The organism is Gilliamella sp. App4-10, assembly GCF_001690495.1.
GTDB lineage: Bacteria > Pseudomonadota > Gammaproteobacteria > Enterobacterales > Orbaceae > Gilliamella > Gilliamella apicola_G.
The window spans coordinates 1-57,671 of record NZ_LZGS01000010.1 but is presented as its reverse complement, the minus strand read 5'-3'; the positions used below and the strand labels follow the sequence as shown (position 1 = coordinate 57,671).

The following is a 57,671-nucleotide window of genomic DNA, read 5'->3' as shown; positions in this document are numbered from 1 at the left end:
TATAAAAAAAGGTATATAAAAGTGCTTAAAGGCTTGTTTTCTTCCCCCTAGACATGGCGGAATGAGCGAGATAATTTGTTCACTGGGTTTGAGCATGGCGTACACTTCGTAATGGTCAGCGTGCTTTTCGGCGACCACCTCGACTTGATCGCCATCATTAAATTTATAAAAACCGATCCAACCTTTTAACGTGATGGTGTCATTTAATTTGGCGCTAATATATTGTGCTTGCACATAATTACTACGGTCATTACCATTGGCATGCCCTAAGCCAGCCAGCGCAGCAATGCTATTACCATTTAAAGTAGCAAGTAGTGCGCCCTTTCTAAGCTGGTTGTTGTGTTTTTGTTTTTGCTCGTCACTTAAATAAGCGCCATCAGCAAGTGGTGCATAGCAAAACAGACCTTTAAACTCGGATAGGGTGCCGGTTAATTTCACCAAATTTTTGGGCGGTAGGATTGGCTCGGTAATACTAATACCGGTTTTTTTTAATAGCTGCTCTTTGTCTTTATAGATAGGGTCGTTACCATCATATTTTGCGTAAGGCATAATAATATTCTCTAACGTATTATTTTCTTTTTTTTCTGTTTTTATTTTTAACGCGTAAAGGAGGCCTGCCTTTTTTGCATAATACCTCTGGATCGTAGTAAAAAAAACCCCACCCTTCGCCAGGTTTTGGGGGTCTAATATATTGATCGGTAATATCATATTTAGTTGAATATTTACCTTGTTCAATTAATCTAACTATATATTGTTTACTTATTTTTACTAAATTGATATTGGTGACATCTTGCCAACCCAACACGGTAAAAATTCGCTCGGCGAGGGTAACATTCGTTGCTATAAAGTTTCTATAAACCATAAAAAAAGCTGTCCCTAATATTACCCCTAATGTACTAAAACCAATGGTCAGATTTTCTAAACTAAAATCGAGAAAAAAATAGTTCATGAGCAAGGTGCAAACAACATAAATAATAAAAAAAGGTAAATGATAGCGTTTTAATGCTTGGTTACGCCCCGCAAAACATAAAGGGACAAGTGAGATAATTTGTTCACTAGGTTTAAGCATGGCGTACACTTCGTAATGGTCAGCATGCTTTTCGGCGACCACCTCGACCTGATCACCATCATTAAATTTATAAAAACCGAGCCAACCTTTTAACGTGATGGTGCCGTTTAATTTGGCAGTGATATACTGAGCATCTAAATCATTACTACGGTCATTACCATTAGCATGCCCCAAGCCAGCCAGCGCAGCAATGCTATTACCATTTAAAGTAGCAAGTAGTGCGCCCTTTCTAAGTTGATTGTTGTGTTTTTGTTTTTGCTCGTCACTTAAATAAGCGCCATCACCAAGTGGTGCATAGCAAAATAGACCTTTAAATTCGGATAGGGTGCCGGTTAGTTTAACCAAATTTTTGGGCGGTAGGATTGGATCGGTAATACTAATACCGGTTTTTTTTAATAGCTGCTCTTTATCTTTATAGATAGGGTCGTTACCATCATATTTTGCGTAAGGCATAATCGAATTCCTTATATAATTATTGAGGGATAGGCCAATTATCAATAATTTGCCAATCGCTCGATGAGAATACTGGCATATTTTCTTTGATACGTTTTTGTTCTTGTTCGGCGTAATATTCGGCTAGCTCATCTTCATATTTTTTAAAGATCGCTTGCAGTGCTGCAATTTCTTCCTTAGACGATTTATAGCGAGAAGAGTATTTACTATTACCCCAATTTTGCGCGCTACCAAAACGGCAACGTTTTAACCACTCTTCGATATCATCATCTTTAGTTAATTCAAAGTATAGTTGAAGTAAAAAGATACCCAGACTAACCCATGGATTTAACGCCAATGCAGTGATTAACAAAAGTGCTCTTCCTGTAAGAAAAGTAACACTTCGAGTTAAAACAAATTTTACAGATAGAGTAGCCAATGATTGAATCCCGCGCTCCATGATTTTAATTAAACTGGTTTTACCCATTTGTAAAAATAAATCGGTGGTGGATACAATCAAGGTAAATAGAGATGCATAATATAATGTTTTTTGAGTCTGATCTTTCTCTGAAGTGTCCTCGTTCCAATTTAAACCAATATCAATTAACCCCGCTATCACTCCAAAAAAATTGCCTAAAAAGTTCATATTGGACAGTAATTTGGCATTAATTTGTCCTTTGTTGGCATATACGGTAACTAGTCGAAAGCTTGCTGCCATGGATGCCGATACCGCCATAGTTAATTGGTAATCGGCTTGGTTTTGTTGGGCTTGGGTTTTTAATGAGTTATCGGTCACTATATAATAGATCTTCATGATATGTACCCCCAATATTGCCGCGGTAAAGCTTGCGCCAACCTTTTCATTGGTGATATGTTGTTTAATCAGGTTGGTGGCTTTTTGTGAGGCGTTTGCCAGCTTTTCGCCGACATTTTTGATATCAGAATATAAGGCACTTGTTAAATTGTTGGCCCATTTATGGTATGACACCATTCTCATTTTTAGCGCAGTTTTAGATAGTCTTGTTGGCGATATGGCTACTAAAAAAGCTTCGGCAAATTCTGACGATAAATCACCGCCCATTTTTTGTATATAGTTTAATAAAGAAATAAGTACAGCACAGCTTCCCTCTTTAATTGGGCGCAAATAGGCGGCTGTGACTTGGTTATCTATCGAATCACCATCAACTAACGAGTTTCGTTCGCTTTCAAATAACGAAAAGAACTCTTTAGTTAAATCTAATTCTTTATGTTCATTTTTTGGGTCAAAAAGTGAGTTCCTGATATTGGCAATGCTATTAGCGATACCTATCATGGCATTGCTTTCTGCTGATTCGGCTTGATAAAATTCTAATACTGTTTCTAATTTATTTAAGAATTCGCCATAAGATTGCGGTTTTAATTGGGTTGTTTTATTTAATGATAATAAGAAGTTGACACATTTTTTTTGTTTTTCTTTATCTAATTTGCGATGAGCAAACGCCGCTGACCACACAATATTATGACCCTCTAAGTTTTTGTCCTCAATTAACTGGGTGAATAACTGGGTAACTTTACTACTTTGGGCTTGCATGCCTAAGGTCATTAAAATATCGTTGGCAAACGCCAAATAATTATCATCATCTTGTGCAAAATCATCGGCCGATAATGAAATTGGATGCCTTTCTTTTTGCTTACTGCAATCTACCCATAAAATTAAATCATTTAATAATCCTGCAATATAGTTTTCAGCCTCTTGCAAAAAAGCGGCATATTTTTCTTTATAGAGTTTATAATCTTTGTTTAAATGATATTCATATTTGCGCCAACGCTTTTCGGCCGATTGTTCGGTTTTATTTTTTTCATGCCATGCTGCTTTATACGCCTGAGCTTTAGCTTCAAATTCGATTCTTATTGCTGCTAATTTAATATCTAAGCGTTTAATGTTTACCATCTCTGCTTGTTTATTTAATTTAAATACCTGTTCAAAAACTTGTGCGTGTCTTTCTTCACCCATTTCTTCAAGCAGGTAGTTTTCTTGTACAAATTGGACTAATATTGCGGCACTATATTTTGTACTTTTTACCGCTTGTTCTATATCGGTTAAATAGGGATTAGGATATTGGGAAACAAAATTATAGTTTTTAGATTCACTCACCATATTAATAACACGTTGGCCTTGGGCTTTTTGTTCTTCGCTCCATGGGATGATTCGGGTTGTATCGGTTCCTAAAACACCAATATCATGAGGTTTTACTTTTTTATTAAAATATTTTGCATCAGAAAGGTATTTTCTATTGGTGTTTTTTATCTGTTTTTTAAAATCTTCTTCACTGTCCGCAAGATCTCTGTTTTTGATTGCTGCTTCAAGCATTGCAATACCACTACAAGTGGCATTTTCACGCTGTCTTTCTGTCATTATTTTTCTAAACGAATTTAATGCACTGTTACCCCAATGGCTTAATTCGGCAGCAATACCAATACTGTCGTTTAATACTACCATCATCGGTGAACAATCTGTGCTGTTACGTTCGGCTGACATCATTTTTTTATGTAGATAGACTGAATACAGCTCTTTTGGGGTGATTGGGTCATAAACTGGCTTGGTTAGTGATTGCCAAGGTGCTAATGTACTTCGTTTTTTGAATAGCTGTTTATCATATGTAAATGGTTGGCTAAGTATAGCACTTTGCGAAAGCGTACTTTTGTCTAATGGTTTATTATCATACAAATACGGAAAGCAAAATGAGTAGTTAATGCTTTTAAATTTTGGTAAGGATGTTGTGATTCTTTCTTTAAAATCATCAAGGTTTTGGATATCCAAGGTTGAGGCGATAGCTTCCTGATTAGCGGTAGTTATACCAATGCCGTTGGTTTGCGAATTTAACCATTGCTTTGGTTTGATAAGTTGCATTCGCAAGTTACGTTTATCTTCATCAATCCGGTATTTTTTTAAAGTCTTAGCACTCCATTTATGTTCACTAAAGGCAAGCCAAGTTTTTTCACATTTTTCGGGGTTTGACAGTGTAATAAAGGCGATATTGCTTGATAAATGGGCACTATTGCCGCAAGTTGTTTGTATATCATTGAAAGGTATAGAAAGGTTTTCTTCAATTAGGGTATCGTCAAATCTTAATATATCTTGCTCTTTGCTAATATCTTGTTGCCAAAATCCACCTTGTTCATCGACCCTATAAATGGAGATATCTAAATCTGTCATGTTGTCTTCATACTGACATAACACATAAAGATAGCCTGCTCGCATGGTTCTTAGCACATATTTGCTATCTCCTTTTAAAATAGGCAGCATATCGTTTTTTGCCCATGAGGGTAAATCTGCCTTGATATATTTAGGTGCAACAGCATAACGAACGGGATAAATTGGTAGACCTTTAGATTGGCATTTTTCACATAAACCCATTATTTATTTCCTTTGTATTAATGATACATTCATCCGCTACCATATCCCATTGTGCTGGGGTTATAGTTTGTAATTGTTTTATTAGTGATTGGTGCCGATGTTGATTTATTGCTCCAATAACAATCGGATGTTCAATAAATTCGGGATGTATAACTAAACTGCGATAAGCATATTCGGCTAGATCTCGTTTATCATGGTATCCTTTGAGGGTGGCATTTTGAAAAGATTGCATAATAATGCAATCAGCTTCACTTTCAGTTAAGCTATATTCTGGGTGAAAAAAATGATAACGAGCAAGCGTTTGATTACGGCTTTCGATCCAGTTTATTTGTTGCCATTGTTGCTTGATGATCCCCAAATTACCAATAAGATTGTTACGCTCATTTCGAGGATTTTTTTCAATAATTAAATGGCCATCACTGTTAAGATATAACCATGAATGGACAGGATTAAGTAATATTTTTTTTTGCGCCAAAATGAAAATATTTAACAGTGGTGGTAACACCGATGGGTCAAAATAACGCAATAATTGTTTACCGTCACTTGAGGGTTGAATGGCAACTATTCCTAACTCTTGTGCTAATACATCCGCATTAAATGAGGAATAAATCCAGCCATATACAGAACGTGGTTTTGCAAGTAACACTGTTTTAGGATCGAGAGCTAAATAAAATTCTTGAATACTTTGTTTTAAAATGATTTGATCTTCTTCATTTTTTAAATCAAGTTCAATCAGTCCCGGTGTGTGTTTGATTTGATAGCTGATATATCGAAATAACGTTAATTTTTTTTCTGCAATCAAATCAGTTAAACGGGTCTTTTGGTCATGTGATTGATAGATAAGGTAAAAATTTGCATCATTTTTTAATGACAGCGCAATAATCTGTTGAAAAACAGTCTCAATATCTTGCATTTGCATTGATTTATTTATTTTATCCATAACTTATCCAAGTTTTACATTTGCTTTTTGTAGCTTATCCGCTTCTTGTATTGCCGATTCACAACCAGCAGGTAATAAAACATCTATATCCATATTCGCCGGCCCCATCTTTTGTTGTACATTACATTTAAGATAGATATTATCTGGCGTGCCCAGTTCGATGCCTTCACTGCTGATTTTGATATAAGAGCCACCACAAATAAGTGTTAGTTCATCGCTCGCTGTGATAGTTACCTCACCATCCACACTATTCACTTTAATATCTTGCTTGGCGGCCATATTGAGGTTAGCATTTTGGGCTTGCACTTCAATATCGCCTTGGTTAGCAAACAGTTTCATGCCCGATTTTTGCGCAAATAAGCCAATCGCTTCAGCCGATGAGAGGGTGACGTTGTTTAAAGCGTTGATATCAGTTTGATGTTCGCTGGTTAAGGTGAGGCTGCTAGCTGTTGTCAGTTGGATGTTTTCAGGACTAGTTAGGGCCATGCCTTCTTGCGCATAGGCCAGTAGGCCACTTTGGGTTAGCTGAGTTAAGTTGGCTTTAAGTTGCGCTTGGCTGTCGGTATCGGCGCTGTGCGCCTCGGACTGGGTGGTGGCATTTTGTAGGGCTTTGGCAATGGAGAGGGCATTTTCAAGTTGGCTTATTGCCGCTTGCATATCGAGCTGTTTGCCTTGCGCTTTCGGCTGGGTTTGCGTGGTTAGGTATAAGCCTTTGTTGGCAGCAATCGCTCCCCATTCATCAGTGCGCAGTTCAAAGCCTTCACCGCGGGGTTGTTTTTTTTCGTTAACTAAGTGACCAATGTTAAGTTGAGTTTTGCCGTATTTGGTGGCCAGTTTAATATGCTCTTGCCCGCGTTTATCATCCATGCGCAGTTTGTTATTAGCCGGCGTGCGAATCACATTGCGGTGTTTGTTAATGGTGGTAACAAGGTCGGGGTGAGCACTGTCATGCATCGCATGGGCGATATACGGCCTATCGGGATTGCCCTGCATAAAGGCGATGGCCACTTCAGTGCCGTCAATTAAGGGAAAGTGAAAGCCATAGGTGTTACCCGCATACGGTTTGGCTAAACGGACCCACAAGCTTTCCATGCCACTTTTCCACTCTTTTAAATCAAAGTTAAATTTAACCCGATAGCGTCCTTGGGTATCAATATAGCCATAAATGTCATTGTCGGGACTGGTGACCCTTGCCGGTAAAGTACCACTGACTTGTGGCCAGCGTATGGGCGTAGGGCGATAGGGTTTTAAGGCTTGATAGGGCATGGCGGTAAAGGTAAGTGCATAAGCATCACTGCGGTTACCCTGCCCTTGTACACTTAATATGATGATACCGTCATTGATATCTGCCAGCGGGCTGCCGTTGAGGTTAATCCATTGACCGGGAGCAAGATTATAGCGGTTACTCTTGCCTTTGAGGATAATTTTCTGGCTAATCGCCTGTTCATGGCGAATACGGGCATACCACTGACCGCTTTCAATCTGATTATCGTAAGTGTTATGGTCATTATCACTATTATCCTCACCATGAGTGTGTGGATTTCCCTGTCCGTTGCTCGCTAAGCCTTGATAGTGCTCAGCATAACGATAGTCGCTGCCATAGGTGGTCAGGTCTTTGGGTTGGGTGTTAACTTCCCCCTGTAAATCAGCGAGGGCATCACGGTAGTTATAGTCTTGTACCTTGACTGAGGAGACCACCACTTCACTATGCAGGCTGATATCCCACACACTTTCAACGCCCCTATCGAGCGTGCCACTGGGTGGTTTATCGTCAATATTAGCCACCTGCGCATAGCCTTGCTCATAATCACTTAACACCATTACATCACAGTGGTGCTCGGCGTGGGTTTCAAAGCGAAACCAGATACCCACATCAGCCAATAAGCGTTGAATAAATTCAAGGTCACTCTCTTGCCACTGCGTGATAAACTCCCGCTCAGGATAGCTCTCTTTTAACTCTAAACGGTAATCAATGCCCGTTAAACCATGACTGCGCAGCACGTCTTCAACTACACTCACCACGCTTTGCTGTTGAAATATGGCATTATGTTGCCCAATAGCCAGCCGTGCTAAGCACGAAGATAATACCACCTGATAGTGGGCTTCCTCTTTATTGACCGATAACAGACTAAACTCAGTAATCACCCCATACAAGGTGCGTTTATCATTCACCGACGGTAAGTCACTTAATGATGAGATTGTTGACATTACGCTTTGATACGGTTGATGGATAACAGGATTAAAAGAGAATGTGGCTTTTTGATTAAGCACGGAATCAATGGATAACGCTTTGTCAGAGCTGGTAAAAGTAATCACATAACGCCAAGGCTGGTTTAACGACTCATTACCGTCAACATGCCAAACCGAAATCGGCGAGCGCAGCCCCTCAACAGTTAAGCTATAGCGATTATGGCTAACGCCCCCTAAACCCGTCACTAATCCGTCCCCAAATTCACCGATTAAGTGATTAAGCGTGTTGTCCATATTGTTTTCCTATTTTCCCTAAAATCTCTATATTTTATTGTTAATGAGGTGATTGGCTTATCGTTATTTATAGTATTGTTTTAAGCATAAACGATAATGGGAACAGAGTATAAACCATTTTAACGCAACGTTAACCTTTTTAATCAATACTTTTGCTTAATATCAATAATATCTGTTAACTAAACGAGTATCTGGTAGCTGCTTAACGCCTTTATTTAAAAAGCGGTTTAGGCAACGCCATACTTTATTAAGTATGTTTTTTAACCTGTTAAATGAAAAATAAATTTATGCTGAAGCGGTATAGATTTCTGGATATGTTAACTAGAAATTAATCTATTTTTGAACCAATAAAATAGGGGGATAACCCTCATATAAATGAAAAATTCACTCAACCTGCCAGCCCAGAAACAAAAGAAAAAGCAGGAAGAGTAATACGACCCTTAATGTTGATATGGCTTCATTCAAAAATATTTAGCGGTTCAAAAGATAGAAAAATAAAGATTAACTAATTGATTAATATAATATGGCAAACCACATAAAGCGATTTCAGGTAAACTCCCATATGCGTTTTTAGTGGGTTATTTTAATCTAGACATATAAACAATCCGGCTTTCCCTTACAATTTATTTAAGTTCATATGCTAGATGATCGGAGCTGAAATTTAGCATCAATTTTTATCGCTTTTTCCCATAGTTAACGGTTAACATTGCTCTAGGAATAAAGCGTTGTTATTTTTTATTTTTAGCGGAATTATATTATAACTATAATCTTTATGCCTTTTTATTTTAATATTTATAACAACATTAAGACGCACAATGCGCCTTAATTAAAAATGTTAACAATAAATATTGTTATTTGACTGTTTTTTCACTACGTGATAAACCAATAATCCCTGAGCGTACAGTTTCGACAATATTACAAGTTTCGCGAATTGAAGCTAAAAATGAGTCTAGTTTTTCACTCGTACCTGATAATTGTACGATGTAATGTGTCGCAGTCACATCAACAATCGATCCCCTAAATATATCGGCACAACGTTTTACTTCGTCACGCGCATCCGAACCTTTTGCGGCAACTTTTACCAACATGATTTCACGCTCCACATGCGGTCCTTCGGTTAAATCGTGCACGCGATAAACATTAACCAATTTATGCAACTGTTTTTGGATCTGTTCAAGCACATGTTCATCGCCGGTAGTTTGAATTGTCATGCGGTGCATAGTCGGATCTTCGGTTTGTGCAGTAGTTATCGTTTCGATATTAAAGCCGCGCTGTGAAAACAAACCAATAATTCGTGATAATGCGCCGGGTTCGTTTTCGGTTAAAATTGATAATATATAACGCATTAGGTTCTCTCCGTTTTACTAAGCCACATTTCGTTCATTGCGCCTCCTCGCACTTGCATTGGGTACACATGTTCAGTTGCATCGGTCATGACATCAACAAAAACCAAACGATTTTTAATGGCTAATGCTTGTTTCAGTTTTGATTCAAGTTCTTCACGCTTGGTTATAACTATTCCAACATGGCCATAAGCTTCTGCAATTTTGGCAAAATCAGGTAAAGATTCCATATAAGAGCTAGAATGCCGACCAGCATAAATCATATCTTGCCACTGCTTAACCATGCCTAAAAAACGGTTATTTAAATTTAGCACTAGTACAGGTAAACCATATTGCAATGCGGTTGATAACTCTTGAATATTCATTTGAATACTGCCATCGCCAGTTATGCACACAACGGTTTTTTTAGGAAATGCCAATTTAACCCCAAGCGCTGCTGGTAAGCCAAACCCCATGGTGCCAAGTCCACCCGAGGTAATAAAGTGGCGCGGTTTGTCAAATGGGTAATAAAGTGCCGTGAACATTTGATGTTGCCCCACATCGGTTGCCACAAAGGCATCCCCTTTGGTCAATTTGTATAATACTTCGATTGCTTCTTGTGGTTTGATGCTTTGCCCTTCATGGTTATAAGCTAAGCAATGACGTGCTCGCCAGTGTTCGATCTGTTTCCACCAATCGATCTGCGCATCGAGATCACGTTCGGCAGTGGATTCATCTAACATTGACAACAGGGTTTCAAGAACAACTTTGGCATCGCCCACCACTGGAATTGAAGCCACAACAGTTTTAGAAATCGAAGTTGGATCGATATCCACATGAATGATTTTGGCTTTTGGGCAATATTTTTCAACATTGTTGGTGGTTCGATCATCAAATCGGACACCGATTGCAAAAATCACATCAGCATTATGCATAGCCATATTGGCTTCATAAACCCCATGCATACCAATCATGCCAAGGTAATGTTTATCGGTCCCCGGAAAGGCGCTAATGCCCATTAACGTTGAAGCAACTGGTATATTGAGTTTTTCTGCAAGTGTTTTAATTTCGCTACTAGCATCAGCTGCAATAGCTCCACCACCTATAAACAGCACCGGTTTTTTAGCGGATAGTAGCGTGGTTAAGGCTTTTTTGATCTGTTTTTTATGACCTTGAATAGTTGGATTATAAGAACGCATGAAAACAGAATTTGGGTAGTGATAATTATATTTGTTCGCAGGATTGACAATATCTTTTGGCAAATCAATCACCACTGGTCCCGGCCTACCGGTCGAGGCGATATAAAACGCTTTTTTGATGGTATCTGGAATATCTTTACTGTTTTTAACTAAAAAACTGTGTTTAACAATTGGACGAGAAATTCCGATCATATCACATTCTTGGAATGCATCGTTACCAATGAGATTACTGGCAACTTGTCCAGACAATATAACCAGTGGTACCGAGTCCATATAAGCTGTTGCAATGCCGGTAATCGTGTTGGTCGCTCCAGGGCCTGAAGTTACTAAAACTACACCAACATCGCCTGTTGCTCTGGCGTAACCATCAGCCATATGTACGGCAGCCTGTTCATGACGAACTAAAATATGCTCAATGCCGCCTAATGTGTGAATGGCATCATAAATATCAAGAACACTACCACCTGGATAACCAAATATCTGTTTTACTCCTTGGTCAATCAAAGATTGAATCACCATTTCTGCGCCTGACAGTTTTGCCATGGTTGTTGCCTCCAATGTAACTAATTAGTCATTTAGTGATTCATTTTGCATCAACTGATAAATAAAATCAATTAAAGTCAATTAGCTAAGCGCATTACTTAAAAAATTGTTCATCAACAAAAATAATTTTTAGAATATTATGAATAATATCTGTAATCTATCAATTTTATTTAAATATTGCTAATTGATTTTATTGTTATTTTTTTATTTTTTATATAAACTCAGAAGTTAAGTATTTCTAGCCATAATGGTGCTAGGATTCTTCATTACCCAAAGGTACAAATATGAGCAATATTTCTTCTAAACCAACCTCTCTTGCTGACTGGCAATTAGTTAAAGTCTCTGGCGACGATAACCGTGTTTTTCTGCAAGGTCAAATAACCAACGACATTAACCGACTTTCAGAACAATCCACGCTCTATGCCGCTCATTGTGACAATAAAGGCAGAATGTGGAGCACTTTATTATTATTTCAACGCGGTAACGATATTTACTATATCGAGCGTAAAAGTGTTGTAAAAAAACAGATTGCCGAACTCGAAAAATACGCTGTTTTTTCTAAAGTGACTATCGAACCAGTCCAAGATTTAAATATTATCGGTTTGGTCGGTGATGCAATTCCTGCGGCAGTTACTGCAAAATTAAGTGATACAAGCTGTTTTACTGAAAATAATATCACCTATATCAAAGTACCTTTACCGGAAATGCGCGTTATTATGGTCACACCAGAACCTATTTCGGAGGATTTAAATCCATGCAGTGAGTGGTTAAAACTTGATTTGCAAGCAGGTTATCCCATTATTGATGATAACAACATGGCCATTTTATTACCACAAGCCTGCAATTTACAATCTTATGATGCAATCAGCTTTGAAAAAGGCTGTTACTGTGGTCAAGAAATGGTCGCTAGAGCACAATTTCGTGGTGCTAACACTCGCGGAATGTATGTAATAAAAGGTACCAGTGACGTCCTTCCTAAAATTGGTAGTACGCTTGAATACAAACTTGCCGGTGGTTGGCGAGAAGGTGGACTTGTATTAGCTGCAGCAAAACTGGATGAAAAAGATGGTGTTTGTGTCCAAGTCGTACTTAATAATGGAATTGATTTAAATACCCCATTTAGAGTTTTTGGAAACGATAACAGCCGAATGACGTTTTAATTATTTTTTGACCAACAGGCTGGAATAGCATCACGTTTATTCCAGCCGTCTTTGTGCCTATCGTTTTAGCTTAGTTCGCAAGTTCTTGGTTAACAATTTCAATAAAATAGCTTACGCCAGTTGTTAACACTTCATCATTGAAGTTAAAGGCTGGATGATGTAAGTTGGCACCTTTACCTGCGCCTAGCCAAACGTACACACCCGGTATTTTTTGCAGCATAAAAGCAAAATCTTCTGATCCCATTGAAGGAAGAGGATCAATAATTACGTTATCTTGCCCGACGATTTTTTTAGCCGCAGTGATAGCAATATCGGCTTGTTTAGCGTAATTAATCGTCGCAGGGTAACGGCGTTGATAATCCACTTCAGCCTTGGCTTCAAATGTTGTAGCAATACCTGTTGATATTTGTTTAATGCGACTTTCAGCCATATCTTGCACTTGGGCGCTAAATGTTCTAACCGTGCCTCGAATCACTGCTTCTTGCGGTAATACATTCCAAGTATCACCGCTGTGAATTTGCGTTACGCTAACGACCAACGAACTTAAAGGATCGGCATTACGGCTGACAATGCTTTGTAAACCATTAACGATTTGTGTGGCAGTTAGTATCGTATCTTTGCCCAAATGAGGAGCAGCTGCATGAGCACCAACACCCGTTATTTTGATTTCAAAAACATCATACGAAGCCATCATGGGGCCATGGTTAATATAAAAATGATTTAATTCCATATTCGGCTGATTATGAATGCCATACACCGCTTCAATTGGAAATCGCTCAAATAAACCATTTTCAACCATAACGCGTGCCCCACCCTCATTTTCTTCAGCCGGTTGAAAAATAACCACAACAGTGCCCGCAAAATCACGGTTTTCGCTCAAATACTTAGCCGTGCCGAGCAACATAGCAGTATGTCCATCATGCCCACATGCATGCATTTTACCATGCATGGTTGAGCAATAATCGATATTATTTTCTTCGATAATATCTAATGCATCAATATCAGCCCTAAGCGCAATCCATCGCCCTTCTTGATTACCTTTAATAATGCCAACAACGCCCGTTGGTGCAAAATCAGTATATAACTCGGTAATACCAAATGATTGCAGTTTTTCGATGATAAATTTGGTGGTGTTAACTTCTTCGAAAGCGGTTTCGGGATGAGCATGAATATGATGGCGCCACGCGATCATTTCACTTTTTAGTTGATTAATACTACTTGATATCATAAATGATTCCTTAATTAGTGACTGATTTACAGCATAACACGCTGATTTAGCTAGCACTATAACGCGATTTTCACTTTAATAAAAATAACTATTTTTACTATGGATATCAATTTTGGTTATATGTTACATAGATTGAACAGAATAATTACTTTATGCACTTTTAACACATTATTGATTAATAAACATTGACTGAAACGCAAGATTTCCTGTAGTTTTTTAACAACAATTGTTAGTACAATAATAGATCGTATAACCCGATATTAATAAAAAAGGACCAAAAGGAATAATTTTTGTAATGTTTTGATTAAGTGCATATCGCAAAAAAAGATAATATATAATCCCGAGTAATGAAGCAAAAAGCAATAACAGGGGTAATAATGTATAAGGTAGCCAAGCTCCTAATGCGGCCAGTAATTTAATATCCCCGCCACCTAATCCCTCTTTTTTAAATATTAAATAAAATAAAGTGGCAGGTAGTTTTAATAATAAATACCCCCAGAAAATACCTAGCAAAACATCGGTTAATTCAATGTTTGTTATCTTAAAATAGGCGAGCATAATACCTACCCACATCAATGGTTGCGTAAACATATCAGGTAATAAATAGTATTTAAAATCAATAAAAGCCAAAAGCAAAAAATAGCAGCCAAGAAGCATTAAGATGTAACTTTGAATATGCATGCCTTTATCAAAATAGATAATAGCAAATAAACCAGCGACGAATAATTCAACACTAACATAGTGTAACGAAATCTTGGCATTGCAGTTATAACAACGACTTTTTAAGATAAACCAAGAAACAACTGGCAACAATTGCCAAAATTTGAGTTTATTATGACAATGTGGACAAGCGGATCGCTGAATGCTAATACAACATAAGTACTGAAATGTGGACATTGATGGCAAATACCGACAATAAGCAACATAAACAAAACTACCCATGCAAAGCCCCAAACAGATGATTATAAACATTAGCATTAGTGAATCACCTCGCCCATTTGAAAAATAGGTAAATACATCGCCACAATTAAACTGCCAATAATCAAGGCTAACACTAGCATTAATAATGGTTCAAAAGCTTGCGATAAATTATCAGTTAAGGTCTGATTTTGTTCTTGATAATAGATGGCTAGTTTATCAAGCATTAAATCTAACGTGCCCGACTGTTCACCCACATGAATTAATTGCGAACATAAATTAGGAAAGTGTAATTGTTGATGCAGTACATGACTAAATGAATGGCCTTGCTCAATACCAGCAATAATTTGTGAAATACTATCACGATAAAGACTGTAATAAGTAGTATTACCGGCTGCGACTAAACCTGTTAATAACGGTATGCCTGCTTTTTGGGTAATTGCAATGGTTTGAAAAATTTGGGTTAGGCAACTGGTTTGAATCACTTTACCCATAAAGGGAATTTTAATTACTATCACTTCAATCTCACGACGGTAGCGCACTTTAAAATAGCGTTGATAACCAAAATAGCTGATAAAAAATACCGTGCACCAAATTAACCAACTTTGTTGTAAATAGTTAGAAAATTCGATAACCGATTTTGTGAAAGCCGGCAACTCGGCATCGAAATCCTGATAAATATCCGAAAATTTTGGCAAAACAAATAACAACATCACTAAACTAACAAGCATCGCTACAGATAATAAAAACAGCGGATAACGCATCGCTTTTCTTAGATTTTTTTGTAAATTAATTGATTTTTCAAGTAATAACCCTAACTGCGCAAAACTTTCATCAAGTTGCCCTGTTAGCTCTCCGGTTGCAATAATTTCGCAATATAGCGCAGAAAACACCGAGTGATGTTGCTGTAATACTTGAGATAAAAACTCACCTTTAGCAATTTGCTGTTTAATATCAAGTAGCAGATATTGCCAGTGCGGTTTAGTTTGTTCTTGGGCAAGCAACTGTAATGTATCAATGATGGATAACCCCGCCTTTAACATGGTCGCTAATTGTTTAGTAATAATCAGCAGATCGGCACGATTAAAACTGTGTGCGGTAATAATATTGCCTGCTTTAATTTTAATGGCGATTTTACCTTGCAACAATAACTGCCGTTTAACAGCTTGTGACGATTTAGCGATGATTTTGTGCTGGTTAAAATCTAAATCATACCAATAATAAAGCCTTTTCATTACGTATCACCTAATACACGGTTTAATTCAGCTAGTGTTGTCATGCCCTGTTTAACTAATTTTTGCCCAGCCATTTTTAACGAAGTCATATTCGCCGGCAAAACAACTTGATTAGCTAATATTTGCTTTTGCATGTCAGGCGTAATGACTAAAAGTTCGTATAATCCAACCCGTCCTTTATATCCACCAATACACCTTAGACAGCCCGACGCCACATAATGTGGCACTTGTTCGTTGTCTAACTTAATCTGTTCTCTTGCCACCACCTTGCAGTGAGGACACAATTTCCGTACTAGCCGCTGGGCAATGACTAATTTTAAACTTGATGAAAGTAGATAATTTTCAATACCCATTTGATTTAAGCGAGTTATTGCCTCGACACTTGAATTAGTATGCAAAGTTGATAGAACTAAATGTCCTGTCTGCGCAGCTTGAATGGCAATTTCGGCAGTTTCACGATCGCGAATTTCACCTATCATCATCACATCGGGATCTTGTCGTAATAAGGCTCGTAATACAATCGCAAAAGTCAAACCAGCTTTAAGGTTGATAGCAGTTTGATTAATGCCCTCAAGGGGAATTTCAATAGGGTCTTCAACACTACAAATATTACGTTCGGTTTTATTTAACCGTTTTAATCCGCTATATAATGTGACTGTCTTACCACTCCCAGTGGGTCCGGTAACTAAAATTAATCCTTGTGGATAGTCCAAAATTTGCCTAAATGTTAAAAGGTCAGCGTCAGTTAATCCCAAATCATTTATTGTTAGTTCAGATTCATGATTATCCATTACTCTTAAGACAATTTTTTCACCATTCATTACGGGTAAAGTTGCTATACGCATAGCATAACGATCAATAACCAATTGCCCATCTTGTGGCAATCGATGCTCTGCAATATTTAACTTAGACATGATTTTTAATCGTGCTGTTATCTGTTTGGCTAATGCAAGAGGTGGCGATGGTGTTAACATATCATGCAAAACTCCATCAATGCGCATGCGAATACGATAACTGTGTTGATAAGGTTCAAAATGAATATCTGAAGCACGCTTATCTAATGCCTCAAGCAACAATTTATCAATACTTTCAATTAACTGTTCTTCTTGCATAATAACGCTTCCTTATCCATTAACGATTAAATGATGAAGTTCAAAATTTAAAAACATCTTCACAAGCACTGGTTAAACTGGCATCGACTGGCGATGTGGTGCAAACGCGATTCCAATCTAAATTACCATGCGTGGCATTAATTGTTGGTGTCAATGTGGTGGTTAACCCCGCTAAAGCACTAGTTCCAACTAAGGTAATCACGCCGTTATTGACCGTAATTGATGTTACATAGTTAGACGTTCGGCTTGCTGGTACCCCATTATTACCATTGCTACAATTGGCTAAACTACCTTGCTCAACAGCACAAATTTCGACAGCCGTTTTATACGTTGTCATGGTTTGCAGCATATCAGTCAGTGCGGCTTTTTTAACATATCCTTGATATGCAGGCACACCAATAGCCGTTAAGATAGCAATCACAATAATGGCAATCATAAGTTCAAATAACGTAAAGCCCGATTGATTAGACATAAATACCTCGATAGTTTCTGTCAATGATTTAACACAAGAGCTTTATAGCAAAACAAAAAAATGGAATAATAGCGAAATAGTAAATTTGGAAATAAAAATCCATTACGCAATTCATTATTACGTTGTATGCTCAATTTTCGCGAAGCAGATCGCAAAACAAACAAATCCATACATCGGTTTATTAGATAAGTTGGAGTCAATATGTCCCTAAAAATTGTTAACGGTTGGTTACAAGGTATAAAACAAGTCGTTTCACCGTTTTATAATGAACGGCCAGCCAATAAACCGATTTCGTTACTTGTTATCCATAATATAAGCTTACCGCCCAATCAATATGGAGGGCCTTATGTTGAACAATTATTTACAGGTCAACTCAATCCTAACAAGCATCCGTACTTTGCTTCAATTTATCAACTTGAAGTGTCAAGTCATCTGTTTATTCGACGTGATGGCGAAATGATTCAATTTGTGCCATTTGATAAACGTGCTTGGCATGCGGGGAAATCCGTATTTGCAGGACAAGAAAATTGTAACGATTTTTCAATTGGTATTGAAATGGAAGGATGCGATAGCGACAGCTTTACCGAACAACAATATCAGCAATTAGCTAACATAACTTTATTATTACAACAACATTATGCGTTCAAAAACATCACTGGACATAGTGATATTGCCCCAGATCGAAAAACCGATCCAGGTCCTTGTTTTGATTGGCAATATTACCGAAATTTGTTAGCGCAAAAATCACAAGAACAAAAGTTGCTCAATCAAATTGAGCAAATTATTGCAGAGTTACAAAAAATCAATTTATGGCAAATCACACCGCCAAAACCTGATGCCTTTTTAAGTGAACAACCCTTCGCACTTGACACCATGCAAGCACACGAATGGTTGCAATGGATTTTTATTCCGCGGATGCAAGCACTCATTGATGCCAAAGGTAATCTCCCCAAATTTGCTCTGCACCCTTATTTTGAAGAAGCGTTAAAAGAGCAAGAACAAGATGTTAATCATCTGCTATATCTTATTAAGCAACTTGATGAATTATCGTAAGTTAACAAGATAAAATGTACCGTATTAATATACGCTACATTAATGTGTAACAATGGTTAAAGTCAAAAAAAAGAATAAAAATCAATCAGGAAAGCTATTGATTTTATTTAATTTTTTTAAAACTAATTTCCACCGTTCGATAACTGTCGATACTCATTCACCGCTTGTTGATGGTTGCTATAAGTGGTTGAAAAGGTATGTCCACCTGTTCCATTCGCAACAAAAAACAGATAATTAGTTTTAGCCGGATGTGCAGCTGCCTCTAATGAAGCAAGGCTTGGCATTGCAATTGGTGTTGGTGGTAATCCTTCAATAACATAGGTATTATAAGGATTTTGAGTGTCGGTTAAATCAACACGCCTAATCATACCTTTATAGTTATCACCTAAACCATAAATAATTGTTGGATCTGTTTGTAACTTCATTTTGGCTTTTAAACGATTAACAAATACTGAAGCGACATTCGCTCGCTCAGAACTGACACCAGTTTCTTTTTCAATGATTGATGCAATAATCAATAATTCATAAGGTGATTGGTAGGGAAGATTACTATCGCGATTATCCCAAATTTTTTGCAGGTTACTTTTCATTGTCATATGCGCACGTTTTAAAATACTAATATCTAACGTGTCCGCAGTATAAAGGTAGGTATTAGGCGACAACCAACCTTCAAGCGAACCTTCAATGCCTAATAACTTAGCAATTTCTTCGTCTGTTTGACCAACTAAAGTTTGCTGAATATAAGGTGTGTTTTGAATAATTTTCAACCAATCTTTAGCGCGTTTACCTTCAACAAATTGGATCGAAAAATTACTCTCTTTACCTGACACCAACAATTGCAAAAACTCTTCAACTGTCATATGCGGATGTAACTGATAAGTTCCTGCTTTAATTGAACTTAAAGATGGATTTAGTTTACACAAATAAGGCAGTAAATAAGCACTTTGCATTAATTGACTTTCTTTAATTTGCGCAACTAGCTGATGCATGGATGTCCCTTTTTTCAAAACAAACATCTGGTTTTCGGAAGTGACTTGCATTGGCTGTTTAGAAAACTGTTGTAAAAAATAATAACCAATACTGATCGAACCACCCACAATGAATATCAGGGTAAGTAAAGTATATAAAAAAATTTTTTTAATCATAACTTATTATCTGCTATAGTGGATTTTTGCGCGTGAAGTTAAGCGCGTGATTAATTCGTAAGCACTAATACCAGAGTGCTTAGCGATTTCTTCAACGGGAAGTCCTGGTCCCCAAAATATGACTTCGTCACCAGGTTTATCAAGGCTGTTGATGCCCAAATCAACCACAATCATATCCATTGAAACTCGACCAACAATCGGTACTTTACGGCCATTAATCAAAACGGGGGTATTTTGCGGGATGTTGCGTGGATAGCCGTCACCATAGCCCATCGCAACGACACCTAGTTTAGTCTCTTGCAAACTACACCAAGTCTGACCATAACCCACCGATTCGCCTTGTTTATGCTTTCGCACTGCGATTAATTCGGATTTAAATGTCATGGCTGGCTGTAGCTCAGCAATTGGTGAATCAAAAGGCGAAATGCCATATAAAGCAATCCCCTGACGCACAACATCGCGCTGAGTATTGGACCACGCCAATGTGCCACCCGATGCGGCAATCGAACATTTGCCAATAAGTGATTTGTCATCAATTGACGCAATAAACTGATCAAACAGTTTAAGTTGCTTTAATGTTTGATCAGAAGTGAGATCATCAGCCGAACTAAAATGACTCATAATATTAATTGGCTTTCGAACCACAAAGCAACTAGCTAAGCGATAAAATTCATCTTTGGCCTCATCAAGACAAAAGCCTAACCGATGCATACCGGTATCAAGCTTAAACCATGTAGTAATTTGATTTTCAAGGGGAGATGATTGCAATACATCAATTTGCCATTTGCTATGAATAACGGGCTGAATATTAAAATCAATCAAATCAGCTATATCTTCATGCGGAAAAAATCCTTCCAAAGCCATAATAGGGGTATTAATACCTTTATTCCGTACTTGTATTGCCTCAGATAGTCGCGATACACCAAAATAATCTACTTTATCGCTTAACAACTGCGCTATGCCCTCGATACCATGTGAATAAGCGTTGGCTTTAATAATTGCAACTAGCTGACTATCAGGGGCTATTTTTTTGAGGTATTCAAAATTATGAATAACTGCTTGACGATTGACTTCAACAACTGCGATAGACATGTCTTGGATCCAAACTCTTATCAAATGATTATTGTAAAGTTTGTTTTCAATAATAACAAATTTTTCTTAGTACACAAATCGGTTGAAATTTAATGCAATTTTAAGCATGAGTATTGTTAATTAAATAAATTGTAATATCAACTTTATGATAATTGACCATACATTTTGTGTTTTGCCACATAAAATCGCTAACAATAAGTTATTTGTTCACCAAATTCTTATAAAGATGCCTAAAGGCCATAATGGGGTGGTAAATCATCATTCTAGGACCAGCATAGCGCATAACTTGTTTGATTTTTTGTTTATAATCTTTGCGATAACAATGTTTTGGACAACGCTCACACGTTGTTTTGGCTTCACCAAAACGACATATTGTTAAACGTTGCATAGCATATTGCAATAGATCATTGCATTCATTACATAACTGATGGCGTGAAGTATGATGCTTTTGATGACAATATAAAAAAATCATTGTGCTCACTGTCGATTTTTCTTGCTGAATTTTAGGACCGGTATTGTTTGCAACCATAATGACATACACATTAATGAAGAAAGTGGTAAAATAAAATCACCAAACTATGATTACAAGGATTTATTGTAATGGCAAGAATTATCAATAAAGATACGACTGTTTGCATGTCCCTTTCGGCCAGACCAAGCAATTTCGGTACTCGATTTCATAATTATTTGTATGAAAAACTCGATCTTAATTACTTATATAAAGCTTTTACTACTAATAATTTGAAAGATGCAATTTATGGCATTAAAGCCTTAGCGATTCGAGGTTGCGCCATTTCAATGCCTTATAAAGAAGCTTGCATTGAGTTTATTGATGAATTGGATGATTCGGTAAAATCTATTCAATCAGTCAATACCATTGTTAACACCAACCATCATTTAAAAGCCTATAACACTGATTATATTGCTGTTGCCAAACTCATTACAGAAAATAAAATCGATAATACAGTGCCATTTGTGTTAAAAGGCAGCGGAGGTATGGCTAATGCGGTGATTGGTGCTTTTTATGATGCAGGATTTAAAAATGGCATGATTGCCGCGCGTAATCAAGCAAAAGGCGAAGCGTTAGCTAAACGCTACGGTTATAAATGGGTTAAAGATGAACAAGACATATTGCCACAACAAGCCAAACTAATTATTAATGTGACCCCAATTGGTATGCATGGAGGCATTGAAGCAGAAAATCTCGCATTTCCCTCAGCCATGATAGAAAATGCCGATATTGTGTTTGATGTGGTTGCATTGCCTGTTGAAACACCAATGATAAAATATGCCCAAAAGCTAAACAAAAAGATTATTTCAGGAGCCGATGTTGCGGTGATTCAAGCGCTTGAACAATTTGTGTTATATACTGGCGTAACACCCAGCACAGAATTGGTGAAACAAGCCGGTGAATTTGCAAGGCAAGGCTAAATAGTGTTATTCATTCCACCAAGTATATCGGTGGAATTTAAACAAATAGATTATCACATCACCTGATGTAATTTGTTATACACAGCTAATAATTTTTGATGCATAGCAAATTGCTCTAAATTATCATTAGTCGTTTTATCGGCTGAAGTAAAATCTGCCAAGCCAAAAAATGTTTTTTCGCCATTAGCATATTGCCACATATCGTCAACACAAGCTTGACCGTACATTTTATTAAATGCTGTTTGATAGTTGTTAAACTGTTTTTTGTCACGTTGCAAAATAAAATTAACCAACGTTTGCAAGCAACGATAAGCGTGATTACGTGCTGGGGTAAATATAGACTCATTCATTTCAACCGTCCAATCAATCCATTGTTGTGCTTGCACTAAATCTTTACCTGCCAATGCCAACATCGCTTTTAATTCACCAACGCGCAGTGTTAACCAAGCATTATCGTTACCAGTTGCAATACCAAGTAGTTCACGAACGCGTGCATAATCATCAAGGCCTTCATCATCAAGCTGTTCAATAATGGCTAAGTACTGTTTGGCAGAATGTTTTTGATAAGGTAACGACAAAATAAGATCACGCAGGCCAATCGCCATATTGCTATTGGCAATTAAAAGATCTTCAGGGGGATAAATTTCAGACATGCCAACAGCCAAAATTCGGCATGCATAAACACCAAGATGTTCATAGTCCATAATTAACACTTCTGTTTTGTGACGGGTAAAAATAGCCATTAAATTAGCAAATTCTTGCTCGGTTGTACCTGAAAAGTCCCAATCGACAAATTCATAATCGGCTTGCTCATTAAATAGATCCCATGAAATCAAACCGCTTGAATCAATAAAGTGCGTTTCTAAATTGCTAAGATCAGCAATATCATCATTATCAAAACTTGGTGGTGAAAACACATCAAGATCTTTTAAACTGCGACCTTGCAATAGTTCGGTCACGGTTCGTTCTAGCGCAACACCAAAATTTGGATGTGCACCAAACGAGGCATAACATGTTCCATTTTGCGGATTAAACAACACCACACAAATAACCGGAAACTCACCACCTAATGAGGCATCAAAACAGTAAAGTGGAAAGCCTTCGCTTTCAAGCGCATCAATAGCCGCTAAAATAGCTGGATATCGATGAATAACCTCGGTAGGAATACTCGGTAAGCTAATGGCCTCAGCTATAATTTTATTTTTAGTGTAACGTTCAAAAATTTCAGATAACCCTTGTACTCGCGCTTCATTACGTGTATTACCGGCTGACATACCATTAGATGCATATAAATTAGCGATTAAATTAACCGGCACATAAACCGTTTGTTTGTCAGACTGTTGCTCAAATGGTAACGCACAGATACCCCGCTCACCATTACTTGATTGTAAATCAATTAAATCCGTTGCGCATAACTCACGATTGGGATCGTAAAACTTAAGTAGTTTTTCAGATAATAACCCTTTAGGGAGGGAATTATCTTCAGGAATAGAAAACCATTTTTCGGTCGGATAATGGACAAAATCAGCATTTGCAGCCTTTTTACCTAAATAAAAATCTGAAAAAAAGTAATTGGTTGATAATCGTTCAAAATATTCTCCCAAGGCCGATGCCAACGCCGCTTTTTTGCTTGCGCCCTTACCATTCGCAAAACAGAGTGGGCACTGTGTGTTTTGAATATGTACTGACCACACATTGGGCACAGGGTTGAGCCAAGAAGCTTCTTTCACTTCTAAATCATATTTTGCTAATTGTTGCTGAAAATAATTGATTGAATCTTCAAGAGCAGCATCTTTGCCTGGAATATAAGTTTTCATAGTTAAAATAATCTCAAAATAATTTTATGTTAGAACATCGCGCTTTACCGCTTTCAAGAATTTATCACTTTATACGCAAATATAAGAAAATAGAAGTAATAAAATTATCCCTCTTTACATAAGGAATAAAATGAACAAAAATTAATTTTAATGATCTTGCATTCAAAGACTTTTTCTTCCTTAGTAAAAGGATAACACTTGCATTTATCACTATTGTCACTATCGTCTATTAGAGTGCATTGGTTTTTATTGGAATTAGCTCATTCACCATTATTCTAGGTAGTTTTGCTACATTTACTTAATTTACTTAATTTACTTAATTTACTTATATTTTCACTCCGGCTTAGCTGCCTATTACTGTTGTTGTAGGTTTTATTTTGACTCATATTGGTTTTATATTGATTTGTTTGTTATTTAATATTAATCACAATATCCAAAAATAAGCTAACGAAAAATCAAATTCCGAAAATCAAGTATCACTTTCTAGAGCAAGACTATTAATTATTAGCTTTGATTTGATCGTTAGTCTAAAAAATAAAAAAGGGGGAACTAATTCTCGCTTTTTTATTTTTTATTTTTGTTTGTGTTTTGATTATTATTTATTTAAATCAAAATAATCGGTTAACCGACATTAAGCTCGCTGAGTGGCCATCTTGGTCTAACATTAATCGCCAAATCTGAGTGTTTTCCCGCTTTTAGATGAATCATACCAGCATAAGCTATCATAGCGCCATTATCGGTACAAAATTCAAGTCTTGGATAATAAGCCTGTCCTTTTCGCTGATGCATCAGTTCAGTTAATCTATTACGCAGAGTTCGGTTAGCACTTACCCCACCTGCTATCACTAAATTTTTAAATCCAGTTTGATCAAGAGCTCTCCTCGATTTAATCACTAACGTATCAACCAAAGCATCTTCAAAGGCTCTAGCAATATCAGCTTGAGTTTGCGCATCAATAATATGATTGTCACTATATTGGTGGATTATATTGGCAGCCGCTGTTTTAAGACCTGAAAAACTAAAATCCAGCCCAGGGCGATCGGTCATTGGCCTTGGAAAATGGAACCGATTCCCATTACCCTGCTCAGCTAATTTTGACAATTTTGCACCACCAGGATAATCCAAACCAAGTAATTTAGCGGTTTTATCAAATGCCTCACCAGCGGCATCATCAATGGATTCACCAATAAGTTGATATTGACCAATACCCGTTACGCTAATAAGCTGTGTATGTCCACCCGAAACTAATAATGCCACAAAGGGAAATTCGGGCGGATTATCTTCAAGCATAGGGGCTAGCAAATGCCCTTCCATATGATGAACTGCAACTGCGGGTACGTCCCAAGCATAAGCCAGCGAACGCCCAATCGATGCACCAACCATTAAAGCACCAATTAAGCCTGGACCTGCTGTATAAGCCACACCATCAATATCCGCTGGCAGCAAATTTGCTTCTTTTAATGCTGCTTGAATTAAGGGTACAGTTTTACGAATATGATCACGAGATGCGAGCTCAGGCACTACACCACCATAATCAGCATGTAACTTAATTTGCGAATAAAGCTGGTTTGCCAGCAAACCATTGATATCATCATAAATGGCAATACCTGTTTCGTCGCACGAGGTTTCAATACCTAGAATCTTCATTAATGTTTACCTGCGAAATCGGTAAGATCTTCTTCGCTCCAAAGATCTTGTTCGGTGATGTCTGTATCGGCAATGCGATGTTCTTCGGTTGCCCAATCGCCTAAATCAATAAGTTGGCAACGTTTGCTACAAAATGGACGATAAGGGCTCTCTTTACTCCATTCAACTTTTTTTTGACAAGTTGGGCAATTGACAAAGGTGGCTGTGTTTTTATTCATTTCAACTCTTTCTTTTTCAATAATTGGTATTTAACGGCATTAACAGCAAGCTAATTCAAATTCAATGTCATCAATATTAACGTTATCGCAAGCATCAAGTGGTAAAAATCGAATGCTATAGCGTGACATATAACCTGATACTTGAGGATAGACATTTTTATCTAACGAAACCCGAATACGAATCAAATTAACTTCGCCATTGGTTTCTTGAAAAAAGTTATTAGTACAAATAAAAGGCTTAAATTCGCCCATTTGTCTAATTAATTGCATATAACATGTTAGGGATTTATCAAGAATTGACAAGTGTTGTAACCAAGATTTGACTTGAGTATCACGCCTTTCTTGCGAAATTTTTAGCCATAAATGGAACGAAGGTAAATCAAAGCTGCAACACCCACCAGGGATCATTAAACGTTGACGAATAGTAGAAATAAAACGATCATCTTTTAATGGTTGCCCTATGCGCGCAATTGCATTAAATTGAGCCACAAAATTATCAAATTGGCGTATCAAATCATTAAGTAAATCATGATCCACACCATCAAAATTTAGCCACAAGATTAACTTTTGTTTTTGCAATTCAAACTCTTTAATCAAATCACCTTTAACATCGTTACGTTCAATAATTTCTAACAGCTCGGACAGTGCGTGAAAAAAAACCAACGCATTATTTTGATCAAAGTGACAATACGTATTTAATTGATTTAATAAAAATTCAACACGAAGCCAAGTGCGCATTTTTTCATTCAATGGATGTTCAAAAATAATGTTATTCATCTATCTAAATCTTACTATTAAAGTTATCTAAATATTTTCGATGCAGTAGATTAACTTGTGCAGTGAGTAAAGCCAAATTACCATCATTAACAATAATATCATCAGCATAAGATAAGCGTTTTTTTAAAGACACTTGCGACATAATCATTTTTTTTGCTAATGTTTCACTAATGTTATCTCTTTTTACTAACCGCGCCACTTGTAACGGCACAGGCGCATCGATTATCAGCACACGATCAGCCAAAGTATGCAAATTATTTTCAACCAATAATGGAACAACCCAGATCACATAGGTTGTGCTTTGCATAGCAATTTGTTTTTGGGTTTCTTGTTGAATAAGGGGGTGTAACAAGTGATTAAGCCAAAGCCGTTCATGATCATTATTAAAAATGATCTCTCGCAACTGACTGCGATCAAGTTCGCCATTAGCAAGCAATATTTCTTGGCTAAAGTGCATAACAATTTGGTTAAAGGCTTCAGTACCAACTTGCACAACTTGCCTTGCAATCATGTCTGCATCAATAATGGGCACTCCTAATTTGGAGAACAAATCTGCGATGGTGCTTTTACCACTGGCAACCCCACCACTAAGTGCAACAACATAAGACATAAGGCAAATTCCAATCCAGCAAAAAGTTAAGACATTATAGCATACAAGTAGGGGGATTAAATAATGCAAAATAAAGGCATCACCTAAATCATTAATATCACTTTAAATAGCTAATAAAATTGACGAAATCATTCTCTAAATTTAGCTTATACTACTTACAATTCAAAAAATTCATCTCCTAATCTAAAATAAATTAAATAAAACAGTTGTTTTATATCATTGGCTGTATATAATTACATGTATCTGTATATAAAAACAGGAAATAGAAATGAAACCGTTAACTGAACGCCAACAACAGATTTATAATTTGATCAAAGACAACATACAAACTACCGGCATGCCCCCCACACGTGCTGAAATAGCTCAAAAATTAGGGTTTCGATCCGCCAACGCGGCCGAAGAGCATCTTAAAGCGCTTGCTAAAAAAGGGGCAATAGAAATGATTGCCGGCTCATCGCGCGGGATTCGTCTTTTGCTTGAAAGCTCTGTTGAGCAGAGCGAGCTTGAAGGCTTACCCCTTATTGGTCAAGTTGCAGCTGGATCGCCAATATTAGCGCAAGAACATATCGAAAGTCATTACCAAGTTGATCCTTCACTGTTTAAACCCCACGCCGACTTTTTATTACGAGTACATGGTATGTCAATGAAAAACGTTGGCATATTAGACGGCGATTTATTAGCCGTACATAAAACCCAAGATGTTAAAAATGGTCAAGTTGTCGTTGCCCGCATTGACGACGAAGTTACTGTTAAACGCCTATCACGCAAAGGCAAGAATGTTCATCTACTTGCCGAAAATGAAGACTTTTCGCCGATCGAAATTGACTTAGAACAACAAAATTTTGCTATTGAAGGGCTAGCTGTTGGTATTATCCGTAACGGTTCTTGGATGTAAGCATATACCATATACATAGTTACAAGCATATAGATGTACAGGCACAGTTAGTATAAAATAACAGTTAGTATAAAATAGCAACTAACTAAAGCGTAGGAGATTATTATGTGGCTATTTTGGTTATACGAATTTTTAGGGTTTATTGCGGTTATATTGCTCGTCTTTGGATATTGCCGTTTCAGAGGGATCGGATTTTGGTCCTTAATTTGGAAACAATTAAAATGGGTAGCTTTAGCTGTACTCATTGTTTGCTTAGCCATTGCATTGCTTTGCCGAGTTGATTTATACAATGCTACTCACTGCTATTTTAGAGGTCAAAGCATGCATGCAAATACCAAATACTCTATCTTTTTAGGCGAGTGTCAAGTTGAAACGCCGAATGGTAGTTATGTTCCTATCGAACGTTCTAGAGCTTTACCAGACTCAAGTAGTCATGATCATGATAGCGCCTCTGAAACTACAAACGATTTTTATCCTATTAATTAACTTAATAACAAATCAATAGAATAACAAAAAATCGGTAGTGTTATCATTGCCGGTTTTTTATTTCAATCAATCAATTGATTGATAAAATATAAATGCATGGATGAATGAATCTATAATTTAAATAACATTATAAGTTGCTTTGCCCGTTAACCTGCTGAAAAGCCAAACAACGCTTTTCTAACCTTTTAAAACCAAAAATTAACGTAAAACTCACACAAAGATAAATTACCGCTGCAATGCCAAAAGCTTGAAAGGGTTGATATGTTTCGGCATAAATATCGCGCGCAATTTTCATCACATCCGGCACGGTGACCGTAAAGGCCAGCGCCGTTGAATGCAACATAAAAATCACCTCATTACTATAAGCCGGTAGAGCAATACGAAACGCTCTTGGCAAAATAATATAACGATATTGCTGAATGCGGTTAAACCCAAGCGCGGTTGCGGCTTGCACTTCACCACTAGGCACATTGCGAATAGCGCCTGCAAAAACTTCGGTGGTATAGGCGCAGGTATTTAGGGTAAAGGCTAACACCGTACAATTTATTCCACTTTGAAAAAAATCATTTAGCCAAGCATGATTTTTAACCATACTCAAAGTATAAATGCCAGTATAAATAATTAGTAACTGCACATATAAAGGTGTGCCACGGAAAACATAAGTAAACAGCCAAATAGGCAATTTAATCAGTTTATTTTGCGAATTTCGCCCTACCGCTAACCCTAGTGACAAAATTCCCCCCATTAAAACCGATAAAATCAAAATCCACAGCGTCATCGCAAGACCGGTAAGATTATAACCATCAGTCCATAATAGTGCCTGCCAATATTGTTGAATAATTTCTAGCATGAATTCTTATAACTTAGTTTTGATTGTGCCAATGGAATAACGCCGTTCCAGCCACCATAAAATGATATTCGATATTGACGTAAAAAATAGATAAAATGCCCCAGCAATCAAAGCAAATAACAAAGGCTGATACAACGCTTCACCTGCGTTTTTAGTAGCTTTGACTAAATCCGATAATCCCAGTAGCGACACCAATGCTGTAGCCTTTAACACTACTAACCAATTATTCGCAATCCCCGGCAAGGCAAAGCGCATCATCAAAGGAAACATCACATATCGAAAAACTTGTACTTTACTCAACCCAAGTGCTTTTGCTGCCGCTAACGTATTTTTAGGCACCGCAAGATAAGCACCTCGGAAGGTTTCGGTAAAATATGCGCCATAAATAAAGCCTAATGTAAAAATACCAGCCATTAACGGATCAACTTCAATAAAAGGGGCGTTAAGATAATCGGTAATATTATTAACCAAAAATTGTAAACCAAAAAATATCAACATCATTAGGACTAAATCAGGCACGCCTCGAATTAACGATGTATAAGCCTGACAAATCACATTACACACTTTAGAATCGGTCAGCTTGCCCAGTGCACAAACAATGCCAAGTAGCATAGCTAACAGCAGCGATGCTAGCGCTAAAATAATGGTTAGCCATGCGCCTTGGCAAATTAACGCAATATAACCCTGCATGGTTTATTTTTTATTACTATACACATTAAAATCAAAGTACTTATTATTAATTTTTTGGTAAGTACCATCTGCTAAAATGTCTTTTAAAGCCTGATTAAAGGCTTCGCGCAATTCGTTATCATTGTTACGAAAACCAAGTCCTGCGCCGACATCAAAATAGTCAGCATCTTTCAATCCATCGCCAGCAAAAACAAAACCTTTACCTTGTGGCTGTTTTAAAAAGGCATGACTGCCAGTAACTTCGTCTTGTAATGCCGCATCTAAACGACCTGCTACTAAATCCGAAAATACTTGCAACTGATTTTGGTAAGGCACAATCACCACCCCATTAGGTCGCCACATTTCGTTGGCAAAATGTTCTTGCGAAGTACCTTGTTCAACCCCAACGCGCTTACCTTTTAACGATTCGGCATTAGGCATTAAATGAGAACCTTCTTTAACAATCAAACGCGAATAAGTTATAAAAATCTCATCAGAAAAAGCAATCTGCTTTTTACGCTTTTCAGTCATCATAAGCGATGACGAAATCATATCGATCTTTCTTGATAATAATGAAGGGATCAGCGCATCGAAATCAGTCGATTGAAAAGTGCATTTAATGTTGACTTTTTCACACAGGGCTTTAGTGATTTCGATATTAAAACCGGTGATATCACCATTAGCATCAATAAAATCAAAAGGTGCATAAGACGTATCCGTCCCAACTTTAATCGATTCTGGCAATGTTGCATAACTTAATACTGGTAAACCTAAACAACTCAAAATGGCAAACGTTTTTAATAACTGCTTCATGATTCATTTTTCCCAGTTTTTATCTAAGATCATAATATAACGTGTTCTGACATAAATTTATAATAAAAAAAAGTTATTATCGTTGGGCAAAAAATTAAATTTACTTAATGATAAACACGTGCGACAAAATAGTTAGGGGTTGTTATTTTTTATAAATAACAAAAACTAGCTTAATTGGGCTTTTACAAAAAGCTTTCAAGTTAATTATTTATATTTTTATAAAAACCGACCCTAAAAGGTCGGTTTGTCATTTGATGGTTAATTACTGTTTAGCTTCTATGTTGTCACCAACTAAATCAAGATGGATAGTTTTACCCGGGACTAATTTGCCAGACAGTATTTGCTGTGCCAATGGGTTTTCGATCTCTTGTTGGATCGCGCGTTTCAGCGGTCTTGCTCCATAAATTGGGTCGAAGCCGACTTTAGCAAGTTGTTCCAACGCTGCATCCGAGATATCCAATTGGTAACCACGTTCATCTAAACGTTTTTCAACGTGTGCTAATTGAATTTTTGCAATCGCTTTGATATTTTCTTGACCAAGTGGATGGAATACCACTGTTTCGTCAATACGATTGATAAATTCTGGTCTAAAGTGTTTAGTCACAACTGTCATCACTAGCGCTTTCATTTCGTCATAACTTAGCTCAACTTGACCTTGAATTAGATCAGATCCTAAGTTTGATGTCATAATTATGACGGTATTACGAAAATCAACCGTGCGACCTTGGCCATCGGTTAAGCGTCCATCATCCAGAACTTGCAGTAAGATATTAAAGACATCTGGATGGGCTTTTTCGACCTCATCAAGTAAAATGACTGAATAAGGTCGACGTCTAACGGCTTCAGTTAAGTACCCACCTTCTTCATAACCAACATAACCGGGAGGTGCACCAATTAAGCGAGCGACGGAGTGTTTTTCCATAAACTCTGACATATCAATACGCACCATGGCATCCTCGCTATCAAACATAAAGTTAGCCAGTGATTTGCAAAGCTCGGTTTTACCGACCCCTGTTGGTCCTAAGAATAGGAACGACCCAATTGGTTTGTTTGGATCAGAAAGTCCAGCCCGACTACGACGAATCGCATTGGCAACCGCTAATACCGCTTCATTTTGACCAATGACGCGTTTATGTAAAGCATCTTCCATATGTAATAATTTATCTTTTTCGCTCTCAAGCATTCTAGAAACAGGAATACCTGTCGCTTTAGATAACACTTCGGCAATTTCGTTATCGGTCACTTTGTTACGCAATAACTTCATTGTCTTGCCTTCTAACTGGGTTGCTGAAGCAAGTTTCTTTTCGAGCTCTGGTATTTTGCCGTATTGTAATTCAGACATTTTGCTCAAGTCGCCGGCTCGACGTGCTTGCTCTATTTCTGTTCGCGCTTTTTCCAGTTCAGCTTTGATGCTTTGCGTGCCCGAAACGGCTGCCTTTTCTGCTTTCCATTCTTCTTCAAGTGATGCATATTCCTTTTCTTTTTCAGAAAGTTCATCGTTTAACATCTCAAGACGTTTTTTACTAGCATCGTCAGACTCTTTTTTAAGCGCTTGTTGCTCAAGTTTAAGTTGAATTATACGCCTTTCAAGTCGATCTAAAGATTCCGGTTTTGAATCCATTTGCATACGAATACTAGATGCAGCTTCGTCAATTAAGTCAATTGCTTTATCAGGTAACATGCGATCAGAAATATAACGATGCGATAACGTGGCCGCCGCCACAATTGCTGGATCGGTAATTTGCACATGGTGATGCAGTTCATAACGTTCTTTTAATCCACGCAAAATGGCAATGGTATCTTCAACTGTTGGCTCGGCAACATAGACTTTTTGGAAACGACGTTCTAACGCTGGATCTTTTTCGATATATTGACGATATTCATCAAGTGTTGTTGCGCCCACGCAGTGCAATTCTCCACGCGCTAATGCAGGTTTTAGCATATTACCAGCATCCATTGCACCATCGCTTTTACCTGCACCAACCATGGTATGGATTTCGTCGATAAACAATATAATGCGACCTTCTTCTTTTGCTAAGTCTTTAAGCACGGCTTTTAACCGTTCTTCAAATTCACCACGATATTTAGCACCTGCAATTAATGCACCCATGTCTAATGATAAAACGCGTTTATTTCGCAATCCTTCAGGCACTTCTCGGTTAACAATACGTTGAGCTAAACCTTCCACAATGGCGGTTTTACCGACACCTGGTTCACCAATTAATACCGGATTATTTTTAGTACGACGCTGTAATACCTGAATTGTTCGGCGAATTTCTTCATCACGACCAATAACAGGATCAAGCTTACCTTGTTCTGCTCGTTGAGTTAAATCAATAGTATATTTTTTAAGAGCACCACGTTGATCTTCTGCATTAGGGTCGTTCACGTTATCACTACCTCTTATTTGATTGACTGCTTGGCTAAATTTGTCTTTATTGACGCCTGACCTTTTAAGAATATCACTTAAGCTACCTTTGTCTTCTAAAGCGGCTAATATAAAAAGTTCTGATGATATATAGCTATCGCCATTTTTTTGGGATAATTTGTCGCATAGATTTAATACGCGAATAAACTCTTGGGATGGCATAACATCCCCACCAACACCTTGAACTTGGGGTAATCGATCAATGGCTTGTGTTAATTCTTGTTGCAAAATAGCAACATTTGCACCAGCAGTAGTCAATAATGGTGTTATACTGCTACCTTCTTGATTAAGCATGGCTGATAGGACATGCACAGGCTCTATATATTGATTGTCTTTACCCAATGCAATAGACTGCGCACTAGCTAAAGCTTGTTGAAACTTGTTTGTTAATTTATCTAACCTCATAGTATTTATCTCCTGAGTAATAGATTTGGATTCAATGCTAAACACATTCAACCCATTTGCATGTGATCTAAATGTGTGTTGCAAGCTAAATTTCAAGAGCAAATTCAGAATATTTTTTATAAAATTTGTACAGCAAGATCAGCAAGTGTTTAAAGCTTAATTAGCGTCAAAAATAAAGGTTACCACAATTCAAGCAATTACCACTTAATGTTGTTTTAAATAAAACTTGCAAGATGACAAATCAGCTTTGATCTATTATATTAGCGTCTTTATTTTGTTAGGTTTGCTAACCGTGGTTCGTAATCCATCCCACGTAAAAAAACTAGGAATATAAAATGTTCAAAATAGCCAAAGAGTTTCAATTTGATGCTTGTCATATGTTAGATGGGCACAATAAAAAGTGCCATAATCTGCACGGTCATACTTATCGCTTATTAGTCGAAATTAGCGGTGATCTTATCGATAATGGTTCGAGTCAAGATATGGTCATGGATTATGCTGATCTAAAAACAATTGTCAAACAGCATATTATCGATCCGCTGGATCATGCTTACCTTTATAACCAAAATAACCCCAATGAGTGCCGTATTGCCACTTTACTGCAAGAAATGGAGCGAAAAATCTTCGCATTTCCATGCCGAACAACCGCCGAAGGAATGAGCAAATTTATATTTGATTGTCTGTCTCAATATTTGCCTGTTTCGATGATCAAATTATGGGAAACGCCAACTTCATATTGTGAATATCACCGGAGCCAAAAATGATCGAATTTCGTATCGTTGAAATCTTCGAATCTTTACAGGGCGAGGGTTATAATACTGGCATGCCTGCTGTTTTTATCCGTTTTGCTGGATGCAATTTAAATTGTGCTTGGTGTGATACTAATTTCCGCCAATTTACCCGATTTACGGTAGATGCTTTAATGACTAAAGTTAGAGAATATAAAAGCAAAAATATCATTATTACCGGTGGCGAACCTACTATGGTTAAAGCATTACCTGAATTGCTTGTACCATTAAAAAATGCAGGTTATTTTATTGCCATTGAAAGTAATGGGCTTGGCAACATTGATCCGCTTATTGATTATATTGCTCTAAGCCCTAAGTTTTGTTATCGGTCACACTACCGAAAAATAGCACAACCTACCGCCAATGAGGTGCGAATTGTTGCCGAAAATCACATTGATTTTATTCCTTTTTGCCAATACATCGAAACCCATATTCAAGCAAAACACTATTACCTTTCACCATGCGAAAAAGATGGGGTGTTTAATATGTTTGATACCATTAAACTATTAGGACAAATCAATGAAAACCGAATCAATAATAAATGGTTATTGAGTGTACAAAGCCATAAATTTGCGGACATTGAGTAAATTTTTTGTTTTAGGGTGCTTTAGGTTTCGGACCTTTTATCTTTTGGATAAAAAATAACTTCGACATCAACATCCGAGCAAAGAGGTTAGCAAATCCCTTTTGCGAGACCGTCTTCGTTTTGCTCAGATGTTCAAATTTTTCCAGAAAAATTTTCACTCAGCTTTGACGTATTATCTATGAATTCTCCTGACAAAGCATAGCCCCGTTAAACATCCTTGTTTGGCGTGCCAATCTTGCTCAATTTTCAAAGTCGAATTAATGGCAATATTAACTTTTGACGATTATAAAAAATTAGTGTGTATTTTTATCAGAATCAGGTATCATATTGATTTATAATAAAATCAATCAAACCAAATCATCGTTGCCATTCTGCCAGTATTGTTTTCGCGCCGATAAGAAAAAAACTTATCTTGTTCAGTATAAGTACAATAATCACCACCAAAAATCTGTGTTATTCCCAGCGCTTGTAAACGTTGTTTAGCAATTAAATAGAGGTTGGCTAGATATTTTTGTTCAGTTGAATCGATTAATCGGAATGCGATTTGTGCTTTTGGATCGACTTCTTCAAATTGTTGTTTGACTTCAATACCCACTTCGAATTTTTTGGCACTGATAGCAGGTCCCATCCAAGCAATAATTTTTGATGGCGGGCTTGAAAATTTTTTAACTGTCTCTTCTAATATACCATTACATAATCCTCGCCAACCCGCATGGGCGGCGGCAACTTCATCACCTTTTGTTGTACAAAATAATACAGGCATGCAGTCTGCGGTTAGTACCACGCTGACTTGTTTTGGTTGATTTGTATATGAAGCATCGGCTTCAAACGATTGATGAGAATTGATATTGCCCATTGGTGGTTGTAAGGCAATTTGTGATATATCAAGTGCTATGGTGCTATGGATCTGAGTTAACCAATAGGGTTCGCTTGGTATTTGTTCTGTTTGAATAATTCGTCGGCGGTTTTCAACAATATGTTCTAAATTATCACCGGTTCGATTTCCCATATTTAAACTTGCAAATGGCGCTAGACTAACGCCTCCTGTTCGTGTTGTGGTAAAAGCGTGGATGTTTTTCGGTGCTGTCCAATATGGGTAAATCGATTTAATCATAATTATCACCAATCTAGTTCATCTTTGTACTGTTCAGTATCTTCTTGTAAAGCTTGAATTAACTTTTGCATGTCTTGTGGTATTGGTGCATACCATTCCATTTGATCTCCAGTAATAGGATGGAATAAACGTAGCATTGTTGCATGTAATGCTTGGCGGTCAAAGTTGCGCAAGGTTTGAATAAATGATTCGCTAGCCCCTTTAGGCGGCCTTGGCCTTCCACCATAGAGTGGATCGCCAACTAATGGGTGGGCAATATGTGCCATATGTACGCGAATTTGATGAGTTCGCCCTGTTTCTAAGCGTAAACGCAAGCGGGTATGCAGGCGGTACTTTTCCATTACTCGATAATGCGTGACCGCTGGTTTGCCAGTTGGAAATACTGCCATATGAGTTCGTTTGGTTGGATGGCGCGTGATAGGCTGATCAACCATCCCCCCTGCAGTAATAATGCCCATAACAACAGCTTCATATTCGCGCGTGATTTCACGTTGTTGAAGCGATTCAACTAAGTGCGTTTGTGCATTAACGGTTTTAGCTACCACCATCAAGCCTGTGGTGTCTTTATCTAGCCGATGCACTATACCGGCACGCGGTACGCGCGCTATATCAGGATAATAATGTAATAAGGCATTTAATACCGTACCATCTGGATTACCTGCGCCTGGGTGCACAACTAAATCACGAGGTTTGTTGATCACTAAAATATCGTCATCTTCATAAACAATATCAAGTTTTATGTCTTCGGGTTGGTGATAAGTTTCTTCTTCAATTTCAGCATTGATAGTTATTTTTTCGCCACCAAGCACTCTTTCTTTGGGCTTGTTGATGATGGCGTTGTTGACAGTGACTTTATTATTCACTATCCAATCTTTTATTCTTGATCGTGAGTAATCAGGAAAAAGCGCTGATAATGCTTGATCTAAGCGCATGCCTAGTTGAGTTTGTGCTATTTCGGTTGATAATTTTAACTTGTGCATGTGTAATTTATCTATTTTAAGCTGTTTTGTTTTAGAGTATTATATACCAATCATGGCCTTTAATGTTTAATTAAATTTGGATTGAAAACTGAATGAAATTACCTTTACACTCTTTGTTAGCTATTGCTTTAAGTGGCTTACTAATTGGCTGTACTTCTTCCAAGCCCAATGTTGAAAATGTACCTGAAATTGAACTTTATAACAAAGCAAAAACAGAGCTTGAAAAAGGTAATATTAAATCTAGTATTGCTGTATTAGAGGCTATGGACAAGAATTATCCATTTGGTCCTTATTCTCAGCAAGTGCAACTTGATTTGATTTATGCTTACTATAAATCCGCCGATTTACCATTAGCAATTGCGTCAATTGATCGGTTTTTAAAATTGAACCCAACTCACCAAAATATTGATTGGGTTATTTATATGCGTGGTATTTCAAATATGGCGCAAGATGATAATATGATCCAAGGTTGGTTTAATGTTGATCGCTCAGACCGTGATCCTGATTATGCCTCAGCAGCATTTAAAGATTTTACTTATTTAGTGTCAAGCTTTCCAACCAGTCACTATGTAGCTGATGCACAAAAACGCCTTGTTTTTTTGAAAAATAGGTTGGCTCGCTATCAGTTAAAAGTTGCACAGTTTTATACTAAACGTGGAGCTTATGTAGCAGTAATTAATCGTGTAACGAATATGCTAGTTATGTTCCCTGATACCGATTCGACTAAAGAAGCATTGCTTCTAATGCGTAATGCTTATAATGAATTGGGCTTAGCCGATGAAACTCAAAAAGTCGATCAGCTGATTCAAGCAAATCTTGAAAACATGCCTAAAGAAGAGCAACGTTCGTTATTATCACGCTTTACTAGTGTGTTTAATGGTGGTTAAATCGTTCTAAATTTAAGAGCCCGGCTTTGGATAATTGTGTATGACGTTAATCGCTATTAAATTTAAATAGCGATTAATTTTTTTTATTGTTGCCCTTTCTGCTTAAACTATTATAGTTTAGTCATTTCTTTAATATCAGCAATCAAATATACTTTATAACTCACAATTTATTATTCTTTAAATTGATTATCATTCTTTAAATTTACCACAGCAAGAAATCAATATCTTGATTCATATATCGTTTGTAAAACGTGTCAATAACCAATACAATTAGCAACATATTTTTATTAGCAATAATAGATAGGACATTAACTCGTCATGCAAGAACAATATCGCCCAGATGAAATAGAATCCGCCGTACAAAAACACTGGCAAGAAAATAAAACCTTTCACGTCACCGAAGATCCATCAAAAGAAAAATATTACTGCTTGTCGATGCTACCTTACCCTTCAGGGCGTTTGCATCTTGGTCATGTTCGCAACTATACGATTGGTGATACCATTTCACGTTACCAACGCTTAAACGGTAAAAATGTGCTACAACCAATTGGTTGGGATGCATTTGGCTTACCTGCTGAAGGCGCTGCTGTTAAAAATAATACTGCTCCTGCAAAATGGACCTACGAAAATATTGCCTATATGAAAAAGCAATTACAGCTTTTAGGCTTCGGTTATGATTGGGATCGTGAAGTGACAACTTGCCGTCCAGAATATTACAAATGGGAACAATGGTTTTTTACTAAGTTATATGAAAAAGGCCTAGTTTATAAAAAAACATCTGCAGTTAACTGGTGTCCAAATGACCAAACCGTACTTGCTAATGAGCAAGTGGTTGAAGGTTGCTGTTGGCGTTGTAGTACCCCCGTTGAACGCAAAGAGATCCCACAGTGGTTTATTAAAATTACCGCATATGCCGAAGAGCTACTTAATGATTTAGATACGTTAGAGAGCTGGCCAGAACAAGTTAAAACCATGCAACGTAACTGGATTGGTCGCTCTGAAGGCGTTGAGTTTGATTTTGCTGTTGAAAATTATGCCGACAAATTACGCGTTTATACAACACGCCCCGATACTTTAATGGGGGTGAGCTTTGTGTCGGTTGCAGCGGAACATCCACTTGCGCAATTAGCGGCAAAAAATGATGTAAAAATTGCCGAGTTTGTTGCTGAATGTAAAAATACCAAAACAGCCGAAGCTGATATGGCAACTATGGAAAAGAAAGGGATTGCCACTGGCTTTTATGCTATCCACCCGTTAACAGGTAAGAAAGTCCCTGTTTGGATTGCTAACTTTGTGTTAATTGAATATGGCACTGGTGCAGTAATGGCGGTTCCCGGTCACGATGAACGAGACTATGAGTTTGCTTCAAAATATAATTTACCTATTAATCCTGTTATTTTAACTCAAGACGGCAATGCTCCTGACCTTTCAAAAAATGCGTATACCGAGCATGGCAAATTATTTAATTCTGGGGAGTTTGATGGTCTGGATTTTGCTCAAGCATTTAATGCTGTTGCCGATAAACTAATTGCATTAGGGATTGGTCAACGTAAAGTTAATTATCGTTTACGTGATTGGGGTGTTTCACGCCAGCGTTACTGGGGTGCTCCGATCCCAATGGTGACGCTTGAAGATGGTACAACTATGCCATCACCAGAAGATCAATTACCAGTTATTTTGCCTGAAGATGTCGAAATGAATGGCATAACTAGCCCGATTAAGGCTGATCCTAATTGGGCTAAAATAACCGTTAACGGTCAACCAGCACTACGTGAAACGGACACCTTTGATACCTTTATGGAATCATCTTGGTATTATGCCCGTTACACTTGCCCACACTACGACAAAGGCATGTTAGATGAAAAAGCAGCTAATTATTGGTTGCCTGTCGATCAGTATGTAGGTGGTATTGAACATGCCATAATGCACTTACTTTATTTTAGATTTTTCCATAAATTAATGCGTGATTTTGGTTTAGTATCATCAGATGAACCTGCAAAACGCTTACTATGCCAAGGTATGGTATTAGCCGACGCATTTTATTATACCAGCCCAACGAATGAACGCATTTGGGTGTCACCAACTGAAGTTACCATTGAACGTGACGAAAAAGGCCGAATTGCTAAAGCGGTTGACAGTCATGGCAATGAGCTAGTCCATGCGGGTATGACGAAGATGTCAAAATCCAAAAACAATGGTATCGACCCACAAGAAATGGTTGAAAAATATGGTGCCGATACAGTTCGATTGTTTATGATGTTTGCTTCACCAGCGGATATGACTTTGGAATGGCAAGAGTCTGGCGTTGAAGGTGCCAACCGATTTATTAAACGTGTGTGGCGGTTAGTTTATGAACATGCTCAAAAAGGTCAAACCGTTAAATTAGATATTACAGCCTTAGATAATGAACAAAAATCATTACGCCGTGAACTACATAAAACTATTGCGAAAGTGAGTGATGATATTGGACGTCGACAAACGTTTAATACCGCTATTGCCGCTGTGATGGAATTTATGAATCGCTTGCAAAAAGCGCCACAAGAAACCGAGCAAGATTGTGCACTCATGAGTGAAGCATTAAATGCGATTGTTCGTTTGCTTTACCCTATGATGCCACACGCATGTTTTGTTATGTGGCAAGCCTTAGGTCATAGTGAATCCATTGATAACACAACCTGGCCTGTTGCTGACCAATTAGCAATGATTGAAGACGAAAAACTCATTGTTGTGCAAATTAACGGTAAAGTCCGTGGTAAATTTACGGTACCAGCTGATGCCGAGCAAGATTTTGTTGTATCACAAGCGAAACAAGAGCCTAACATCCAAAAATATTTAAGCGATGGTGCTATCCGTAAAGTCATTTACGTTCCAGGTAAATTGTTAAATCTTGTTATTGGTTAATATTGTTTAATAACTAAATTTAGGCGGTTATAGATATGAAAAAATATTTAGCGTTAATCATGTTATTAACAATATCATCCTTAACAGGATGTGGCTTTCACTTACAACATGATACTGAAGTACCTGAGCGGTTTAAGACAATGTCTTATATAAGTTACGACCCATATGGTCGATTATCCCGCAATATTAAAGAGTTATTACACGATAACAAAGTGACTTTAACCGATAATAATACTGCAGGTCCGGTACCTACATTAAGGATGCTAAGCGAAAATCTAAGCCACAATACCATCTCAATTTATCAAGATGGTAAAGCAGCCGAATATCAATTAGTCTTAACCGTTGAAGCGCAAGTTGTTATTGCTGATCAACACACGTATCCAATCAGTGTACGTGTATTTAGAACGTTTTTTGATAATCCATCTGAAGCATTGGCCAAAACTGTTGAACAAGACTTAATTGAAAACGAGATGTTTAAACAAGCCGCCAGACAAGTTATCCGTAAATTAAAATCGATTGATACGGTCAATTAACGTTGTCATGATTAAAATTAGTGCCGATCAGATTAGTCATAAATTGGGATCACCCTATTATTTAATTTTAGGTAGTGATCCTTATTTACAGCATTATGTGCAAACTGAATTACGAAAAGCCTTTACCCAAGCAGGTTTTAATGAACAGCTTACGTTTGTTATTGATAATCAAACCGATTGGACGGCAATTTTTGATGGCTGTCAGTCGATGAATCTATTTTCTACCAATACTTTGATTTTACTAGATTTTGGTGAGAATATGTTAAATGCTGGTATTACAACTAAACTCAATACATTAAGTGAGGTTTTAACCCCCGATATTGCGCTAATAATCACGCTTAATAAAATCACTAAATCGCAAGAAAATACTATTTGGTATAAGGCATTATCAGATAATCTAGTGGTTGTTAATTGTACCACGCCAGATACGTTGCAATTACCGCAATGGATTAGAAATTATTTGCAACAACAACAAATAACTATTGATCCAAAAGCAATTGAACTGCTTTGCTATTATTATGAAGGTAATTTACTTGCGTTAACACAAATTATTGCGCAGCTAAAATTGTTATATCCCAATCACCGCATTTCTTATGATGAAGTCGAAAATAACATTAATGATTCGGCTATATTTACGCCCTATCATTGGACTGATGCGATGATTGCCAATAAAACAAAGCGAGCTATTCATATTTTACAGCAGCTAAAAATAAATGAATTTGAACCGTTAATTTTGTTGCGGATTATTCAACGTGAGTTGATATTGATGATTAATTTAAAAAAGGGATTGCAAACAAAATCATTAAAACAAACTTTTGATGAATATAAGGTTTGGCAAAATAAAAGAATGATTTATACCAATTATCTAAACCGTTGCGATCTTAAAAGCCTATTTAATTTGTTAGCCAAGCTGACTGAAATCGAAATCAGTTTAAAACATGATAATCAAGCGCAAATGTGGGATGCGATATCTAGTTTATCAATGCAGTTTATGGGATTCGATAAATGCTAACTGCGTTATTAGGGGGAACTTTTGACCCGATCCATTATGGGCACCTTCGCCCTGCTATTTCGTTAGCTAACGAAGTTGGGCTAAAACAGATTAGTTTATTGCCTAATCATATTCCACCCCATAAGCCACAACCCGAAGCAAGCACTGAGCAACGTTTGGCAATGTTAAAATTGGCTATTGAAGATTTGCCATTATTTAAATTGGATGTAAGAGAAATCTTACCTGAAGCTTCAACTCGTCCTTCTTATACCATTGAAACGCTTCAAGCTTGGCGACAAGAAAATGGAAATAGTGAAGGGCTGGCATTTATTATGGGACAAGATTCTTTATTGAGTTTGCCAACTTGGAACAAATGGCAAACGTTACTTAATTATTGTCATTTACTCATTTGTCGCAGACCGGGTTATGCACAAAATACCAACAATGTTGAGCTACAACGATGGGTTGAAACGCATAACACCAAAAACGCACAAGATTTGCATGATTCACCGAATGGTTATATCTTTTTTGCACATACACCACTTGAAGATATTTCAGCGACTGAAATCAGACAAAATATTAACCATCAAGCCAGTTGTGAAAATTTGTTGCCACCCAAAGTATGGCATTATATTTATCAGCAAGGACTTTATCGCGTAAAGAAATAACAGAAAGGACTTTACATCTGACAGTTTTTTCGGCATTATTTCGCCGCTGTGTTTATATATTTTAAATTCAGTTTTTTTGTGTTTATACTTAACTTCGCTAAGTCATCTAATAAAGCTCTAATATAGAGGCAAAACAGATAGTCAGTTGAGTATATTTAATTTGTATTTATTATTAAGAGGCCCCAATGGCAAAAGAAGATAACATTGAAATGCAAGGTACTATACTTGATACACTTCCAAACACGATGTTTCGTGTTGAACTTGAAAATGGTCATGTCGTTACTGCACATATTTCTGGTAAGATGCGAAAAAATTACATTCGTATTTTAACTGGCGATAAAGTTACCGTTGAAATGACACCTTACGATCTATCTAAAGCACGTATCATTTTCCGTAGTCGCTAATATCGTTATCAAAAATAAACTATTTAAAGCTACAAGGCTATAAACTGTTTATTTCTCTCTTTTTTAATAAAAAAATCCGTCGACCCTTGTCGACGGAAAAGAGAGGAGTTTAAACTAAACGATTGAATTAATCTTCTTTCGAAAAGTCCATCTGTTCGTATTTAACCCATTTTGTCTTCTTCACTATTTTGTAGCTAAAGTAAACTACTAAAAATAATGGTATACCAATATAGGTCGCGATAACACTATTCCAATCAATGGTATCTTGTAAAAAGGCCTCGTAATTTTGACCCAGTGTTATAATTAAGCATAATACAAAAGCAAAAATAGGACCAAATGGGAAGCAGCTTGATTGATACGGTAATTGATTAACATCATGACCTTGAATAGTGTAACCCTTTCTAAAACGATAATGGCTAATTGCAATTCCCAGCCAAGCAATAAAGCCTGTCATACCTGACATATTAAGCAACCATAAATAAACAGCTTGATCTTTGTACATCGAGGTTAAAAAACAAAGCATAGCCACAAACGTTGTTGCTAATAACGCAGCACGAGGCACACCTGACGATGATAAATTTGCAAAGATTTTAGGTGCTTTACCTTCTTTAGCAAGTGCATATAGCATGCGGGTTGAAGCATACAGCCCTGAATTACCCGCAGATAATACGGAAGTTAAAATAACTGCATTCATTAATGCCGCAGCAGATAATAATCCTGCATGCTCAAATACAAGGGTAAATGGACTAACACTGATATCAGATTCGTCGTTACGTAGTAAGTTAGAATCAGTATAAGGAATGATCAAACTGATAACTAAAATCGCAAAGATATAAAATAACAGGATTCGCCAAAATACCTGCCGCATAGCTTTAGGTATATTTTTTTCTGGATCTTTTGACTCACCAGCTGCAATACCAATTAATTCGGTACCTTGGAATGAAAAACCAACCACCATTGCTACACCAATCATTGATGAAAATCCACCTGCAAAAGGTGCTTCTTTGATGGACCAATTTTTCCAGCCAGCCACTTCGACACCTCGAAAGATGCCAATAATCATTAATAAGCCAACAACAATAAAAATAATCACAGTGACAACTTTAATTAATGAAAACCAAAATTCTGCTTCGCCAAAACCTTTAACTGAAATATAGTTTAAGCAAAAGATGATACTTAAAAACAATAAGCTCCATAACCAGCTATAAGGTCCTGCATCAAACCAATAAGAGATAACTAATTGAGCTGCTACTAGATCTACAGCAACCGTAATTGCCCAGTTGTACCAATAGTTCCAGCCAATGGCAAAACCAAACGCTTCATCGACATAACGTGAGCCATAAGTTGCAAAAGTACCTGAAACAGGTAAATAAGCTGCTAACTCACCAAGGCTGGTCATTAAAAAATACACCATCACACCTATAATGGCATACGAAAGCAATGCACCACCAGGACCAGCCTGAGCAACAGTTGCCCCTGATGCGACAAATAGCCCAGTTCCGATCGAGCCGCCAATAGCTATCATGGCTAAATGGCGGGCTTTTAAATCTCGTTTTAATTTATTTTTCATAATCATTTTCTTCTATCTAAAAAGATTAAATTTAATCGTAAAATTAGTCACTTATTTGATGTACAAAGCTATATGTGGCTAAAATATATCTTAAAATTGTTGATATTTATCATCAAATAATGAAGTGCGGGAAGTTTATCAAAAAAAATACTGTGCGAGATAAATAATTCTAATAATAAAGCTGTTTTATTAAATTTAAGCAATACCTAACCTTTAGTGAATTGTTCTAATTGAGTTAAATAATTCAATGCTTGCGTTCTATTATTACCACACATTTCGATGCATGGTTTTAATCGTCCACAAACTATTGGTCTTGATGGATGCAAAAACAGCTTACATCGATAATTATTATCTAAATGAATGCAAGCAACGCCGGCAGGTTTCCCCTTAGGCATACCAGGAATAGTTGATGAAATGGATGGAGCAATACAGCAAGCACCACAATTTTTCCTGCATTTAAATAAATCTGTCATAGCTTTTCTTTAATTTGAGGAACTTTGTTAAATTTTGTTGGTGACAATAGCAAGTTAGCGGTAAAATAGCGAGCTAATTTTTAATCCTTTTTATTAATAGTGAAGAATAAATATTATGGCTAAAGCAAATGAAATAAAACGTGGCGATGCTGTCGCCTATAATGGTAAATTATTACTTGTTAAAGATATTGATGTTCAAAGTCCAAGCGCACGTGGTGCAAGTACACTTTATAAAATGCGTTTTACCGATGTCAAAAATGGGGGTAAAGTTGAAGAACGCTTTAAAGGTGATGATATTCTCAAAACAATTGAACTATCGCGCCGTCCTGTTAGTTTTTCGTATATTGATGGCGATGAATATGTGTTTATGGATAACGAAGATTTTACCCCTTATATCTTCAAAAAAGAGCAAATAGAAGATGAGCTACTGTTTATTCCTGAAGGCGGCATGAATGGTATTCAAGTGCTAATGGCGGATGGCGAAGTCCTTGCTTTAGAATTACCGCAAACGGTTGATCTCGAAATTGTTGAAACTTCGCCAAGTATTAAAGGGGCGTCAGCCAGTGCGCGAACTAAACCAGCTACGTTATCAACAGGGCTTGTTATTCAGGTTCCTGAATATATTGATAACCACGAAAAAGTCAAAATTCATATTGCTGAACGCCGTTATATGAGCCGTGTCGAATAACCAATAGAATTGTAATGAATATATATAATCAAAATAAACTACACAAACGATTGCGTCGTTTGACTGGCGAGGCAATCGCTGACTTTAATATGATCGAAAAAGGTGATCGTATTATGGTTTGCTTATCAGGTGGTAAAGATAGTTATACTCTGCTTGATATTCTGATTAACTTGAAAATCAGTGCGCCCATAAACTTTGAACTAATTGCCGTTAATTTAGATCAAAAGCAACCGGGGTTTCCTGAAGATGTTTTACCTCAGTATTTGCAATCCCTAGGCATTGAATACAAAATCGTGCAAGAAAACACCTATGGTATTGTCAAAGAGAAGATACCTGAAGGTAAAACAACTTGTTCGCTTTGTTCACGACTACGCCGAGGAATTTTATACCGTACAGCCACAGAGCTTGGTGCAACTAAAATAGCCCTTGGACATCATCGTGATGATATTTTAGAAACACTATTTTTAAATATGTTCTATGGTGGAAAACTCAAAGCGATGCCACCGAAACTAATGAATGATTCAGGCGAACATATCATTATTCGACCACTAGCTTATTGCAAAGAAAAAGACATTGCTAGATATGCTGAAATCAAGCAATTCCCTATTATTCCTTGTAATCTTTGTGGTTCACAACCAAACTTACAAAGACAAGTAATTAAAGAAATGCTCAATGATTGGGATAAAAAGTTTCCTGGACGTATCGAAACTATGTTCCGTGCAACACAAAATATCACTCTATCCCATCTGTGTGATACCAATTTATTTGATTTTAAAGGAATTAAAAAAGGTGATCTTGCTGTTAATGGTGGCGATATCGCTTTTGACCGCGAAGATATCGCACCTATCGCAGGTTTTGATGCTTCAGAGCTTAAAGGTCAAGATATGATTTTATGGCAAGAAGCTAAATAGTTCGTTAATATCCTGCCTGTGATAATTATTTTCTCAATTAATGCCACTAGACACGAAAGTGGCATTAATGTTTATTTATATTACACAACAAACTTAACAAGCTGGATTTTGAAAAAAATTGATATCAACCATACATTTGAGCAAATTAATAATATTAATTGCTACGTTAACCATTTTTGCCAGCATTGGTTGACTATTTTTTTCTCTTGTATAAATAGCGAGTTATCAACCGTACTAGGTTGTAATTGCAAGGCAAGTTGATGAATTTTATTGCGCATGTCGATATAAGCTTGTGTTAGCTGCTGTGCTTCATGACAGTCCATGATTTGATAATTTGTTGCAAGTTCTAAAATTCGAACATTATCGCTCCACGTTGTCATTTTAGGATATTGATGAGCATAATTAAGCACAAGATATTGCGATAAAAACTCAATATCCCCAATTCCCCCCTCATCAATCTTTAAATTAAATAAATTAGCTTGTGTCGTGCCAAGATGACTTCTCATTTTTTTACGCATTTGCCAAACTTCTGTTTTTAGTTTTTTTTCATCACGCTTTTTACAAAGTACATTACGACGAATTTGGTTAAAGCGTTTAATTAATTCATCTTCACCATAAACTGCTCTGGCTCGCACTAATGCTTGATGTTCCCATGTCCACGCTTCATTCATTTGGTAATCTGCGAACGAATCTAAACTACATGCAAGTAGCCCAGCATCGCCCTGAGGGCGAAGCCTTACATCGACTTCATATAAAATACCAAAGCTAGTGCGCACATTAAATAAATGAATAATTCGCTGAACTAAACGCAAATAAAATTGACGGCTATCGATCTGTTTATTACTACCATTAGTCATACTGTTGATAGGGCAATCATGCAAAAATACTAAATCTAAATCTGATCCATAACCTAGCTCCCAACCACCTAGTTTGCCATATGCAACCACAACTAATCCTTTATCATTATCGGCTAAATGTTCTGGACTTCCATAACGGGTAACCATCTGATTCCATGCCATTTGCACCACAAAATCTAATAATGATTCAGCCACATAAGTTAGGTGATCGCTTACTTTCATGGTGGTTAATACATTCTCAACATCGGCAGCCGCTATATGCAGTAATTGCATCTGTTTAAATTGTCGTAAAGCTTCGAGTTGTTGTTCTTCATCATCAACTTGAATACGTAATAAATATTGATAGAGCTGACTTTTATACTCATCAGGCGCAACGGTTTGATACAATGAATTAATATCAATAAGTTCATCTAACAATATAGGATAATGAGCAAGTTGATCACTAATCATTGGCGATGCACTACATAAGCGAATTAATTGTTTTAAGGCAGTCGAATATTCTAGTAATAACTCTAAATAAGTAGTGCGACTGACAATATTAACCAGCAAAGGCAAAATTCTTGATAAAACCACTATTGCTGTCTTTTCGCTACAAATTGACTCTAATAAACGTGGCATTAATTGATCGAGTATTTCGCGCCCTCGTACACCAATGGTGCGTTTACCAATATCATCACGAAACTGTACCAGCAATTGATGAAGTTGCTTAACTTCTGTATCTGAAAAAGCCGGTAATATTTGGCTGACATCGCTTATTTGAAGATCAGGTACCCAAAGATCGTCAAATTGATCGTTATATTGTTTGGTTGTTAAGGTTGATTCTGATTCATTTTCGCCAATAAGTTCATTAAAGATTTGTCGATTAATTTGCATTCGTTTGGATAAGCTATGTTCAAATTCCCCCCAATTAGTAAATCCCATGCTTGTGGCTAAACGTAATTGATCGAGCTCATCATCAGGTAGTGTTTGAGTTTGTTCATCGCAAATAGCTTGTAGTATATTTTCACAACGACGTAAAAATAAATAATTTTCTCGTAGTACGGTTACTTCGTCAGTGTTAAGTAATGACTCTTGTTCAATAACCAGTAAAGCCGCCAGCAGTGAACGTGTTTGCAAACCAACCACTCGACCACCACGAATGAGTTGAAAGACTTGTACAATAAACTCTATCTCACGAATACCCCCAGCTCCAAGTTTGATATTATTCTTTAACTCGCGACGGCGCACTTCACGTTCAATCATACTTTTCATATTACGTAATGATTGTAATACACTAAAGTCGATATAACGGCGATAAATAAACGGTTTTAATAATTGGTAAAGTTCGATGGTATAATGTGCTTGTTGGCAACCAAGTATCTTCGCTTTGACCATTGCATAACGTTCCCAATCACGTCCTTGTTCTTGGTAGTAATCCTCCATAGCAGAGAAACTTAGTACCAAAGGTCCACCATCACCAAGCGGTCGCAAGCGCATATCAACACGGTAGACAAAACCGTCTTCAGTTATTTGATCTAGTGCTTTAATTAAACGTTGACCTAATCGAGTAAAGAATACAGCATTATCTAGCTCTCGCCGCCCTCCTTGTGTTTGCCCATGCTCTGGATAAGTAAAAATCAAATCAATATCGGACGAAAAATTAAGCTCACCACCGCCTAGTTTTCCCATACCTAAAACCAGTAGTGGCTGTGGTTCACCTTGAGCATTACAAGGTATTCCCCATTCTTTACAACTTAGCTCATATAGCCAATCACGAGCAGTAACAATGATCACCTCAGCCAGTTCACTTAATTGTAATAAAATCTGCTCATCATTGCTGATATGTGCTAATTGAGACCACGCTAACCGGACTAAAATATAACGACGAAATTGTCTTAATATCTTCATAAATTCAGTTTCATCTGAAACTGTTAGTAATTTTTCATTTAACCAAGTTTGGTAATACTGCCTTTCGTCTGCTTGTGGTGAATTTTTTACAATGTCAGAAAACCACTGTGGAAATCGATAAAAGGCATCCACCAAAAAATCACTGTAAACTAAAATATCCAGATTAGCTTGTATTTGAGTTGGATTGCATTGTGCTAGTTTAGCGATGACTTTGACCTTTTGAGCACCAATAATATTTGTTTGTTGCATATTACTTTCCCACCTACAAAGTTGATTAACTAATAGTACCCGATCTTTTTAAAAATAGCTTAACACTTATTTTCGGTACTGTGTAAGTAGATAACTCTCAACAAATAAAGTAGATAAATATGTTAGTCTTAATTATAAATATCTATCTATTGAATAGCATTCTTAAAAAGACCCAAGTAACCAACAAAACAAGATGTAAAACTCGATAATTTGAAAAACGATAGTTTCATTGGACTTTCTTTATATCTCTATTCAATTTATTCCATTAGTGATTTATTAGTGCAATTAACATTAACTTTAATTTAGTGTTTATCTCACTATAAGCAAAATCTTTTACTGAATGAACAGATAATTTTGCCATTTGCCATTGGGTAAATTCTGGTTCGTGAGATATCAATTTATCTTTCAATAGATGATCTACCTGATTTAACGTTTGTTGATAACCTTCTAAATCATTCACTTCTAATGCATACTCTTCGTTTTGTTGCCAAAATTCGAGTAAGTTAGATATGTCATATTGAATTGAGGTGTCATAAGGATATTTTCTTATCGACTGATTATTCAATAATCGATAACCTCTGGATGCTTTACTTTGTGAAAATAGATGTAAATGAAATCGGCTTAGCTCAATAGCAAAATTAAGTAAATCTTGTTTACTACCTTGTTTGAGCTCTAGCTCGACTTCTTGAATGATTTTAACTTTTCCATTTGACTTAATTTCCCCTTGATCTAATACCACTTCAATTTCGCTAGTCGCAAACGAAATCAACCAAGCTTGTCTTAAAAAATTCGTACTAAACAAAGGCAATAAATCTTTTTGTAACCAACCAATATTACAATTATCAGGCAATGCCGAATATGGTAATACAGTTAAATCAGGTTCTGAATTAGGTAATTCGGCATTAAATTCTGTACGTTCGTGTAACCCAGCCACAGATTTACTATCACACTTTAAGGTGATTTCAAACTGTTTTTTATTATTATCTTCGCACTCCCTTACTCGCAATCCACAATGGTTGTTGCGCAAATAATAACCTCTTGTATCATAATAAGTATTGATCAGATTCAGTTTTGCAGAGCTTCGTTTAGCTGATAAAATAGCCGACAATTCAGCTTCGTCACAATCCGCCCATTGTTCTAAAAAATTTTTTAAACTAGCAATATCGCTGGTATTGATTTCAAACTTTAATTCAATTTCGTTACTCATTATTCAGTTTTATATTGGTTATTTTGCTATATCATATATTGAATAATCTAAGAAATATACTCAATCATGAATTAACAAAAATTGAACCAGATAAATGTTTTAAAGGTAGCTATAGTTTTATTCATTAGTTAAGTAATATGAAGCTGCTCACTTATGAGTGTGAGCAACAGCAAATTTATAATTTGGTTAGTTTAATAAATCTTTAGATAACAAAAATAGTTATTTTACAACACGAAATGGATTAGGTTTGGGTTTAGATTGCACCGGTTGTTGAGATGAAGTTTCTCGTTTTGCATGATATTGTGGTTCATCCTCAAATCCCATACCAACACCGTTTTCTCGGGCGTAAATGGCCTCGATTGCCGCCATTGGCACAACAATGTGTTGAGGCACACCAGAAAAGCGAGCATTGAATTCAATTTGTTCATTAGTAGCTAAATATTGACCGACTGATTGTGGAGCAATATTTAATACGATTTGATTATTTTGGATAAACTCCTGCGGCACTAATACTCCATATACCGAAGTATTCACCACAATATAAGGCGTGAAGTCGTTTTCTAAAATCCAATCATAAAAAGCTCTAAATATATAAGGGCGACGTGGAGTCATTTGCTCAAGTTCCATTAAAACCACCTAGTCTAAAATTATCGTAAATAAAGATAAATTTAATTGATTATGATCTTATCTTTTTTTCTTCTTCGGTTAATGAATTAACAAAAGCAGGACGCTCAAAAATTCGCGCCATATAAGCTAAATAATTCTTTTCAGCCACTTTGGGTAATTCAATATCAAGTAACGGTAAACGCCAAAGTAATGGAGCAAAATAACAATCACATAAAGTAAAATCATCACTCATAAAATAATCTTTTTCTTTAAACATAACCGAAATTGAAATAAGATCATCAAGAAGATTTTTCCGAGCCGTTTTGGCTACATTGCTATTAGGATCGGCAATAATCATTTCGTAAGCGCTATACCACTCTTTTTTAATGCGATACATTGTTAAACGAGAATTTGCACGAACAATTGGATAAACTGGCATTAATGGTGGATGCGGAAAGCGTTCATCAAGATATTCTAATGCAATATGTGGTTCATATAACGTAAGATCGCGATCAATTAAAGTTGGAATTGAACTGTAGGGATTAAGATCCAATAATTCCTGTGGTAGATTATCTGCCGTTACAAACTCTATTTCGGCAGTTACCCCTTTTTCTGCCAGAACAAAACGAATCTGATGCCCGTAAATATCTGTTGTATCACAAAATAATGTCATTACAGAACGTTTATTAACAGCAACAACCATATTCACTCCAAATATGTAAAATTAAAATAATTCTTGTTGGTAGTTATTCTAACAAATTGGATAACAAAATTGTTAAAAAAAATAAATTTTCTTAAATTCTTTTCATGAAGAATACATTTTTAGCAAGAAGTTTCAGGAAATCATACGTTTTAGTATAACGGAAAAACAAATTATTTAGATTTATCTAGTCAAAGAATATTTATTGTGTAGGTAACCTTCCATTATTAAAACTTTTAACCTACTGAACGTTGTTTTTAAATAAATAAAATCAGCATAAAAAAACCCAGATAATACTGGGTTTTTGAAACAAACTTGTAATGTGTTTGTAATGTTGAAATTAACGTTTGCTGAATTGTGGACGACGACGCGCTTTGCGTAGACCCACTTTTTTACGTTCAACTTGACGTGCATCACGAGTTACGAAGCCTGCTTGACGTAACGCAGAACGCAAAGTCTCGTCATATTCCATTAATGCACGAGTAATACCGTGACGAATCGCACCAGCTTGACCTGAAATACCACCACCTTTAACCGTGATGTAAAGATCAAGTTTGTCAGTCATTTCAACTAACTCTAACGGTTGCATAACAACCATACGAGCAGTATCACGACCAAAGTATTGTTCTAATGAACGTTTGTTAATAACGATGTTACCACTACCTGGTTTGATAAATACACGAGCAGCAGAACTTTTGCGGCGACCTGTACCGTAATATTGATTATCAGCCATCTTTTATCCCCTTAAATATCTAATACTTGCGGTTGTTGTGCCGCATGATTGTGCTCATTACCAGCATAAACTTTTAGTTTACGGTACATTGCACGACCAAGAGGACCTTTCGGTAACATGCCTTTTACAGCAATTTCGATGACTTGTTCAGGATGACGTTCAATCATTTCTTTAAAAGTCGCTTCTTTAAGTCCACCGATATAGCCAGTATGACGATAATAAATCTTATCAGTGCGTTTTTTGCCTGTTACAGCAACTTTTTCTGCATTGATAACGATAATATAATCACCTGTATCAACATGTGGCGTATATTCTGCTTTGTGTTTACCACGCAAACGGCTTGCGATTTCAGTAGCTAAACGACCTAACGTTTTACCTGCTGCATCAACAACATACCAGTCGCGTTTAACTGTTTCTGGTTTAGCTGAAAAAGTACTCATTCGTAATTATCCAATTTTTAAATTAATCTCACGTTAATAAATCATTTGATTTATTTACACTTTTTGATTACCTCTATTAATTAATTTACCCCTTCGAGTAGTTATATTAATATTGATAACCGCAAACAACGTTGGGAAAAACATTGTCGTAACGTGGGTGGCAACATTATACAGAAATAATATAAAAGCGCTAGAGCAAAAAAGAAAAAATCATGGCGATAAGAAGAGCTTACTGTTAAACTTTCACTTAACATTAAATAACGACATATTGATATAAATGAACAATACAATTCGTCTTTCTAAAGAAGATTATATAGGCAGAGGCTTACACCGCAAATGCTATCATCATCCAGAAAATCCCAATAAATGCATTAAAGTCAATTATAATGATGGTGCAGAAGAAGAAACAAAACGTGAAATCAGCTATTATAAACACCTTATTAAACGTAATGTTTCATGGGGTGCATTAGCCCAATATTATGGCCCTGTTTCAACAAGTTATGGTGAAGGTCATGTTTTCGAACTTATTCGAGATTATAATGGTGAAATAGCTATACCGCTTGAAAAATACCTTGCTAATAAAAAATTAACTCAGCAATATTATGATGATTTAGTTATATCATTAAAAAATTTAAAATCAGCCATATTAAAAGACCGCATTATTACAATGACAATAAAAAGCAAAAATATATTATTTCAACACTTAAGTACTGAAAAAAGTCGTTTAGTGATTATTGATAATATTGGTAACTCAACCTTAATTCCTATTGCCACTTACATTCCTTTTTTTGCTAAAGCTAAAATTGAACGAACGTGGCAACGTTTTTTAACATCAATGATTAAAGAAAATAGCCACAATATATTAATCACTCGTTTAGTTGAAGATGTGAATCAATGATACAAAATTGTGCAATAACACCTTTCATATTATCGGGTCTATTTTTAAGTTAAATAGACCATGATGTAACTTAACTATACGGTTGACAATACTTAACCCAAGCCTAATACCGTTATGCTTGAGATCCATGCGAAAAAAGGCTTGGGGCAGTTTTTCGCTTTTAGATTCATCAATCCCCTTGTCTTCATCTTCGACCGTAATAACGATGCCCTTTTTATATTGATAGCAACTTACCATAATTTTGGTGTTATCTGGACTGTAGTGATAACTATCTTCGATCAAATTACGCACTAACTGTCTTATGAAGGTCACATTACCATTAAAAACAAGATCTTTATTAATGATATACTACTCAAGTTTTTGCTGTTTTTTTAAGGTTAATTGTGTTAGCTCATCGAACAAATGAATCATAATATCGTTATAAAAATTAATATGTTGATATTGACCTTTTGTGAAATTTTGACTGGTCGTGCAAGCATTAATAAAATAACTTTTAGACGGTATTAACTAATCGATCTATACGACTAATTAATTCACAACAATCAATCTTATGTTTATTTCCTAACAATTCTAAATGCAAACGGATACCTGCTAAAGGTGTTCGCATTTCGTGAGACACATCAGCAGTAAAAAGACGTTCTTGAGATAATGTATTATTCAACCTAACAAAAAAGGTTATTTAATACGGATGTAATCGATTTAATCTCCCCTATATTACTGATTGGTTCAATGAGTTTTGGATTTTCTTCGGTACGCTGATTAAGATTTTTTTCTAAAATTTCAATTGGTTTTATGATTCGTTTGATGAGTTGGTATGCTAAAAATAGTGTGACTAACATCATTGAAAGCGCAGAACAAAATAAAACAAAAATGGCTTCTAGCTCTTCTTAAACAACTTCATCAATTTTATTTTGGCTTATAGTTAAGCTAATCAAAGTATCAATTTGTTCTTTACTTTCATGCCATAACTAAAGAACAGTAATAATCTGACAAAACAGCATAATAAAGCCTAAAATAAAGAAAAGGTTCCAACGAATGCTATGTCGTATATTATTAAATAATTTTGAAACCATAATTTGTCTAATTTGAATTAATCAACTATGGGATTTACTCACTTTGTTTACAGTAAATCCATGGCTTTGCCCATTCTTGCCAAACTGTAACGGCTTTTGATCTATTCCGTTATATTGTGCCGTTGTTTAATTTCGGCGAGCGCTTCTAATGATGTGGCATTAAATGCTTCTACCATCCATTCGGGCCAGTCTTGACCGTCAATCCTATGGGCTTTAAATTCCGCTTCTTGATCTGATTTATATTCGCCATCATCGATATTGGCAGATTTATAATACACCATAAAACTATTGATCCAACCCCAAACAAATGTACTCCCTGCGCCTGCTCGGGCAGGATCTAGCATGATATGATCAATCACTTGATGCGTACCGGATTGGCACACCATTAACACGGTCGAGGTTAGAGCATTACGCGACATATTATGGATAATAACACCATGCAAATCATCCCAATCATACTCCTTTATACGGCGTTTTTTCGGTTGTAAAAATACCGCAGGACGGCGTAATACTTTAAAGTTAAAAAAATAACTTTCGTTAACATAGACTTTACCTGTTTTACGGTTAAATATAATAGGACTACCACGACGGGAGAATAGATTATGATACAGTTGAGGAACAGCATAATACATACCGATACAACAGGTAATAAATCCAATAATTCCAATAAAACAAAGCATTCTACCACTATCAGGATGATCATAATCCATAATAAATGTAGGAAAACCAATAAGAAGTATTAATAAAACAATAACGACAACAAAATAGAGACAGGCATAAAAAATCTGATCATTGTGATCCTGACGAATAAAGGCACAATAGGTATTATTAGTATAGCTTAAGCGATCGTCATGCAGGGGCACTAAACGTGGACCTTTATCTAGATCACCAAACCAACCAAAAATTTGTGGACGGTATTTTGATGGCATTTTATTCTCCTTTTATTTATTCTTCATGAAATTGGTTACTGCTTCGGTTAATGATAAGTGGAATTTCGCCATCATCTTGTGCATTAGGGCTGATATTGATTTGATAGTTATTTATTAGATCATAAGCAAAGGTGCCCGCTATCCAAGTTATCACCGTTAGGTGGCTATCTGACTGATGAGGATCGGTTTTTTTCACTTCGATTTTTTCAATATCGTTAAAATTAGATTGCCATACCGCTTTGCCCATTCTTGCCAAACTGTAACGGCTTTTGGGCTATTCCGTTATATGGTGCCGTTGTTTAATTTCAGCTAACTCTGCTAATGATGTGGCATTAAACGCTTCAACCATCCATTCGGGCCAGTCTTGACCGGCAATCCTATGGGCTTTAAATTCCGCTTCTTGATCTGATTTATATTCGCCATCATCGATATTGGCAGATTTATAATACACCATAAAACTATTGATCCAACCCCAAACAAATGTACTCCCTGCGCCTGCTCGGGCAGGATCTAGCATGATATGATCAATCACTTGATGCGTACCGGATTGGCACACCATTAACACGGTCGAGGTTAGAGCATTACGCGACATATTATGGATAATAACACCATGCAAATCATCCCAATCATACTCCTTTATACGGCGTTTTTTCGGTTGTAAAAATACCGCAGGACGGCGTAATACTTTAAAGTTAAAAAAATAACTTTCGTTAACATAGACTTTACCTGTTTTACGGTTAAATATAATAGG

55 protein-coding genes, 1 pseudogene and 1 riboswitch (1 of these 57 running past the window's edge) are annotated in these 57,671 nt (G+C 36.7%); of the genes and pseudogenes, 17 read left to right on the top strand and 39 right to left on the bottom strand.

All coding sequences use genetic code 11. From position 1 onward, the window contains the following. From A9G23_RS02505 to ilvI, 7 genes are all read right to left on the bottom strand, one after another. Nucleotides 1-549 carry the 5' portion of a putative type VI secretion system effector gene (locus tag A9G23_RS02505; RefSeq protein WP_065586127.1) on the bottom strand. It extends 405 nt beyond the left edge of the window, so only the first 549 of its 954 coding nucleotides appear in the window; it begins with the start codon at nucleotides 547-549; the stop codon falls past the left edge of the window. A 19-nt stretch (nucleotides 550-568) separates the two neighbouring features. Next, nucleotides 569-1,522 (bottom strand): putative type VI secretion system effector, encoded by a 954-nt coding sequence (locus A9G23_RS02500; protein WP_065586126.1) that lies wholly within the window; start codon nucleotides 1,520-1,522, stop codon nucleotides 569-571. A gap of 19 nt (nucleotides 1,523-1,541) precedes the next feature. Next, nucleotides 1,542-4,898, bottom strand: a complete 3,357-nt coding sequence (locus tag A9G23_RS02495; RefSeq protein ID WP_065586125.1) for a T6SS effector BTH_I2691 family protein — start codon at nucleotides 4,896-4,898, stop codon at nucleotides 1,542-1,544. Then, nucleotides 4,885-5,838, bottom strand: coding sequence for a hypothetical protein (locus A9G23_RS02490; RefSeq protein ID WP_065586124.1), 954 nt, complete (start codon nucleotides 5,836-5,838; stop codon nucleotides 4,885-4,887). The genes A9G23_RS02495 and A9G23_RS02490 overlap by 14 nt, the downstream gene beginning before the upstream one ends. Nucleotides 5,839-5,841: 3 nt before the next feature. Then, nucleotides 5,842-8,322, bottom strand: coding sequence for a type VI secretion system Vgr family protein (locus A9G23_RS02485; RefSeq protein WP_065586123.1), 2,481 nt, complete (start codon nucleotides 8,320-8,322; stop codon nucleotides 5,842-5,844). An 851-nt stretch (nucleotides 8,323-9,173) separates the two neighbouring features. After that, nucleotides 9,174-9,668 (bottom strand): acetolactate synthase small subunit, encoded by a 495-nt coding sequence (gene ilvN / locus A9G23_RS02480; RefSeq protein WP_065586122.1) that lies wholly within the window; start codon nucleotides 9,666-9,668, stop codon nucleotides 9,174-9,176. Further along, nucleotides 9,668-11,386, bottom strand: a complete 1,719-nt coding sequence (gene ilvI / locus A9G23_RS02475; protein ID WP_065586121.1) for an acetolactate synthase 3 large subunit — start codon at nucleotides 11,384-11,386, stop codon at nucleotides 9,668-9,670. Before ilvI ends, ilvN begins: the two co-directional genes overlap by 1 nt. A 284-nt stretch (nucleotides 11,387-11,670) precedes the next feature. On the opposite strand from ilvI, the gene ygfZ reads away from it, so the two are divergent. Continuing rightward, entirely contained in the window at nucleotides 11,671-12,546 is an 876-nt protein-coding gene (gene ygfZ / locus A9G23_RS02470) for a tRNA-modifying protein YgfZ (RefSeq protein WP_065586120.1), read from the top strand. 70 nt (nucleotides 12,547-12,616) lie between these two features. Here the strand turns inward: ygfZ and A9G23_RS02465 are convergent, their stop codons facing one another. From A9G23_RS02465 to ppdD, 5 genes are all read right to left on the bottom strand, one after another. After that, on the bottom strand, nucleotides 12,617-13,774 hold the full coding sequence (locus tag A9G23_RS02465; protein ID WP_065586119.1) for a M20 aminoacylase family protein: 1,158 nt from the start codon (nucleotides 13,772-13,774) through the stop codon (nucleotides 12,617-12,619). 216 nt (nucleotides 13,775-13,990) lie between these two features. Next, nucleotides 13,991-14,752 (bottom strand): prepilin peptidase, encoded by a 762-nt coding sequence (locus tag A9G23_RS02460; protein WP_081296907.1) that lies wholly within the window; start codon nucleotides 14,750-14,752, stop codon nucleotides 13,991-13,993. Then, on the bottom strand, nucleotides 14,752-15,927 hold the full coding sequence (locus tag A9G23_RS02455; RefSeq protein ID WP_065586117.1) for a type II secretion system F family protein: 1,176 nt from the start codon (nucleotides 15,925-15,927) through the stop codon (nucleotides 14,752-14,754). Before A9G23_RS02455 ends, A9G23_RS02460 begins: the two co-directional genes overlap by 1 nt. Beyond that, on the bottom strand, nucleotides 15,927-17,039 hold the full coding sequence (locus tag A9G23_RS02450) for an ATPase, T2SS/T4P/T4SS family (protein WP_065586116.1): 1,113 nt from the start codon (nucleotides 17,037-17,039) through the stop codon (nucleotides 15,927-15,929). Before A9G23_RS02450 ends, A9G23_RS02455 begins: the two co-directional genes overlap by 1 nt. Before the next feature lie 40 nt (nucleotides 17,040-17,079). Beyond that, the gene (ppdD, locus tag A9G23_RS02445; protein ID WP_065586115.1) at nucleotides 17,080-17,511 is read right to left on the bottom strand and encodes a prepilin peptidase-dependent pilin; all 432 of its coding nucleotides are present in this window, start codon (nucleotides 17,509-17,511) and stop codon (nucleotides 17,080-17,082) included. Between the two features lie 201 nt (nucleotides 17,512-17,712). Here ppdD and ampD point away from each other — a divergent pair. Both ampD and A9G23_RS11815 read left to right on the top strand, forming a co-directional pair. Next, nucleotides 17,713-18,258, top strand: a pseudogene (ampD, locus tag A9G23_RS11820) (1,6-anhydro-N-acetylmuramyl-L-alanine amidase AmpD); the annotation flags it as partial. Next, entirely contained in the window at nucleotides 18,241-18,564 is a 324-nt protein-coding gene (locus A9G23_RS11815; RefSeq protein ID WP_442899756.1) for a YqcC family protein, read from the top strand. The pseudogene ampD and the gene A9G23_RS11815, both read left to right, overlap by 18 nt. 122 nt (nucleotides 18,565-18,686) lie before the next feature. Here A9G23_RS11815 and mltG read toward each other — a convergent pair whose 3' ends face one another. The 3 genes from mltG to A9G23_RS02425 all read right to left on the bottom strand — a co-directional run bounded on the left by mltG (nucleotide 18,687) and on the right by A9G23_RS02425 (nucleotide 21,330). Further along, on the bottom strand, nucleotides 18,687-19,709 hold the full coding sequence (gene mltG, locus A9G23_RS02435) for an endolytic transglycosylase MltG (RefSeq protein WP_065586113.1): 1,023 nt from the start codon (nucleotides 19,707-19,709) through the stop codon (nucleotides 18,687-18,689). A 6-nt stretch (nucleotides 19,710-19,715) separates the two neighbouring features. Then, a complete protein-coding gene (gene alr / locus A9G23_RS02430; protein WP_065586112.1) occupies nucleotides 19,716-20,801 on the bottom strand; it encodes an alanine racemase in 1,086 nt (361 codons plus the stop codon). Nucleotides 20,802-21,000: 199 nt separating this feature from the next. Beyond that, nucleotides 21,001-21,330, bottom strand: coding sequence for a nitrous oxide-stimulated promoter family protein (locus A9G23_RS02425; RefSeq protein WP_065586111.1), 330 nt, complete (start codon nucleotides 21,328-21,330; stop codon nucleotides 21,001-21,003). Between the two features lie 71 nt (nucleotides 21,331-21,401). Between A9G23_RS02425 and A9G23_RS02420 the strand changes: the two genes are divergently transcribed. Continuing rightward, the gene (locus A9G23_RS02420) at nucleotides 21,402-22,232 is read left to right on the top strand and encodes a shikimate 5-dehydrogenase (RefSeq protein WP_065586110.1); all 831 of its coding nucleotides are present in this window, start codon (nucleotides 21,402-21,404) and stop codon (nucleotides 22,230-22,232) included. A 53-nt stretch (nucleotides 22,233-22,285) separates the two neighbouring features. Here the strand turns inward: A9G23_RS02420 and ycaO are convergent, their stop codons facing one another. The 5 genes from ycaO to coaE all read right to left on the bottom strand — a co-directional run bounded on the left by ycaO (nucleotide 22,286) and on the right by coaE (nucleotide 27,301). Continuing rightward, the gene (gene ycaO, locus A9G23_RS02415) at nucleotides 22,286-24,049 is read right to left on the bottom strand and encodes a 30S ribosomal protein S12 methylthiotransferase accessory factor YcaO (protein ID WP_065586109.1); all 1,764 of its coding nucleotides are present in this window, start codon (nucleotides 24,047-24,049) and stop codon (nucleotides 22,286-22,288) included. Between the two features lie 621 nt (nucleotides 24,050-24,670). Further along, nucleotides 24,671-25,696 carry a tRNA (adenosine(37)-N6)-threonylcarbamoyltransferase complex transferase subunit TsaD gene (tsaD, locus tag A9G23_RS02410; RefSeq protein WP_065586108.1) on the bottom strand — a complete coding sequence of 342 codons (1,026 nt, stop codon included), beginning with the start codon at nucleotides 25,694-25,696 and terminating at the stop codon, nucleotides 24,671-24,673. After that, nucleotides 25,696-25,914, bottom strand: a complete 219-nt coding sequence (yacG, locus tag A9G23_RS02405; protein WP_065586107.1) for a DNA gyrase inhibitor YacG — start codon at nucleotides 25,912-25,914, stop codon at nucleotides 25,696-25,698. Before yacG ends, tsaD begins: the two co-directional genes overlap by 1 nt. A 39-nt stretch (nucleotides 25,915-25,953) precedes the next feature. Further along, nucleotides 25,954-26,691 (bottom strand): cell division protein ZapD, encoded by a 738-nt coding sequence (zapD, locus tag A9G23_RS02400; RefSeq protein WP_065586106.1) that lies wholly within the window; start codon nucleotides 26,689-26,691, stop codon nucleotides 25,954-25,956. A gap of 4 nt (nucleotides 26,692-26,695) precedes the next feature. Next, nucleotides 26,696-27,301 carry a dephospho-CoA kinase gene (gene coaE, locus A9G23_RS02395; protein WP_065586105.1) on the bottom strand — a complete coding sequence of 202 codons (606 nt, stop codon included), beginning with the start codon at nucleotides 27,299-27,301 and terminating at the stop codon, nucleotides 26,696-26,698. A gap of 268 nt (nucleotides 27,302-27,569) precedes the next feature. Between coaE and lexA the strand changes: the two genes are divergently transcribed. Further along, nucleotides 27,570-28,196, top strand: a complete 627-nt coding sequence (gene lexA, locus A9G23_RS02390) for a transcriptional repressor LexA (RefSeq protein ID WP_065586104.1) — start codon at nucleotides 27,570-27,572, stop codon at nucleotides 28,194-28,196. Nucleotides 28,197-28,301: 105 nt separating this feature from the next. Further along, on the top strand, nucleotides 28,302-28,682 hold the full coding sequence (locus A9G23_RS02385) for a hypothetical protein (protein ID WP_065586103.1): 381 nt from the start codon (nucleotides 28,302-28,304) through the stop codon (nucleotides 28,680-28,682). Between the two features lie 127 nt (nucleotides 28,683-28,809). Here A9G23_RS02385 and A9G23_RS02380 read toward each other — a convergent pair whose 3' ends face one another. From A9G23_RS02380 to clpB, 4 genes are all read right to left on the bottom strand, one after another. Next, nucleotides 28,810-29,532: an ABC transporter permease gene (locus A9G23_RS02380; RefSeq protein ID WP_065586102.1), complete on the bottom strand. Its 723-nt coding sequence runs from the start codon at nucleotides 29,530-29,532 to the stop codon at nucleotides 28,810-28,812. Nucleotides 29,533-29,538: 6 nt separating this feature from the next. Beyond that, nucleotides 29,539-30,222: an ABC transporter permease gene (locus tag A9G23_RS02375; RefSeq protein WP_065586101.1), complete on the bottom strand. Its 684-nt coding sequence runs from the start codon at nucleotides 30,220-30,222 to the stop codon at nucleotides 29,539-29,541. A 3-nt stretch (nucleotides 30,223-30,225) separates the two neighbouring features. Then, nucleotides 30,226-31,014: a lysine/arginine/ornithine ABC transporter substrate-binding protein gene (locus A9G23_RS02370; protein ID WP_065586100.1), complete on the bottom strand. Its 789-nt coding sequence runs from the start codon at nucleotides 31,012-31,014 to the stop codon at nucleotides 30,226-30,228. Between the two features lie 262 nt (nucleotides 31,015-31,276). Further along, entirely contained in the window at nucleotides 31,277-33,847 is a 2,571-nt protein-coding gene (clpB, locus tag A9G23_RS02365; RefSeq protein ID WP_065586099.1) for an ATP-dependent chaperone ClpB, read from the bottom strand. Nucleotides 33,848-34,133: 286 nt separating this feature from the next. Further along, a riboswitch (PreQ1 riboswitch) is annotated at nucleotides 34,134-34,179 on the top strand. 3 nt (nucleotides 34,180-34,182) lie between these two features. Between clpB and queD the strand changes: the two genes are divergently transcribed. Together queD and A9G23_RS02355 are read left to right on the top strand one after the other, a co-directional pair. Then, the gene (queD, locus tag A9G23_RS02360) at nucleotides 34,183-34,611 is read left to right on the top strand and encodes a 6-carboxytetrahydropterin synthase QueD (RefSeq protein ID WP_065586098.1); all 429 of its coding nucleotides are present in this window, start codon (nucleotides 34,183-34,185) and stop codon (nucleotides 34,609-34,611) included. Then, nucleotides 34,608-35,222, top strand: coding sequence for a 7-carboxy-7-deazaguanine synthase QueE (locus A9G23_RS02355; protein WP_065586097.1), 615 nt, complete (start codon nucleotides 34,608-34,610; stop codon nucleotides 35,220-35,222). Before queD ends, A9G23_RS02355 begins: the two co-directional genes overlap by 4 nt. Before the next feature lie 342 nt (nucleotides 35,223-35,564). Here A9G23_RS02355 and pgeF read toward each other — a convergent pair whose 3' ends face one another. Further along, complete coding sequence (gene pgeF, locus A9G23_RS02350) at nucleotides 35,565-36,332, bottom strand: peptidoglycan editing factor PgeF (RefSeq protein ID WP_065586131.1); 768 nt, start codon at nucleotides 36,330-36,332, stop codon at nucleotides 35,565-35,567. Between the two features lie 8 nt (nucleotides 36,333-36,340). Then, complete coding sequence (gene rluD / locus A9G23_RS02345; protein WP_065586096.1) at nucleotides 36,341-37,315, bottom strand: 23S rRNA pseudouridine(1911/1915/1917) synthase RluD; 975 nt, start codon at nucleotides 37,313-37,315, stop codon at nucleotides 36,341-36,343. 92 nt (nucleotides 37,316-37,407) lie between these two features. Between rluD and bamD the strand changes: the two genes are divergently transcribed. From bamD to infA, 6 genes are all read left to right on the top strand, one after another. Continuing rightward, nucleotides 37,408-38,202 carry an outer membrane protein assembly factor BamD gene (bamD, locus tag A9G23_RS02340; RefSeq protein WP_065586095.1) on the top strand — a complete coding sequence of 265 codons (795 nt, stop codon included), beginning with the start codon at nucleotides 37,408-37,410 and terminating at the stop codon, nucleotides 38,200-38,202. Between the two features lie 318 nt (nucleotides 38,203-38,520). Beyond that, nucleotides 38,521-41,103 carry a leucine--tRNA ligase gene (leuS, locus tag A9G23_RS02335; RefSeq protein WP_065586094.1) on the top strand — a complete coding sequence of 861 codons (2,583 nt, stop codon included), beginning with the start codon at nucleotides 38,521-38,523 and terminating at the stop codon, nucleotides 41,101-41,103. Nucleotides 41,104-41,138: 35 nt separating this feature from the next. Continuing rightward, complete coding sequence (lptE, locus tag A9G23_RS02330; RefSeq protein WP_065586093.1) at nucleotides 41,139-41,636, top strand: LPS assembly lipoprotein LptE; 498 nt, start codon at nucleotides 41,139-41,141, stop codon at nucleotides 41,634-41,636. Nucleotides 41,637-41,643: 7 nt separating this feature from the next. Continuing rightward, entirely contained in the window at nucleotides 41,644-42,648 is a 1,005-nt protein-coding gene (gene holA / locus A9G23_RS02325) for a DNA polymerase III subunit delta (protein WP_065586092.1), read from the top strand. Then, nucleotides 42,642-43,295: a nicotinate-nucleotide adenylyltransferase gene (nadD, locus tag A9G23_RS02320; RefSeq protein ID WP_065586091.1), complete on the top strand. Its 654-nt coding sequence runs from the start codon at nucleotides 42,642-42,644 to the stop codon at nucleotides 43,293-43,295. Before holA ends, nadD begins: the two co-directional genes overlap by 7 nt. Before the next feature lie 185 nt (nucleotides 43,296-43,480). Beyond that, nucleotides 43,481-43,699 (top strand): translation initiation factor IF-1, encoded by a 219-nt coding sequence (gene infA, locus A9G23_RS02315; protein WP_025315083.1) that lies wholly within the window; start codon nucleotides 43,481-43,483, stop codon nucleotides 43,697-43,699. A 127-nt stretch (nucleotides 43,700-43,826) separates the two neighbouring features. Here the strand turns inward: infA and A9G23_RS02310 are convergent, their stop codons facing one another. Together A9G23_RS02310 and A9G23_RS02305 are read right to left on the bottom strand one after the other, a co-directional pair. Next, nucleotides 43,827-45,269: an amino acid permease gene (locus A9G23_RS02310; protein WP_255306864.1), complete on the bottom strand. Its 1,443-nt coding sequence runs from the start codon at nucleotides 45,267-45,269 to the stop codon at nucleotides 43,827-43,829. Between the two features lie 206 nt (nucleotides 45,270-45,475). Next, the gene (locus A9G23_RS02305) at nucleotides 45,476-45,742 is read right to left on the bottom strand and encodes a YkgJ family cysteine cluster protein (RefSeq protein WP_065586089.1); all 267 of its coding nucleotides are present in this window, start codon (nucleotides 45,740-45,742) and stop codon (nucleotides 45,476-45,478) included. Nucleotides 45,743-45,857: 115 nt separating this feature from the next. On the opposite strand from A9G23_RS02305, the gene yeiP reads away from it, so the two are divergent. Continuing rightward, nucleotides 45,858-46,430, top strand: coding sequence for an elongation factor P-like protein YeiP (gene yeiP / locus A9G23_RS02300; protein ID WP_065586088.1), 573 nt, complete (start codon nucleotides 45,858-45,860; stop codon nucleotides 46,428-46,430). Between the two features lie 14 nt (nucleotides 46,431-46,444). After that, nucleotides 46,445-47,341 carry a tRNA 2-thiocytidine(32) synthetase TtcA gene (gene ttcA / locus A9G23_RS02295; protein WP_065586087.1) on the top strand — a complete coding sequence of 299 codons (897 nt, stop codon included), beginning with the start codon at nucleotides 46,445-46,447 and terminating at the stop codon, nucleotides 47,339-47,341. Between the two features lie 161 nt (nucleotides 47,342-47,502). Here the strand turns inward: ttcA and glnE are convergent, their stop codons facing one another. The 6 genes from glnE to rplM form a co-directional block, all read right to left on the bottom strand. Continuing rightward, the gene (gene glnE / locus A9G23_RS02290) at nucleotides 47,503-50,334 is read right to left on the bottom strand and encodes a bifunctional [glutamate--ammonia ligase]-adenylyl-L-tyrosine phosphorylase/[glutamate--ammonia-ligase] adenylyltransferase (protein WP_081296906.1); all 2,832 of its coding nucleotides are present in this window, start codon (nucleotides 50,332-50,334) and stop codon (nucleotides 47,503-47,505) included. Nucleotides 50,335-50,599: 265 nt separating this feature from the next. Then, nucleotides 50,600-51,541 carry a CYTH domain-containing protein gene (locus A9G23_RS02285; RefSeq protein ID WP_065586086.1) on the bottom strand — a complete coding sequence of 314 codons (942 nt, stop codon included), beginning with the start codon at nucleotides 51,539-51,541 and terminating at the stop codon, nucleotides 50,600-50,602. A gap of 219 nt (nucleotides 51,542-51,760) precedes the next feature. After that, complete coding sequence (locus A9G23_RS02280; RefSeq protein WP_065586085.1) at nucleotides 51,761-52,168, bottom strand: ClpXP protease specificity-enhancing factor; 408 nt, start codon at nucleotides 52,166-52,168, stop codon at nucleotides 51,761-51,763. 49 nt (nucleotides 52,169-52,217) lie between these two features. Further along, nucleotides 52,218-52,850, bottom strand: coding sequence for a glutathione S-transferase N-terminal domain-containing protein (locus A9G23_RS02275; protein WP_065586084.1), 633 nt, complete (start codon nucleotides 52,848-52,850; stop codon nucleotides 52,218-52,220). A 337-nt stretch (nucleotides 52,851-53,187) separates the two neighbouring features. Continuing rightward, a complete protein-coding gene (gene rpsI, locus A9G23_RS02270; protein WP_034915459.1) occupies nucleotides 53,188-53,580 on the bottom strand; it encodes a 30S ribosomal protein S9 in 393 nt (130 codons plus the stop codon). Between the two features lie 11 nt (nucleotides 53,581-53,591). Continuing rightward, entirely contained in the window at nucleotides 53,592-54,020 is a 429-nt protein-coding gene (gene rplM / locus A9G23_RS02265) for a 50S ribosomal protein L13 (protein ID WP_065566227.1), read from the bottom strand. 277 nt (nucleotides 54,021-54,297) lie between these two features. Here rplM and A9G23_RS02260 point away from each other — a divergent pair, with 277 nt between their 5' ends. Next, the gene (locus A9G23_RS02260) at nucleotides 54,298-54,918 is read left to right on the top strand and encodes a YrbL family protein (protein WP_065586083.1); all 621 of its coding nucleotides are present in this window, start codon (nucleotides 54,298-54,300) and stop codon (nucleotides 54,916-54,918) included. A 24-nt stretch (nucleotides 54,919-54,942) separates the two neighbouring features. On the opposite strand, the gene A9G23_RS11140 is transcribed toward A9G23_RS02260, so the two are convergent. The 5 genes from A9G23_RS11140 to A9G23_RS11445 all read right to left on the bottom strand — a co-directional run. Beyond that, the gene (locus A9G23_RS11140) at nucleotides 54,943-55,230 is read right to left on the bottom strand and encodes an ATP-binding protein (RefSeq protein WP_255306863.1); all 288 of its coding nucleotides are present in this window, start codon (nucleotides 55,228-55,230) and stop codon (nucleotides 54,943-54,945) included. Between the two features lie 181 nt (nucleotides 55,231-55,411). After that, nucleotides 55,412-55,579, bottom strand: a complete 168-nt coding sequence (locus tag A9G23_RS11810; protein WP_442899755.1) for a histidine kinase dimerization/phospho-acceptor domain-containing protein — start codon at nucleotides 55,577-55,579, stop codon at nucleotides 55,412-55,414. A 513-nt stretch (nucleotides 55,580-56,092) separates the two neighbouring features. Next, complete coding sequence (locus A9G23_RS02250) at nucleotides 56,093-56,920, bottom strand: DUF6708 domain-containing protein (protein WP_065586082.1); 828 nt, start codon at nucleotides 56,918-56,920, stop codon at nucleotides 56,093-56,095. 16 nt (nucleotides 56,921-56,936) lie between these two features. Continuing rightward, the gene (locus tag A9G23_RS02245) at nucleotides 56,937-57,176 is read right to left on the bottom strand and encodes a hypothetical protein (RefSeq protein ID WP_141674890.1); all 240 of its coding nucleotides are present in this window, start codon (nucleotides 57,174-57,176) and stop codon (nucleotides 56,937-56,939) included. 18 nt (nucleotides 57,177-57,194) lie between these two features. Further along, nucleotides 57,195-57,671: DUF6708 domain-containing protein (locus A9G23_RS11445; RefSeq protein WP_218059467.1), on the bottom strand; the 477-nt coding region annotated here is incomplete at its 5' end.

Excerpts from the sequence above, each read along its gene's own strand:
- A9G23_RS02500 (WP_065586126.1), bottom strand. The coding sequence starts at position 1,522 with ATGCCTTACGCAAAATATGATGGTAACGACCCTATCTATAAAGATAAA.
- A9G23_RS02495 (WP_065586125.1), bottom strand. The coding sequence starts at position 4,898 with ATGGGTTTATGTGAAAAATGCCAATCTAAAGGTCTACCAATTTATCCC.
- A9G23_RS02490 (WP_065586124.1), bottom strand. The coding sequence starts at position 5,838 with ATGGATAAAATAAATAAATCAATGCAAATGCAAGATATTGAGACTGTT.
- A9G23_RS02485 (WP_065586123.1), bottom strand. The coding sequence starts at position 8,322 with ATGGACAACACGCTTAATCACTTAATCGGTGAATTTGGGGACGGATTA.
- ilvN (WP_065586122.1), bottom strand. The coding sequence starts at position 9,668 with ATGCGTTATATATTATCAATTTTAACCGAAAACGAACCCGGCGCATTA.
- ilvI (WP_065586121.1), bottom strand. The coding sequence starts at position 11,386 with ATGGCAAAACTGTCAGGCGCAGAAATGGTGATTCAATCTTTGATTGAC.
- ygfZ (WP_065586120.1), top strand. The coding sequence starts at position 11,671 with ATGAGCAATATTTCTTCTAAACCAACCTCTCTTGCTGACTGGCAATTA.
- A9G23_RS02465 (WP_065586119.1), bottom strand. The coding sequence starts at position 13,774 with ATGATATCAAGTAGTATTAATCAACTAAAAAGTGAAATGATCGCGTGG.
- A9G23_RS02460 (WP_081296907.1), bottom strand. The coding sequence starts at position 14,752 with ATGCTAATGTTTATAATCATCTGTTTGGGGCTTTGCATGGGTAGTTTT.
- A9G23_RS02455 (WP_065586117.1), bottom strand. The coding sequence starts at position 15,927 with ATGAAAAGGCTTTATTATTGGTATGATTTAGATTTTAACCAGCACAAA.
- A9G23_RS02450 (WP_065586116.1), bottom strand. The coding sequence starts at position 17,039 with ATGCAAGAAGAACAGTTAATTGAAAGTATTGATAAATTGTTGCTTGAG.
- ppdD (WP_065586115.1), bottom strand. The coding sequence starts at position 17,511 with ATGTCTAATCAATCGGGCTTTACGTTATTTGAACTTATGATTGCCATT.
- mltG (WP_065586113.1), bottom strand. The coding sequence starts at position 19,709 with ATGATTAAAAAAATTTTTTTATATACTTTACTTACCCTGATATTCATT.
- alr (WP_065586112.1), bottom strand. The coding sequence starts at position 20,801 with ATGTCTATCGCAGTTGTTGAAGTCAATCGTCAAGCAGTTATTCATAAT.
- A9G23_RS02425 (WP_065586111.1), bottom strand. The coding sequence starts at position 21,330 with ATGGTTGCAAACAATACCGGTCCTAAAATTCAGCAAGAAAAATCGACA.
- A9G23_RS02420 (WP_065586110.1), top strand. The coding sequence starts at position 21,402 with ATGGCAAGAATTATCAATAAAGATACGACTGTTTGCATGTCCCTTTCG.
- ycaO (WP_065586109.1), bottom strand. The coding sequence starts at position 24,049 with ATGAAAACTTATATTCCAGGCAAAGATGCTGCTCTTGAAGATTCAATC.
- tsaD (WP_065586108.1), bottom strand. The coding sequence starts at position 25,696 with ATGAAGATTCTAGGTATTGAAACCTCGTGCGACGAAACAGGTATTGCC.
- yacG (WP_065586107.1), bottom strand. The coding sequence starts at position 25,914 with ATGAATAAAAACACAGCCACCTTTGTCAATTGCCCAACTTGTCAAAAA.
- zapD (WP_065586106.1), bottom strand. The coding sequence starts at position 26,691 with ATGAATAACATTATTTTTGAACATCCATTGAATGAAAAAATGCGCACT.
- coaE (WP_065586105.1), bottom strand. The coding sequence starts at position 27,301 with ATGTCTTATGTTGTTGCACTTAGTGGTGGGGTTGCCAGTGGTAAAAGC.
- lexA (WP_065586104.1), top strand. The coding sequence starts at position 27,570 with ATGAAACCGTTAACTGAACGCCAACAACAGATTTATAATTTGATCAAA.
- A9G23_RS02385 (WP_065586103.1), top strand. The coding sequence starts at position 28,302 with ATGTGGCTATTTTGGTTATACGAATTTTTAGGGTTTATTGCGGTTATA.
- A9G23_RS02380 (WP_065586102.1), bottom strand. The coding sequence starts at position 29,532 with ATGCTAGAAATTATTCAACAATATTGGCAGGCACTATTATGGACTGAT.
- A9G23_RS02375 (WP_065586101.1), bottom strand. The coding sequence starts at position 30,222 with ATGCAGGGTTATATTGCGTTAATTTGCCAAGGCGCATGGCTAACCATT.
- A9G23_RS02370 (WP_065586100.1), bottom strand. The coding sequence starts at position 31,014 with ATGAAGCAGTTATTAAAAACGTTTGCCATTTTGAGTTGTTTAGGTTTA.
- clpB (WP_065586099.1), bottom strand. The coding sequence starts at position 33,847 with ATGAGGTTAGATAAATTAACAAACAAGTTTCAACAAGCTTTAGCTAGT.
- queD (WP_065586098.1), top strand. The coding sequence starts at position 34,183 with ATGTTCAAAATAGCCAAAGAGTTTCAATTTGATGCTTGTCATATGTTA.
- A9G23_RS02355 (WP_065586097.1), top strand. The coding sequence starts at position 34,608 with ATGATCGAATTTCGTATCGTTGAAATCTTCGAATCTTTACAGGGCGAG.
- rluD (WP_065586096.1), bottom strand. The coding sequence starts at position 37,315 with ATGCACAAGTTAAAATTATCAACCGAAATAGCACAAACTCAACTAGGC.
- bamD (WP_065586095.1), top strand. The coding sequence starts at position 37,408 with ATGAAATTACCTTTACACTCTTTGTTAGCTATTGCTTTAAGTGGCTTA.
- leuS (WP_065586094.1), top strand. The coding sequence starts at position 38,521 with ATGCAAGAACAATATCGCCCAGATGAAATAGAATCCGCCGTACAAAAA.
- lptE (WP_065586093.1), top strand. The coding sequence starts at position 41,139 with ATGAAAAAATATTTAGCGTTAATCATGTTATTAACAATATCATCCTTA.
- holA (WP_065586092.1), top strand. The coding sequence starts at position 41,644 with ATGATTAAAATTAGTGCCGATCAGATTAGTCATAAATTGGGATCACCC.
- nadD (WP_065586091.1), top strand. The coding sequence starts at position 42,642 with ATGCTAACTGCGTTATTAGGGGGAACTTTTGACCCGATCCATTATGGG.
- infA (WP_025315083.1), top strand. The coding sequence starts at position 43,481 with ATGGCAAAAGAAGATAACATTGAAATGCAAGGTACTATACTTGATACA.
- A9G23_RS02310 (WP_255306864.1), bottom strand. The coding sequence starts at position 45,269 with ATGAAAAATAAATTAAAACGAGATTTAAAAGCCCGCCATTTAGCCATG.
- A9G23_RS02305 (WP_065586089.1), bottom strand. The coding sequence starts at position 45,742 with ATGACAGATTTATTTAAATGCAGGAAAAATTGTGGTGCTTGCTGTATT.
- yeiP (WP_065586088.1), top strand. The coding sequence starts at position 45,858 with ATGGCTAAAGCAAATGAAATAAAACGTGGCGATGCTGTCGCCTATAAT.
- ttcA (WP_065586087.1), top strand. The coding sequence starts at position 46,445 with ATGAATATATATAATCAAAATAAACTACACAAACGATTGCGTCGTTTG.
- glnE (WP_081296906.1), bottom strand. The coding sequence starts at position 50,334 with ATGCAACAAACAAATATTATTGGTGCTCAAAAGGTCAAAGTCATCGCT.
- A9G23_RS02285 (WP_065586086.1), bottom strand. The coding sequence starts at position 51,541 with ATGAGTAACGAAATTGAATTAAAGTTTGAAATCAATACCAGCGATATT.
- A9G23_RS02280 (WP_065586085.1), bottom strand. The coding sequence starts at position 52,168 with ATGGAACTTGAGCAAATGACTCCACGTCGCCCTTATATATTTAGAGCT.
- A9G23_RS02275 (WP_065586084.1), bottom strand. The coding sequence starts at position 52,850 with ATGGTTGTTGCTGTTAATAAACGTTCTGTAATGACATTATTTTGTGAT.
- rpsI (WP_034915459.1), bottom strand. The coding sequence starts at position 53,580 with ATGGCTGATAATCAATATTACGGTACAGGTCGCCGCAAAAGTTCTGCT.
- rplM (WP_065566227.1), bottom strand. The coding sequence starts at position 54,020 with ATGAGTACTTTTTCAGCTAAACCAGAAACAGTTAAACGCGACTGGTAT.
- A9G23_RS02260 (WP_065586083.1), top strand. The coding sequence starts at position 54,298 with ATGAACAATACAATTCGTCTTTCTAAAGAAGATTATATAGGCAGAGGC.
- A9G23_RS02250 (WP_065586082.1), bottom strand. The coding sequence starts at position 56,920 with ATGCCATCAAAATACCGTCCACAAATTTTTGGTTGGTTTGGTGATCTA.